Here is a 55,672-nt window from a genome sequence, read left to right on the forward strand (position 1 = left end):
GCCACCGCGCTCGGCGATCCGTTCGACCGCCTCGCGCAGCTGCGGGCCGCAGTCGCAGCGCTGGCTGCCGAACACGTCCCCGGTGAGGCACTCGCTGTGCGGCCGCACCAGCGGCACCGAGCGCTCCGCCGGCACAACAGCTGGGTCAGCCCGGTCGCCGAGCCCGAAAGCCAGGTGCTCGCGGCCGTCAACCAATCCAGCGAAGGAGTAGACCCGGGCGGTGGTGGCATACCCGTCTGGAAATCGTAGCGGGACGCTGACCTCGGTGCGGATCGTGGCAATGGGATGCATCGGACTCCTCGTCAGACGGTGCCAGCCGGCACGGGGACACGACGGGCCGCCAGGACGGCGGCCCCGGGAAGACTGGCGACGAGCACCAAGGCTCCATAGACGATGGCGGTAGCGACGCCCTCCGCGGCGGAGAGGCCGGCTGCGCCGAAAGCCCACGCGGCCGCCCCCTCGCGGGGCCCGAAGCCAGCGATGTTCGCCGGAATCCCCATGGCGAGCAGAGCCAGCAGGGTCAACGGCAACAGCAGTGACAGCGGCGCCGTGGAGCCGGCGGTTCGGGCGGCGAGCACAAAGGTCGCCAGGTGCCCCACCACGGCCAGGGTCGAGGCGAGCAGCACCCCGAGCCAGGTGCGGCGAGCCAGTAGGCCGGCGCGGATGTCGGCGATGGCCACGCGGACCACCCGCGCCCACCGGGACTGACCGGCGGGACGTACCCACGCCAGCAGCGCTGCGCCGAGGCCGATCCCGGCCAGCGTAGCGGTCACCACCGGCAGGTACGGCCGGACCGGGGACGGGAACGCGGCCAGTACCACCACCGCGACCACCGCGAGGACCAGCTGGCCGGCGGTCCGCTCCCAGAGGACGGCCCGGACACCCCGGCCGAGGTCCCCCGTGGCCCGCCCGTGGCGAACCGCCCGGTGCACGTCGCCCAGGATCCCGCCGGGCAGGGTCGCGTTGAGAAAGACCGCCCGGTAGCAGTGGGCGACGGCGGTGCGCAGCGGCAGCCGGACCCCGAGTCCCCGGGCCACCAGGCTCCAGCGCCACGCGCCGCAGACCGTGGTGACCCCACCGATCGCCAGCGCCGCGGCCAACGCCGGAACGGTGATCAGACGCAGCCCGGCAAGGATCGGGCCGGTGCCTACCAGCCACAGCAGCAGCGCCAGCAGACCGAGACCACCCAGTGTCCGGGCCCATGCCCAGAGCCGGCCGCTGGCCGGCGGTAGCAGGGCATCGCCCTCGCCATCCGACCCGCCCTCGCGGTCTATCCGTGGGTAGGCCCGCTCCACCGCGGTCACGGGTTCGTCGCCGGCAGGGCCAACAGGTCCCGGTGGTCCACCAGCACGGACAGCCGGCCGGCCACGAGGTCGGCCTGGCGGCGACGCACGTACCCGGTCAGCGGACCGGCCAGCTGGGGCCGCTGCTCTCGGGCTGCGTCGGTCCAGCCGGTAAACCACTCCCCCAACAGGTCCACGTCGGCGGGGCCGAGCCGCCACGGGCTGGACCGCAGCGTGACCGTAGCGCCCTGGTTGGCAAAGGCCGCGGCGGTGCCGGCCACGGCGTCCGGACCGAGCAGGCGCCGTCCCCGAACAGTGCGGCGCTGGTGGTCGTCGAACGCCGCGGCGACCTCCGCGTCGAGCGGGTCCGTGGGGTCGAGCCGGACCTGACCGACCACCGAGAGTGTGAAGAGGGCCGGCCGGCCGAGGCAGGCCGCCGCTACCCGTGCGACCTCCTCGGCGGTGAGCATGTCCAGCAGCGCGGAGGCGGTGATCAGGTCAGCCTCGGCCAGCTCGTTGGCGGTGAGCCGGGTCAGGTCATCGCGACGGGTCTCGACGGTGACCGGGCTCCCATCGGCGGCAGCCGGTGGTGGGTGGGCGGCGGCCCGGGCCAGCAGGCCGGCGTCCGCGTCGTGCAGAACCCAGTGTTGCGGCCCGGGTAGGCGGGGGGCGAGCCACCGGCCCATCGCGCCGGTGCCGCTGCCCAGGTCGTGGACGACGACCGGGCGGGTGCCGGCGAGCCGGGACCGGACCCGATCGGCGAGGTCGACAACGCGAGCGGCGGCGTCGGCCGGTTCCCGCCGGGTGAGCCAGTCCGCGAAGGCCGCCGGCAGGCCCAGCTCGAGGTCACAGTCCTGCTCTGTCATCTTGCTCCTTCCAGCGCTGCCGCGAGCGACCGGGTGGTGGTGCTCCAGCAGGTGAGAGTCTCCCGGCGGGCCCGCGCGGCGCGGCGCAGCCGGTCCCGCAAGGCCGGGTCGGTGAGCCAGCGGCGGAGCGCCCCGGCGAGGGCGGTCGGGTCGTCTGGGGGCACCAGCATGCCGGGCACCGTCCCGTCCGGCGCGCGGCCGAGGGTGTCGGGCAACCCACCGGCGGTGGTAGCCAGCACCGGTACGCCCCGCGCCAGCGCCTCCGTCACCACCATCCCGTACGTCTCGACCCGGGAGGCCAGCACCAGCAGGTCGGCGGTGGCGTACCCGGTGGCCAGGGCGGATCCGGTCCGGGGTCCGGCGAGATGCACCCGCCGGGTGAGGCCCAGCTCGTCGATCCGTTCCCGGAGCCGTTTGACGAAGCCCGGCTCATGGGTGAGCGACCCGAGGCAGTCACAGCGCCAGGTCAGCTCCCCGACGAGAGCGAGGGCGTCCACCAGCGTGTCGTGTCCCTTGTGCGGGGTGAGGGCGGCGACGCAGAGCAGCCGCTCGCCTGCTGCCGAGCCGGACCCGGCGGCGGCCCGGTCGACCCCGGGCGCCGCGACGTACACCCGCTCGGCGGGCAGCTGGTACCGATCGAGCAGCCACCGGCGGGTCCAGGTACTGGTCGCCACGATCACTGTGGCGTGCCGCAGGGCCACCCGCTCTGCCACGCTGTCCAGCGGCAGGTGCACCAGCACGGCCAGGCGCAGCCGCCCGGCGTGCGGGGCCAGGAGCTCCGGCACCGTGCTGGCGACGAGCCCGTCGAGCAGGACGAGCGACCCGGACGGCAGTGTGTCGAGCACCCCGGCGAGGACGGAGCGGTCCGCGCTCGCCGGGTACGGCCAGGCTCCGGGCACCGGGTACTCGTGGACTGACCAGCCGGCGGCCGCCAGCCCGTCAAGGACCCGCCGGTCGTACCGGTTGCCGCCACTCGGGTTGGCCGGATCGTCCACGTTGCCCGGTAGCACCGCGTGCAGGGCGCGGGTCACAACGACCGTTCGTAGCTGGCCCAGGCGACGTGCGACTCGTGCAGGGTGACGCTGATGCCGGTCAGGCCAGCGACGCCCGCGCCCAGCTCCCCGGCGTGAACCCGAGCCGCGAGGCGGTCGGCGACAGTGCGGGCCAGGACCTCGGTGGTGGTGTTCACCCCGGCGAACTCCGGCTCGTCGTCCAGGTTGCGGTAGGTCAGCTCGGCGAGGACCGCGCGCAGCTGCGCAGTCGCCCGACCTATGTCAACCACAACCCCGTCAGCGTCCAGTTCACTGCGGCGGAAGGTCGCGTCCACCACGAACGTCGCCCCGTGTAGTCGCTGGGCGGGACCGAACACCGCGCCCTGAAAGCTGTGGGCAATCATCATGTGGTCCCGGACGGTCACGCTGAACACAGTGTCACTCTCCGTCGTAGGTGATGAGGTGGCAGAGGGCCGGCAACCGCCGGTCGGCGAGTCGGGGCAGCACGTCGGGCAGGTCCGCGAATCGGGACTCCCCGGTCAGCAGGGCGTCGAAGACCGGGTCGGTGAGGAGATCCAGCGCCAGGCGGAGCCGGTCGGTGTGGCTACGCCGGCTCCGCCGGGCCAGGGCGACCCGTCCCACCTGGCTGCTGCGCAGGGTGAGCCGACCGGTGTGGAACTGCGCGCCGAGTGGCAGCGCCACCTCGCGGTCGCCGTACCAGCTCAGCTCCAGCACCGTGCCCTCCGGTGCCACCAGCTCCAGGCAGCGACGCAGGCCGGCGGCGGTCGCGCTGGCGTGCACCACCAGGTCCCGTCCGGCCGCCGCGTCGGCCGGTGCGGCGAACCCGACGCCGAGCGCCCCGGCGAGCGCGGCCCGGGTCGGGTCCACATCGACAAGCTGCACCCGTACGCCGGGAATCCGGGCCAGCAGGGCCGCGACGGCCGCACCGACCATCCCGGCACCGACCACAGTGACCCGGTCGCCGACCAGGGGTGGCTCGTCCCAGAGCGCGTTCACCGCGGTCTCCACCGTGCCGGCGAGCACCGCCCGGGCCGCCGGCACCTGCTCGGGCACCACCACCACAGCCTCGGCCGGGACCACGTACGCCGTCTGGTGCGGGTACAGGCAGAAGACGGTCCGCCCGTGCAGTTCGGTCGGACCCTGTTCGACCACGCCCACGCTCAGGTAGCCATACTTGATCGGGGCCGGGAAGTCACCCTCCTGGAACGGGGCGCGCATCGCCGGATACTGTCCGCTCGGGACAGCGCCGGTGAACACCAGCGTCTCGGTGCCGCGGCTCACGCCGGAGTAGCGGGTCCGGACGAGCACTTCGCCGGCGTTCGGGGTGGGCACCAGCACCGAGCGGAGCTCGCCTCGGCCGGGCGTGGCCAGCCAGAAGGCGCGTGCGGTCGGGCTCACCGGCTACTCCTCTCCACGGCCCCGGCGAACCGGAGCGATGCGTTGTCCGTAGACCCTGTCAGAGTGGTCGATCATAGACAGGGAGGCACGGTGGCCACGGTTCGAAACGGTCCGTTGATTGGGCTGTCCCTCCAGATTCTCCTGTCAACCGGGTTGGCCGGGACGGTGGGGCTCGGCGCCGCCGGTTGGTGCGCCGGCCTCGCGTACGGGTTGGTGGTGTGCCTGGCGCTCAGTCGCGGCCTGCACCTGGCGGCGAGGGGCCTCGGGCCGGCCGACCGAGTGACGCTCGCTCGGGCGGTGCTCATCGGCGCGGTCGTCGCGCTGGTGGCGGACGGGCTCACCGGCCGCCCGGTGCCGGTCGGGCTCCTGACCGCTCTCGCCGCGGTGGCGCTGTCGCTGGACGCGGTTGATGGCTACGTGGCCCGACGCACCGGCACCGAGAGCGCGTTCGGCGCCCGGTTCGACATGGAGATCGACAGCGTCCTGGTGGCGGTGCTCAGTCTGCACGTGGCACCCGTGGTGGGGCCCTGGGTGCTGATCCTCGGTGCGATGCGGTACGTGTTCCTCGTCGCCGGCTGGGCCCTGCCCTGGCTACGCGGGCCGCTCCCGCCGCGCTACTGGCGCAAGGTGGTCGCGGCGGCCCTCGGCGTGGTGTTGCTGGTGGTGACGTCCCGACTGCTGTCGAGCGCGGTCGGCGGGCTGCTCGCCCTGGCGGTGTTGGTGCTGCAACTGGAGTCGTTTGGCCGGGACGTGGCCTGGCGGTGGCGGCGCCGCGCCGACCCGCCGCCGGCCCCGCTGCCGACGGCACCCACCGAGGCAGCGGGGCCACGGTGGCCGGCATGGCGGCGACGGATACCCGCCACGCTGGCGGTGCTGCTGGTGTTGGCCGCCCTCACCGTGCCGCGGCAGCCCAGTCACCTGGTACCGGCCGCGCTACTGCGGATCCCGCTGGAAGGTCTCGCGTTGGCGGCTCTCCTGCTCGCCGTGCCCGCCCGGGCACGGCGGCCGGTGGCCGCACTGGCGGGGACGCTGCTCGGGCTGCTGGTGGTGGTCAAGGCTGCCGACCTGAGCTTCCACAGCACCCTCGGCCGGCCGGTCGACCTGGCCCTGGACTGGCGCCTCCTCGACGAGACGTTCACCTTTGTCAGCGCCTCGGTTGGCCGAGGCGGCGCGATCGTGGCGTCCGTCGGCGCCGGCCTACTGGTGGGGACGCTGTTGACGGTCACCACCTGGGCGGTCCTGCGGCTGAGTCGACTGCTGTCCGGGCGCCCGGACAGCGCGCGGCGGATACTGGTGGGCCTGGTGGTGCTCTGGCTGGTGGCCGCCGCCACCGGGGTACGGATTGTCCCCGGTCTCCCGGTGGCCGACGCCGCCACAACCGACCTGGTCCGGGCGCACGCCGCGCAGGTGCAGGCACGCCTTCAGGACCGCGCGAACTTCGCCGACCGGGTGAACATCGACCCGTACCGCCTGGTCCCCGACGATCAGCTGCTGACCGCGCTGGAGGGCAAGGATGTCCTGGTCGCCTTCGTGGAGAGCTACGGGCGGGACGTGGTGCAGGAGCCGGAGTTCGCCGCCGTCGAGAGGGTGCTCGACGAGGGGCAGCGGCGACTCTCCGCCGCCGGCTTCGGTGCCCGCAGCGCCTTCCTCACCTCGCCCACCGCCGGAGGGGGTAGCTGGCTGGCCCACGCGACGCTGCTCTCCGGGCTCTGGATCGACAACAACCAGCGGCACCAGACGCTGCTGGCCAGCGAGCGGACCCCTCTCGGTGCGGCGTTCCAGCGGGCCGGTTGGCGGACGGTGGGAGTGATGCCGGCGGTCAACCAGCCCTGGCCGGAGGGGGCCTTCTACGGCTACGAACGGTTCTACGACGAGTACCACCTCGGGTATCAGGGCCCCCGGTTCGGCTTCGCCCCGATGCCCGACCAGTACACCCTCTCCGCCTTCCACCAGCGGGAGCTGGCCGGCACCGACCGCCGGCCGGTGATGGCCGAACTAGCACTGGTCTCCAGCCACTCGCCCTGGACCCACATCCCGAGGCTGGTCGACTGGGACACCCTCGGCGACGGCCGGGTGTTCCACGACGCCAGCGAACGCAGCTCGTCAACGCAGCCCCGGATCGGGTACCGCCGGTCCATCGAGTACGCCCTCGGCGCCCTCATCTCCTACGTACAGCGATACGGCGACGACGACCTGGTGCTGATCGTGGTCGGTGACCACCAACCGGCACCAGTGATCACCGGTCCGGGCGCCAGCCGGGACGTGCCGGTCCACCTCGTTGCCCGCGATCCGACCGTGTTGGCGCAGATCGCCGGATGGGGCTGGCCGGACGGGCTGCGCCCGACGCCGGACGCCCCGGTGTGGCGGATGGACGAATTCCGGGACCGCTTCCTGGCCACCTTCTCCCCCGCCCTCGCCCCGCCGCCCCCGGTGGCCGGCCCACCGCGCTGACCGCCACAGTCATCCGCGCCGACCCTCGCCGGAGTCACGTTGGGATGACCGTCACAGAATCGTGCGGAGGCCGGGCAGACGACGGACTGTCACGGCAGCGGCGACGCTGATGACGATGCCGAGAGTGGTGACGGCGACGAAGGTGGCCATGGTGGGTAGGCCGGCGCGGGCGAACGCGAACTGCAGGGCGACGACGATCGGCAGGTGGATGAGGTAAATCGTGTAGGAGCTGGCGGCCATGGCACGGGTGACTCGGTTGTGGCCGGTGAAGAGGTCTCGGAACAGGGTGACCAGGCCGATACTGAGGCCGACGCACAGGAAGGTCTCGGTCAGGGTCCAGCAGGCCGAGGCCCAGGAGGCACCACCGGGGGCGAAGAATCGGGTGTCGGTGCCGGTCCAGAACAGTACGACGGTGAGTGCTACGCCGATGGCCAGCCAGGTATAGCCGGTCCGGCGGGGCAGTCGGGAGTGCCAATCACATCGATATGCTCTGACGCCGGCGGCAAAGAATGCCGCATATTGGGCAAGGCGCGCCGGTTCGGCCTGAATGAACCCGAACAACGGCACCCACTGGTCAAGCGGGTACCAGATTCGGATGAGGAACACGACCGCGGCCAGAGTGAGGGTGCAGATAGCCAGGCTGCGGTTGTCGGTCAGCCAGGTCAGCCGAGCCGGCCGGCTCGGCCTCGGGTTTTGGCGGAGGCCACGCAGTCGCTCGCCGAGCCAGTGGAACAGCAGGTACAGGGCACAGAAGACAAGCAGTGTCTGGATGAACCACAGGTGCCCGAACTGCAGGTCGGGCCAGACCGGGCCGGTCCATTCGGCCGGCTGTGGGCCGAAGCCGAGGAAGACGTCCAGGTAGTAGCGAGGAAACGAGATCGGCGGATAGCCGCGGTATTCGCGGTAGTAGACGTACATCAGTACGGGAATGATCGTGGCCGAGCCAACCAGAAACGGAATTCCGAGGCGCTTGAATCGACCGAGCATGAATACCCAGCTGCCTTTGTGATCGACGGCGCGGGGCACGAGGAACGCGGCGACGAAGAACAGCAGGCTCATCCGGAACGCTCCGCCCACTGCGGAGAGGGTGGCCATGACGGGTACGTGCTGGCCGCTGTTGAAGTACCACCAATCGGCGGGGCCGTATGCCTGGGCGGCATGGTGGATCACCACCAGGAGGATCATCGCCACCCGCAGGTTGTCCAGGTAGTGCAGGTACTGGGTGCGGTGTGCGGAGGGTTCACCTACGACACTGTCCATGTGTTCAGTATACTGAACATCTGTTCAGCGATGGATCCCTAGCGCCACGGAGATCACCTCGCGGGATGTCCCCAAGGACAGTGCCGGTGCGATGACATACCGTGCTGGCATGGAAGCGTCGCCGTCGGACCTGACCGGACGAGCGCGGCTACGCGCGGCGGCCCTACGCCTGTTCGCGCAGCGCGGCTTCGCCGCCACCTCGGCTCGCGCGGTAGCCGCCGAGGCCGGGCTCTCGCCGGCCCTGGTGATACACCACTTCGGCTCCAAGGAAGGGCTGCGTGCCGCCGTCGATGAGCAGGTCTTGGCCCGGCTCGGCGCTGCCCTGCGGGAGCTGGATCCGGGCGGCGGGGACCTACTGGAGTCACTGGGTGAGATGTCCGCGCGGATGTTCGGCGCTGACCCGGTCTTGCGCGGCTACCTGCGTCGGGCCCTACAGGAGGACAGCCCGGCCAGCGCGGCACTGTTCGGCCGCCTGCTGGAGGGTGCGCGCACCGAGTTGGAGCGGCTGGTCGCGGCCGAGGGCGGCCGCACGGATGCGGATCTGCAGTGGGCACCGTTCCAGATGCTGTGCCTGATCGTGGGCCCGCTGCTGCTGGAGCCGGTCATGCAACCGAATCTGGACCAACCCATGTTCGAAGCACCGGCGTTGACCCGCCGCAGCGCCGCGAACCAACGCCTACTGAGGCTGGGCCTGTTCGGTGCCGACCAGTCAACCGGTGCGCCAGACACTGCGAAGCCCGCCGGCAGCGACAGTCTCGGCGGAGGCAGGTCCTGCGGCTAGCTACCGCACGGTTGGGCACTGCAGGCTAGGGGTTTACGCATTGCAGCTCCCGGACTGCGGCGACGTCGGGCGGGAGGGCCGCCTCGGCCCGCGAGCCGGGACGCACGGCGCCACGAGGGCCGATCGACTCGACGGTCAGGCTGGGTCCGGGCGGCCGAGGCGCCAGTAGCCCATGAAGGCTACTGCCCGACGATCCAGGCCGCGTTCGGTGACAAGATGACGACGGAGGGCGCGGATGACGCCTGCCTCGCCCGCCAGCCAGGCGTAGAGCGGGACCGGGAGAACGGAGATGGGCATCTCCCAGAGGAGCTCTGTGTCCAGGTTGAGCTCGGTGACCGGCACCCCGACCGACGGACCGGACATCAACTCCGCCGCCGCGGCCGACACGGCCGGCACGAGCCGGGCGCCGTGCGGGTGCCCGCCCCGGGCCAGCCAACGCACCGCCACCCCCGGTGGCGCTGCCACCGACTGCACGTCGTCGACCTCGGGCACCTCCAGCAGCACCCGACCACGGGCGGTGACCGGAAGCCGCTCCAGGATGGAACAGATCGCCGGCACCGCCGTCTCGTCGCCGGCGAGCAGAAGCTTCGCGGCGGCCGGTGGCCGAAACTCGACACCGCCGTGTTCACCGTCGTAGCCCGCATCCGGGCCGACAATCACGATCTGGTCCCCGCGCCGCACCCGGCGCGCCCAGCGGGTCGCCGGCCCGCCGTCACCGTGCAGCACGAGGTCAACGTCGACCTCGGAGAGCTCGGGGCGCACGGCGCGGACGGTGTAGGTGCGGATCGGATTGCGCTGACACTCCGGCAGTGCCCGCCAGTGGGCGTACCAGTCCGGTCCCTCCGGCAACCCTGCCCCCCGTTCGCCCGGCAGCGGGAACGCCAGCTTGACGCGCTGGTCGTAGCCGTTGTCGGCGAACCGGTCCAGGTCCGGACCAGTGAAGGTAACCCGCACGAACGACGGGCTGAGCCGACGCACGGCGCGAACCTCGACGGTGAACAGCCGCCAGGGCGCGACGGGCAGGGTCTGGGTCATGATGCCTTCCAGGGTCGGGCACGGGAACCTGTCCCGCACCGCACTCGACCCAGTTAGGTTAGCCTTACCTTGACCACTGTCAAGTGGAGATCGACACAGTCGAACGGCTCGACCGGCCGACAGCTCGCCGCCACCACCGCGCCCGAGGGCGGGGCAGGTCTTCAGCCCACACCACGACGGCGGTAGCGTGTCGCCACACCGTTGCCCGTGGGGTGGTCCCCGCCCCGGCGTGGCGCTAGCGATCGTACGGAGGATGCAGCCATGTCCCACGGCGACGAGTCGTTCGCGGCCAGCGACTACAAGGTGTCGCGGCCGGCTTTCGACGTCACCATGCGCGGCTTCGACAAACGGCAGGTGGAACGACACCTTGACCAGCTCGACGGCGAGCTGCTCCGGGCCGTGACCGACCGCAACCAGGCACATGTCCGAGCCAAGGCACTGACGGCCCAGCTCGCCGACCTGGAGACGGAGGTCGCCGAGCTACGCGAGCGGCCAGCCCGGGTCGACCGCGCCGCGTTCCGCGATCTGGGACCGATGGTCGAAGAAATCCTGGCGCTGGCCGAACGGCAGGCCGACATGATCGGCGAGACGGCCGGACAGCGGGCAGCCGAGCTCACGGCGGAGGCGGAGCGGACGCTCACCGACGCCCAGGAACAGGCGGCCAGCACGATGCGCGACTTCGAAGCGGAGTTGGCCACCCGGCGTACCGAACAGGAGCAGGTGGACGAGGAGCGGCGGGCCGCTGCCCAGGCCGAGTTGGCCGAGATCCGCGCCGCCGCCGACCAGCTACGAGAGGCGGGCGAGGCCGCCCACGAGCGAGCCCGGCAGGAGGCGATCCAGGCCGACGAGCAGAGCGCCCAGCGGATCGAGCAGGCCCGAGCCGAGGCCGAGGCGTTCCTCAGCTCCGCCCGCACCCAGATCCAGCAGGAGGTGCAGGCGGCCCGGACCCGAACCCAGGAGGAGCTGGCGCGCTGGCAGTCCACTGTGGAACGGGAGCTGACCGACAAGCGTACCGGCGCCGAGCAGGAGCTGACCGAGCAGCGCGCCACGGCCGAACGGGAACTCGCGGCCCAACGCACCGCCGCCGAGCAGGAGATCGCCGCGCTCATCGCCGAGGCCCAGGAGTATGCCGCGAAGGTGCGCCAGCGAATCGACGAGCAGGCAGCCAGCCATCAGCAGCAGCTCGCCGCGGTGCAGCAGGACATCCGAGACCGCCGGGAGGGACTCGGCCGGCTCCAGTCCGAGCTGGAGGCCGGCCAGCAGCAGCTCACTCAGGTCCGCCAGGACGGCAACGCCATCGATCAGGAGCTGATCAAGCAGCAGCAGCGACTCGGCACGGCCCGCCGGGAACTCGCCGACGAGCTGCACCGGCTTGAGGAGGCGCGGCGCGCGGCCGACTACGCCGACCAACACGCCAAGGAGGTCAGGTCGCGGGTCAAACGCGAGGCGAAGCGGGTGGCCGACCTGGCCGCGGCGGCGGTGATGGCAGCCGCTACGGGCGGTGCCGCGACCGCGGAGTACCCGCAGGTAGTCGCCCGCAACGTCCCCACCGGCGGCGACGCACCGACACCAGCACCCGGCCAGCCGAACAACTCGGCCGGCGGCCAGCAGCCAGAGCAGCCGGACGAGGATGCCGGTGGCGCAGCCGGCCCCGACGAGCACAGCGAGACATCGGAGCTGCCCGGCGCCACCTCGGTGCGCCCCGACGAGCCGACCCTCCCCGGCGATACGGTGCCAGTCGCCGGCTGACCACCACCGTTGCGTCGGAGCCAGACAGCGCCATTGCTCAGTCCGAGCCGGACAGCACGACCGCCACCGCTCAGTCCGAGCCGGACAATTCAGCGTAGTCGGCAGCGGTGAGCGGCCCCTGCGACAACGACCCGTCCGCCCGGGGGACGCCCAGCGGCGCACCGTCGCGCAGGAACGACACCGCGTCAACCTCCGGGCGGGCGGTGAGGGTGCAGACAATCTGGCCGAAGGCGAAGACCTCGTCGCTCCGGCCCGCGCCCTCCGCCACCGACGGCACGTCCACCTCGGCCCGCGCCCCGGTGAGGCGGATGCCGGCCACGGTGACCGCACCGAAGAGCGCGGTGGCCAGACCCTCGGCCCGCTCGGCCTCGTTCGGACCGGCCAGCAGGTGCTCCAGGTGCTGGCTAACCGTCGGCGACATGTCGAGGCGACGGTGGACCAGGACGAGGCGGTCATCGCGCACAAAGTAGAGCTCTTCGGTGAACCGCCCGACCGGATCGGAGATCGCCGTACCCGGGGTCGGGAACGGCCCATACGGCGCCTCCACCGCCCGCGGCTGATCGTCAGTGGGTACGCCGCAACCCGCGAGCAGCAGCACCAACAGCGTGGCCAGCGCCAGGCGGGCGTTCACTCCAGGCTCCCAGGCAGCTCCACCCGAAACCGCGCCCCGCCCCCGGGTCGGTCGGCGACCGTCGCGTGTCCGCCGTGAGCGGCGGCGTGCTGCGCGACGATCGCCAAGCCGAGCCCGGTGCCATCGGTACCCCCGCGGGCGCGGGCGGCGCGGCTACGAACAAAACGGTCGAAGATGACAGCTCGGTCGGCCACCGGTACGCCCGGACCGGCGTCGTCCACCTCGACGACGCCGCTGGTGCCGACGGCCGACAGCCGGACCGCGACCGGGCCACCGCCGTAGCGGACCGCGTTCTCAAGCAGGTTGACCAGCAGCTGCTCGGTACGCCGCCGGTCGACCCGCCACTCCGTCGGGGTACCGGGGTCGGGCCGCACCAGGCTCTCCGGTAGGCCCCGGCTCTGGCACACCTCACCGGCGAGCGCGACGACGTCCACCGACTCCCGCTGGGCGGGCTGGTCGGTACGGGCCAGCTCCAGGAGGTCGTTGACCAGTTGCTGGAACCGGCCGATCTCATCGGCCACCAGCCCCGCCGCGGTTGCGGTCCGTTCGTCGTGGTGTCCCCGCCGGCGGGTCAGCACGCTCGCGGCGGCGTAGAGGGTCTGCAACGGCGAGCGCAGCTCGTGGCTCACGTCGGCGGCGAAGCGCCGGTCTCGTTCGATCCGCCTGGCCAGCTGGTCAACCATATCGTTGAAGGAGGTCGACAGGCGGGTCAGATCCGGGTCCGTGGCCGGCGCCAGCCGGGTCGTGAAGTCGCCGGCGGAGATCCGCTCGGCGGCGTCCGCGACGGCGGTCAACGGGCGCAGACTGTGCCGGGTCGCGTACCAGCCGAAGGCGGCGCCGGAGCCGGCCACCATGATCGCCACGGCGGTCAACGCCAGCGCGAGAACCTGGAATGTCTCCTCCAACTCACGTAGGGAGGTCAGCTCGTAGTAGCTGGCGCCGTCGGGCAGTGGCACTCCGACCAGCAGTGTCGGCTGCCCAGCCAACTGGACCCGTTGCACCCCGGGCTGTCCGGCCCGGACCTGCTTCTGCAGCGCCGTCGGCACGCTCGTCGCCGCTGTCTCGGCGGTACGCCCGTACCAGGAGCCGTCGAGGTGGAGCAGGGGTCGCCGGGAGCTGCCGGTATCCAGCGAACGGAGCACTTCGACAACGTCGGGTTCATCGGTGTTCAGCCCGATGCGCACGACCCCCGCGTCGAAGTAGGCCGCCCGCACGGCCGTGCGTTCCCGCTCGTCGAGCAGGCTGCGCCGGGTCAGGTCATAGGAGATCAACGCCATCGACGCCGCCAGCAACGCGGCGCCGACCGCGAACCCGGCCGTCACTCGCGCGCGGAGCCCGAGATGTCTCATCGCTGCAGCTTGTAGCCGAGACCACGGAGCGTAACCAGGTATCGGGGGTTGCCCGGTTCCGCCTCAATCTTCTGGCGCAGGCGCCCGACGTGCACGTCCACCAAGCGCTCGTCGCCACTGTCATATCCCCACACCCGCTGCAGCAACTGCTGCCGGGACAGCACCCGGCCGGCGTGCTCGGCCAGCTCGCAGAGGAGCCGGAACTCGGTGCGGGTCAACGCCACCGGCTCTCCGGCACGACGCACCTCCCCCGCCTCCGGGCTGATTTCCAGGTCGCCGATGATTTGTACCGCGAGCGGGGTAGCGACGGCCCGGGCCCGCCGTCGCAGAGCCCGCAGCCGGGCCGACAACTCCTTGATGGCGACCGGTTTGACCACGTAGTCGTCGGCACCGGCCTCCAACGCGGCGACGATGTCGTGGGTGTCGTCCCGGGCGCTGACGACCACGATCGGGACATCGTCGTCGCGGCGCAGCTGGCGGATCCCCTCAAATCCATCGATACCGGGCAGCATCAAGTCGAACAACACGTTGTCGGCCGGATCGGACCGCTGCATCCGCAGCCCCTCCTCGGCGGTCGCCGCCCCCCGCGCGGTGTAGCCCTCCTCTTCCAGAGCGAGCAGCAGCGCCAACCGGATCCGATCGTCGTCCTCGATCACCAGTACCGCGGTCATTACGGCATCATCCCCCGGCACCCCGACGACCACCCACTCTGGGGCAGCCGCCAGATTTGTCACGTGACTGTCATCCAACTGCACCGGCCGCTACACGACCCACTTAGAGGGTGAGAGGCGTGTCGGGCCGCTCGTCGCGCCAACCTGGCCCCCGTCCCGCCGAGAGGAGGCAGCAGTGACCGGCAACGCCCTCATCCACGCCCTCGTCATCGGCGCTTCCGTCGGCCTACTCGGGCGGCTCGTTCTCCCGGGCCGGGACGCCGCCCCGGTGTGGCTGGCCGTCGCCGTGGGTCTCGGCGCCGCCCTGCTCGGCACCATCATCGCCCGAGTCGCTGGCGTCGATGTCGCTGCTCCCTCCGTGCTGCGGCTGGCCGTGCAGGCTGGCTTCGCCGGCGCCGCGGTTACCCTCGCGGTCGTGACGGCGAGGCACACGCCGGGGCCGACCAGGCGGTCCATCCGCCGGTGGCCTGCCGCCGGCGACCCCTCGGCATCAGCAGACCAGGAAGGGAACCGACCATGACCGTCGTGCCAGACGACCACATGATGACCCTGATCTGCGATGGTTGCGGAGAGACCGCCGCCAGCACGGCCGTCGTACTACCCGATGACGAAGTGGTCTGGACGCTCGTGTCCGAGCACGGCTGGAGCGGGTCTCCGTTCGCCACCGGTCCACACCGATGCACCGGATGCACGCCGCCCACACCCGGCCGAGCCGCCCCCGTCCAGCCGCTCGGGGATTCCGACCACGACGAGGTCGCCGAGGCCAGCACGACGACGGACCCGCTACGCGCCGCGCTGAGCGAGGCCACCGAGCACGAGGGGCGCGTGGTCGTCGACCTCTCCGCCGTTGAGCAGATCGACTCCACCGGCCTCGGCCTACTCGTCCGGGCCCGGCAGGAGGCTCGTCAACGCGGAGCGGAGCTGTGGCTCCACGCGCCCTCCCGGTTCGTGTTGACCGTGCTCCACACAATGCGCCTGGACACCGCGTTCCCCGTCGTCACCGACCAACCAAACACAGTGAACGAACCCGGGGTGCTGGTGTGAGCAGCGGACCGGCGCGTCGCGACCCGGCGACCGGCCGCACCCCCTGCCAGCCCCATCGATGAGGACTGCCACCTAGTCATGCCCTGGCCCCCGCCCGAGGACGACCCCTTCCATCCTGCGTGGAACCCGCCGGGACACCACGACGAGGACGCACGGCTCGCCGCGATCACTACCCAACGGCTCAGCACTGATTGGACGACGCGCCGCCAGCAGATCACCGTAACCGTGCAGAATCGGGTGATCATCTTGGCCGGTACGACTGCCGACCTCGAAACACGGCAGGTCGCGGGCGAACTCGCATGGGACATCCCGGGGGTGGCTGACGTGTGTAACACGCTGCGGGTGGCGCAGCGTGGACGCCGGCAGCGCTGACCGCGATCGACGCCAGCACCAACTCCGACCGACGGCAACGCCGGCCCATTCCGCCCGGGCGAATATCACCACAGCACCCCTATTGACCTGCGGTTTTGTCGGATCTCAGCATCTTTTGGGCGGCAGCTCCGCCGGGTGATATGACTGATCTATCGGCAATCAATGACGCTCGTCGTCATCCCCTCCTCGCGCAGCGCCGGTCCGAGCGTGTCCCCGAGACCGGCTCGGCGAGTGACCACCTGAGGAGCTGCGGTGCGGAAAAGGCTGATCTCGCGAAATCGACGGCCCTTCCAGTGTGCCGTCGTCTTCACCTCGCCCATGTGCGGCACGATGATGCTCGTCCTCGGGGCGCCACCTACCATGGGGGTCGCTATGCCCGAGCCGATCCGCATCGGCTGGCAGCTAGGGCTGGTCGTCGCCGGCCTGATCGGCATTGCCGGGCTGTTGTGGCCAGGCCGGCACGCCACCGGGCTCGGGCTGGAACTGGCGTCGATGCTGATGCTCGGCGCCGTCACCAGCATGTACGCGATCACCCTTGGGGTCGGCGGTGGCCTGGCCGCCGTCACCTCAGTCTCCTTCATCACTGCGGTGGCCTTCGGTTCGTGGTGGCGCGGCGGGGAGCTCCTGCACGATCTACACCGGCTGGTCGAGCCGCAGCGTCCAGCCCCGGACCTGGCTGGTGAGTTCCCATGACAGCCCCGCCTCCACCCCCACCCCCACCTCCACCCACGACCGACGCCGCAGCTGCCGCTCCACAGTGGCTCCAGGTCGTGCTGTCGGTACTCGGCGTCCTTGGTGGCGCCGGCGGCTTCGCGACCATCGCCGCGGTGGTGGTGAAGCGAGGAAAGTTCCGCGCCGAGGCGGCTGATGTGATCACTGACACCGCCCTGACCCTGGTGCAGCCGATGCGGATCCGAATGGCCGAGTTGGAGGCCGAGGCGCAGACCATCCGGGAGCAGCTACGTGCCTCGAACGAGCGAAGCCGTCGACTCCAGGCCCGCATCGCCCAGCTTCGCGCCACACTGGACCGCTGGTACGCACTGATCTTCACGCCGGACGCCTCCCTACCGGCGATCCGATACACCATCCGCGAGGACCAGAGACGCATCCGAGCATCGGGCGAGGTGCGGGCCGAGTCGACCGGGGACCGGTAGGCGTCCCGGCCCGGCGGCGGGTCGGGCGACGCGACGCCGGTTACCGGGTCGCGACGAGCTCAAGGACCTCACCCGCCACCGGCAGCGCCGCCTCCCGATAGGCAGGAACCAGCCCGAGCCGGGTTCGCCGGTCCAACAGATCATCAACCGTACGGGCCAGTTCGTGCCGGGCGGCCCAGAGTAGCTCGGCGCCGGTGACCGGAATCTCTTCGCCGATCGGCCGATGGAGATGCGCTGGCGCCTCGGCCAGGATGCGGACCGCCTCGGCACCGTAGCGGGCGACCAGACGCCGGGGGGCCGGGACCCGCGCCAGATACGCGGGGCTCGCGGCGCCCGGGAGCGGGAGACGGCGGGTACGGCAGACACCAGCGGTCAGAGCCCGACGACGCACCGCGGTGTCCACCGCGTCCTCGGCCATCCGCCGATAGGTGGTGAGCTTTCCGCCGACGACGCTGATGACCCCGTCCGGGTCGTCGATGACGGCGTGCTGTCGGGAGAGGTCGGCGGTGCGGTCCGCGGCGTCGGCGAGCAGCGGCCGGAGTCCGGCGTAGGCACCGAGGACATCGCCGCGTCGCAGTGGTCGGTCGAGGACGCCGTTGAGCACGTCGAGCAAGAACGCGATGTCGGCCTCGGTGGGCTCCGGTACGTCCGGGATGGGTCCGGCCACCGGCTCGTCAGTCAGCCCGACGTAGACCAGGCCGTCGGTCTGTGGCAGCGCGAGGACGTAGCGGGTGAACTCGCCGGGGACCGGGATGGTCAGACCGGCCCAAGGCCCGCCCAGCGCAGCGGCGGGCAGCACGAGGTGGGTGCCGCGGGAGGGCCGCAGGCGCACGTGCGGGGTCAGGCTGCCGGCCCAGACACCGGTGGCGTTGATCACGGCGCGGGCAGCGATGTGCAGTGTCTCCCCGGTGCGGGTGTCCTCGACGGTGGCGCCGTCGCCACGCAGATCGACCACCCGGGCGCGGGGCAGGATGCGGGCCGAGTGCGCCGCCGCCGCACGGGCCAGACCGACCACGAGCCGGGCGTCGTCGCAGAGCTGACCGTCCCAGGACAGCCGAGCGCCGCGGAGGCCCGCCCGGCGCAACGCCGGCGCCATCGCGCCCGCCTCGGCCGGGCCGAGCCGTCGGGTAGCCGGCAGGGTCCGGCGGGTGGTTCCCGCGCTGACGCGCAGCAGATCGCCGACGCGGAGCCCAACCGCCACGGCCCGGTCCTGCCAACCGGCGGTGTGGTCGGTCGTGGGCAGCAACATCGGCAGTGCCCGGATCAGGTGCGGGGCGGTGCGGGTCATCAGGACGTGGCGTTCGGCCGCGCTCTCGTAGGCGATGCGAACCTGACCGTGGGCGAGGTAGCGCAGTCCGCCGTGGACCAGCTTGGAACTCCAGCGGGAGGTGCCGTGGGCAAGGTCCTCGGCTTCGACGGCGGCCACCGAGAGGCCACGGCTGGCGGCGTCCAGTGCCACCCCCGCGCCGGTGACGCCGAGCCCGACGACGAGGAGGTCAACGGCGACACCACCGGCCAGTTCGGCGAGTTCCCGGTCCCGGCGTGACCCCGTCAGTGTGGCGTCCATGCGCACACCCCCTTGCTGAAAGTGACACGGAATGTCACTGTGTCACACATGAATGGAGCTGGGGAAGACGCCGACCGATGGACCCGCTGGGGGCCGGCCTCGGGGGCACAGCCCCTACCGGACTCCGCGTCGGAGCTACTGGCACAGCTACTGGAGCTGACCCCCGTGCCCCCGGCCGTGCCCCTGTCCGACGTCGCGATGCCCGCAGCCGAGCTCGGCGACGCGGTCCTGGCCGCGCTCCGGGAGGCCGTCGGCACCGAGCATGTACTGACCTCCCGACCGATCCGGGCCCGCCACGCAACCGGTCTGTCCACACCCGACCTACTACGCCGGCGCCGGGGCCTGCTCCACCGAGCCCCGCAGGCGGTGGTCCGCCCGGCCGACCATGCCGAGGTCCTCGCCCTGCTCGAGCTCTGCTCCCAGCACCGGGTGGCCGTGGTCCCCTTCGGTGGCGGCACCTCGGTCGTCGGCGGACTGACACCTACCGCGCCCGCACACCTCACCCTCGACCTGAGCCGGCTGGACGGGATCCTCGCGGTTGACGCCGTCTCCCGAACAGCGACTCTCCAGGCGGGACTGCCCGCCCCTCGTGCTACGGAGCTGCTCGCCGAGCACGGACTCACCCTCGGCCACGTTCCCCAGTCCTACGAATACGCCACCATCGGTGGCTTCGCCGCCACCCGCTCCTGCGGGCAGGCGTCCACCGGGTACGGCCGCTTCGACGACCTGGTGACCGCGCTGACCGTCGCCACCCCCCGCGGCACCCTCCAGGTGGGGCGCGCCCCCGCCTCCGCCGCCGGCCCCGACCTGCGACAGCTCTTCCTGGGCAGTGAGGGAACGCTGGGCGTCATCACCGACGTAACCGTCCGGGTGCGACCGATCCCGGCGCAGACACACTACGAGGGGTGGCGGTTCGACTCCTTCGCCGCCGGGCTGCACGCCGTACGAAGACTGGCGCAGGATGGGCCGCGGGCCACGGTACTGCGGCTCTCCGACGAGATCGAGACCGTGATCGGGGCGACCGGTTTGGGCCGGTCCGACGGGGGCTGCCTACTAGTCATCGGGTACGAGGGCGAACAGGTCCACGCCACCGCCGAGACGGCCGCCGCGGTGCTGGCGGCGCACGACGGCCAACCGCTGGGCGCCGAGCCGGGACGGCACTGGCAGCGGCACCGCTTCGACGCTCCCTACCTGCGCGACGCGCTGCTGGACGCGGGGGCGTTCGCGGAGACCCTGGAGACCGCGGCGTACTGGTCCCGCCTGCCCGAGCTGCACGAGCGGGTCCGGGCGGCGATCCTGGACGCGCTGCCGGAGGGCACACTGGTGCTGGCGCACGTCTCCCACGTCTACGAGACCGGCGCCTCGCTGTACTTCACCGTGATCTGCTCCCCCGGGTCCGATCCGATCGACCGGTGGCGCACCGCGAAGGCGGCGGCCAGCGACGCGATCGCCAACGCCGGGGGCACCATCACCCACCATCACGGAGTCGGCACGGACCACCGAGACTGGTACGCGGCCGAGATCGGGGATCTCGGCGTTGACCTGCTCCGGACGGTCAAGCGTCAGCTGGACCCGGCCGGCATCCTCAACCCCGGCGTCCTGGTGCCATAGCCGCACCGGTGCTGGGCACACCGAGCCGGCTAATCAGCGCGAGGTGGGCACGCCACTCGGGCAGGCCAGCCGAGGAACCGGTCGAACAGGTCGGAGACGCTGCCCGTGACGCTCGGGTTGAGCCGGTGCAGGTCGTCGATCGCGTCGTGCAGGCAGCCAGCCAGGTAGAGGAACAGGCTCACCGGCACTTCTCGATACTCATCCAGGAGCGCAAGCTTCGCCGCGCCGCAGGGCCATGGCTGCCCGCATCGGCGGCACATCCAGAGCGGACGCAGCGGCAGGTGCTCCGACGGCATCTTCGGGCCGACCGCAACAGGAGGCACGCCATGCCTGCTCATCGACGCTCGCTGTCCCGCGCCTGACGCTCAAACACGATCCGCCATACGTGCGTCAGCAGTGGCGGATCAACTGAGAACGGCGGCGTCGATGCCGGAATCGGCGCTATGCGGGCTGCTGTCAGCTGACCGGTCGCAGCGTACCGAGACACATACGTCGTCATCGCCGGCATCCGGACGACGCGGGTGCGCGGTGGGCTTGCCGGCATGCTGGCAAGCCCACCGCCGTCGGCCGGCGGCTGGGGGCAGACCGCCGGTCACCCACCCACGCAGCCCTGCTGGCGGTACGCGAATGGGGAATCACCCATGCGGTCGACGGAGTGCCCGGCACAAGCCCTGGCCGGTGGTTTGGGTCGCATTCCGACCTGTTACCGATCGACACTTCCATCTGGATCTCCCTGCCGTAAGGTTGCCGCTGGCCCACCGGCGCACCGCTTGGATCGGTTGCGTCGGCACAACCAGGCTGGCCTAGACGGCGCACGGCCGGAATGTCTCGGCGATGCACCCGCAGTGCACCTACCTTCACCCCACGTGCGGCTAGCATCACCTCCACCGATGACTGTCCGTTCCGGAAGGACGTGCGATGACGACCGTGACGACCTGGACGCCAACGCACTGCGACATGCGTTACGGATGAGCATGACCGGATTCGCCGAGCACCTCGGCGCGGCGCGGCGGACCGTGGCCAAGTGGAGCAGCCAGGGCGACAAGGTGCTTCCCCGCGCCGACATGCAGGCCGCGTTGGACACCGTGCTATCCCGAGCCACACCCGAGGCACGGGCACGCTTCGAGGCCCTGCGTACGGTGGGCACCAGCGGTACAGCTGCGGGTGCCGCACGGCCGGATGCCGGCGGGCATGCGGATACTGGCAATGGCGGAGACCGCGACTCGGATTCGGGGGGTGACGTGCGACGGAGAGCCCTCCTACGCGGAGCAGCGATCGGCGTCGCTGCCACGCCCAACGTCGCTCCGTTGCTCGACGCGTTCTTCTCGCCCGTTCCCGCAGCGGATGCGGCTCTCACCTTTCCGCAGTTCTCCCGATCCGTCGCCGCCGCCAAGGTCGACTATCAGGCCTGCCGGTATGGGCGGGTACTCAACCGACTCGCGACGCTATTGCCCTGCCTCGAAGCGGTGCGGTCAGGCGCGACGGGTGAACAACGGCAACGGGTCGAGGTCCTGGCCGCTGACCTGTACCACGTCGTCGGCAGCGTCCTGCTGAAAGTGGGCGACCGCGGGCCGGCCCTGGTAGCAGCCGAACGGAGCACCCGCGCCGCTGCCATGAGCCAGGACCCGGTGGCGATTGCCGCGAGCGCCCGGATCATGACCCATGCGCTGATGAGCAACGGCCACGACGACCAGGCAGTCACCCTCGCCGCGAAAGCGGCCGACTCACTCGACCGAGACACCCGCCTCGCGTCGGCCGATGCGGTGGCCGTCTACGGTGCCCTCGTCCTTCGAGGGGCCATCGCCGCCGCCCGCCGAGACGACCGGGACACCGCCTACGCGATGCTCGATGGAGCAACGCGCGCCGCGGCCTGCCTCGGCTACGACGGCAACGATCGGTGGACCGGCTTCGGCGCCGTCAACGTCCTGCTGCACCAGGTCAACATCGCCCTGGCCCTCGGCGATGCCGGCACCGCTATCGCGATCGCCCGCACCGTTGCGCTGGACAAGGTGACGCTGGTCGAACGCCGGGCATCTCTGTACGTGGACGTGGCACGCGCCTACACCCAGTGGGGCCGCTACGAACATGGCCTCGGCGCGCTGCGCACCGCCTACGAGGTGGCACCCGAGGAGATCCGCTGCCAACCGGCGGTCCAGCGCATCGCCAGCGACCTCGCCACCGGCTCCACCCGCACCGCCGCTGTCGACTTCGCCCAAAGCTCCGGGATCGCACTGTGACCGGCGGTCACCTCCAGATCGTCGTCTGCGGCGCCGGCCCGGCCACCAACGCAGCCCAGCTGGTCAAGGCCGCCCAGAGCCGATCCTGGACAGCGACGGTCACCGCCACCCCGAGCGCGATGAACTTCATCGAACCGCAGCCACTCGAAAGCCTCACCGGCCATCCAGTCCGGTCGACCTACCAACCGTCACCCGGCACCCGCCGGTCACTTCCCGCCACCGACGCCCTGGTCATCGCCCCCGCGACCTATAACTCGATCAACAAGATCGCCCTCGGTCTAGCCGACAACTACGCCATGACCTCAGTCGCCGAGCTGATCGGCAGGCAGGTACCGACCGTCATCGTCCCGTTCGTCAACGCCGCCCTCGCCGCGCGGGCGCCGTTCCAGCACGCCGTGGCCAGCCTCCGCGACGAGGGGATACACGTCCTACTCGGCCCCGGCGACCAATGGGAACCACACCCGCCCGGCAGCGGCAATGAGCGGCAGAAGGCCTTCCCCTGGACAACAGCGTTCACCACAGCGGTCCGGCTCGCCCACGAACCTCGACCGCCTGCTATCGGCCACCTCTGACCACGAATGCCGTCACCGGCCACCTCTCGGCGCGAATGCCGCCACCGAACTCACGACCTTGGGGACCACCACCACATCCCGGTCCTGCAACTCGGTGCCGGTACCGGCCAAACTCCGGTGCTGACATACCGGCCCACCAGGATGCCCTCCAGTACGACGGGCTCGCCCTAGTCCAGCGCGAACCGGACGGCCTGCCCGGGTAGGGTGCGTGCACTTGCGACAGATCGGGGGTGGCATGGGCGCGAAGACGGCGCTGCTGGCTTTCGCTGACGGCGACTTACGGCCGGCACTACTGAGTGCGACTCCATCCACGCCGGCAGTGGCCGAAGCCCTAGTACGGGAGATCCTTCCCGGATATGCCGTGACGTTGGTTGGCGACAGCACTCTCGATGAGACTCGCCCGCCCGATGACGTCACTCTCGCCACCGTGCTGCCAGGAGTCAAACTCCTGTGTGACAGCAGGTTGGTCCTGGATCTCCCTTCCGAACTGCCTGCGCATCTATACCGAGCCGGTGCGGGCAGGCGAATCATCATGCACGGCATGCATTCGGTCGTCGACTGGCTCTGCTTCGCGGTGTGGGAGGACGGGAACCTGGTCCGCTCCTTAAGCCTGTCACCGGATAGTGGTATTGAGGAGAACATCGGCGAGCCGTTCGAATTCGAGCGTCCGTACTGGGAAGGCGAGCATCCGGTTGAACCGGTTCCGGGATGGCCCAACCAAGACCCTTATCCGCTGCCGTTCCATCCCTTGGAGTTAGGCGAAGCGGCCCTACGCGCCTTGTTCGGCTTCATCCTCGAAGGGCTCCCGAAACCGGACGACGTCGACGCAGACGCCGTTCACATGCACGAATTCCACGTCGCTGACCCAACGGGCGAGGAGCAGGCAGCCCGCGAGGCGGCCCATGAGCAGGCGAGGCGCGTCATGGGGCTGCCGCGGACTTTCCGGATGGGCCCGGACGGGACCATGCAGGAGATCAGCGGAGATGAGTTCTAGTCCGGCCGCAGGTAGCCGTCCACCAGCCGGGCCAGTTCTTGGTCCAGGCCGGCGGCGGAGAGGCCGTCGGTGACGATCCGAGCGGAGAGCACGAAGGACTGCGTGGTCAGCAGGACAACCCGGGCCATGGTCTCGGCCTCGCCGGACCGGACCGAGCCGTCGGCCCGCCCGTGGGCGACGGCGTCCACCAGGAACCGCAACATCTCCTCCTGGCCCGCGCCGCGCCGGTCGAGGAGGTACGGGATCAGCACCTCCGGATCAACGTCGCGGATCTTGCACAGCAACGGGTGCTCCCGCAACACCCGCGCTCCCGCCACCACCCGCTCGACCAGGCGGGATCGGGCGTGTCCGGTGCCCTCGTCGGTCGCCGTGGCGAGCAGCACCTGCTGCCACTCCCGGGTCATCAGATCACCGATCAGCGACTGGGCATCCGGCCAACGCCGGTAGACGGTCATTCGGGAGACCCCGGCGCGACGCGCCACGTCGGTCACGGTCGTACGACGTACGCCGTAGGCGAGGACGCAGTCACGGGCGGCGTCCAGAACCGCGTCCTCGATGCCCCGCTCGCCGGTCCGGCTCCACTCCACCACGCCGAATGTCTACCATCCCCCGCTGCTACGGATTCTGGCCAACCGGCTCTTCCGGCTGGGATCCGGTGCGGGTCACCAGAAAGCCGAAGGCCGCGGCGGTGAAGAACATGACGATGCCGTAGACCGCAGCGGGGATGGCCATCCGGGTGTTGTCGAGCAACGCCGGGCTGAGCGCGACGGTGATCGCCAGGGTGCTGTTGTGGATGCCGATCTCGAATCCGGAGGCGGTCGCGGCGCCCCGATCCACCCCAGCCAGCCGGGGCACCCCGTATCCGACTGCGAGGCTGAGCACGTTGAACGCCAACACCACCAGGCCAACCGAGACGAAGTAGTCGGCGAGGTTCTCCCGTTCGTTCAGCACCGCGCCGACCACCACCGCGACGAGCACCACGACCGACAGGACCCGGACCGGCCGGTCCAGGCGTACGGCGGCGTGGGGCGCCCGGGCCCGGATCAGCATGCCGATCGCGACCGGGATGAGCACGATGGCGAAGACCTGCAGCACCTTGTCGAACTGCAGACCCAGGCTCCCGCCGTCGGCGAGGAAGTATGCCGCCGAGAGGTTGACCACGATCGGCAGGGTGACCACGGCCAGCACCGAGTTGATAGCAGTCAGGGTGATGTTGAGGGCGACATGCCCACCGAACAGGTGGCTGAAGAGGTTGGCGGTGGTGCCCCCGGGAGATGCGGCCAGCAGCATCATCCCGAGGGCAAGCTCCGGGGCCAGGTCGAAGGCGAGCACCAGCCCGAAGCAGAGCGCCGGCAGCACCAGGACCTGGCAGACCAGGGCGATGAGGGCGGCTTTCGGGTAGCGGGCCACCCGGCGAAAGTCCGCCACGGTCAGCCCGAGGCCCAGGCCGAGCATGATGATGCCGAGTGCGACGGGCAGTCCGATCAGGGTCAATGCCGAGTCCATGGCAGCACATGATCAACCCTCAGGTTCGCCGCCGCAATCCCCCGGGTGGCTCGCGCTGCCCGGCTGGGGCCAACGTCAGCCGTTGGCCACGAGGTCCCCGCAGCTCGTCTCGTCCGGCAGCAACGGTCGCAGCTGCACCGTCCAGTTCTTGCCGTCCGAGGTCCATGGCGTCGTCGCGGTCTCCCCCGCCGCGGCCGCGATCAACGTCTGCAGCGCATCTCCGGTGACGGTCACACAGCCCGGCCCGTTGCCGGAGCCGAGGGGCTCACCGGGCAGCGTCGGCCCGGGCCAGGGGTTATTGATGTCGAAGACCACATCGCTTGGCGAGTCACCCCTAGCCGCTGAGCCCTCGGCGGGTAGGTCCGTGATGCCCGCGACCGCGGTGGGCACGTAGGGCTTCGCGCTGTCCCCCTTGGCCGGCGCCAGCAGACCCGACTCGCCGGTGAGCGACGCGACGAACGCCCGCAGCCGCGTCCGGGCCGCCCGCTGGTCGGCGGTGAGGCCGGGCGCGTCGTCGCCCGCCTCGGTGAGGGCCGGGACGTCGATCTGCTCGGTGCCGTTCGCGCCGCGGACCGTGAATCGGGTTGTCGGCGCGTCGGCGAGCGCCGGAGTGCCGAAGTCCACCGCGCCGTCCACGCCGGCGGCCCGCGCCGACTCCAGCAGCGTCGACACGTCCTCGGGGGCGATCGGGTGGACCTGGAGGTTGGGCAGCGCGGGCCCGGGATAGATCAGGATCGTGGGGCCCTCGCTGATCACCCGTCCGTCACCGTAGACGCTGAGGGCCGGGATGCGGCTGGCCAGCGCCGACGGCATCCCGAACCCACCGATGGAGGTCATCTGGAACACCACCGCGTCGGCGGGGTGGGCCCCCTCCGGCTGGCCGGCACCGTCAGCGTTGGCCGTCTCGCCCTGCGAGCCGCAGGCGGTGACGAGCAGGAGCAGCGACACGGCGGGCGCCGTCCAGCGGAGTCGACTATTGGTCATGTCGGATCAGACGTGGCCGGGTGCCGGAAGGTTCCCGTGGGGCGACGATCCCTCGCCGCCCCACGGGCCACCCGGTCAGGTTCGGCCGACCACATCCCGTCGGAACGCCAGGCGAGCCACCTGGGCGGTCACCGCGGCAAGCCCGGTCAGTACCAGGACCGCGACCACACTGACCTCCTCCAACGGATGTTCGCCGACATGCGCGAAGGGTGACAGCCACCCGGCGCTGGCGGGAATATCGAGGATCGGGGCGAAGTACCCGAAGATCAGCCCGTAGCCGAGCACCACCCAGATCAGCGGCAGCACCCGAGGCGCCACCGCATAGAGCAGCGCGGCGGCGGCGAGGAGAAGCCAGACCGCCGGAGTGTGCGCCACGTGGCCGAGCAGCAGGTTACCGAAGGACCCGGCGTCGCCGGTGCTCACCGCCGCCCCGACGCCCATACCGGCGCCGGCGACCAGCAACAGCCACGGTACGCCGACCGCCGTCACCACGAGGTGGCTGCCGATCCAGGCCGAACGGCTGACTGCCGTCGCGAGCACCGGCTCGGCCCGCCCCTCGCTCTCTTCGGCACGCAGAGTCTGCATGGCGAGCACCGCGTAGACCCCGACGGCGAGGGCCATGGTCAGCCCCATGGTGCCGAGGTAGCCGTCCAGCAGGTTCTCCGACCCGCCCATGATGGCGACCATGTCCTCGGGGGCATCGGTGAACCCGTCGAGCAGTGGCTGGGTGAACGAGCCGTAGGCGAGGCCGGCGGCGAGCAGTCCCACACTCCACCCGATCAGGCTGGCCCGGTGCAGCCGGAACGCGAGCGCGAGCGGCCCGTCCAGCCAGGCCGCCGCCCGGGCCGGCCCCGGGCGGGGCGGCACGAGCCCGGCACCGAAGTCCCGGCGGGCGGAGAGCGCGTAGCCGGCGGCAGCGGCGGCCGCCGCGAAGGCCAGCGAGATCACCAGGGGCCACCAGCGGTCGTGCACGTACGGCGCGGTCTGCTGGGACCAGCCGATCGGTGAAAGCCAGGACAGCCACGACGCGCCGCCGCCCTGCGCCGCCGCCATGTCACCCAGCCCGCGCAGCACGAACGCGGCTCCGAGCAGGGCACCGGCCGCGCCGGAGGCGGCCCGCGGATACTCTGACAGCTGGACGGTGACCGCCGCGACTCCGGCGAATACCAACGCCACCGCACCGACCGAGGCGCCGAACAGCAACGACCCGCCGAGGTCGTAGCCCCGGCTGGCCATCAGGCCACCGATCAGGATGGCGACGACCGCGGCCATCGTGGCGGCGAGCGCCAGCACGGCGGTGAGCTGGGCGTGCCGGCCGACCACGTTGGCGCGGATCAGCTCGGCCCGACCGGAGCGCTCCTCCACCCGGGTGTGCCGCACGACGGTCAACAGCCCCATCAGACCCGCGCCGATGGCCACGTAGAGGCCGTACTGCCCAGCGAGGAAGCGCTCGATGGTCAGGTCGTCGAAGCCGAATCCAGGGCCGCCGAAGAGCGCACCGGCCGGGCTGCCGGAGAAGGCGGTCAGCCCCTCCAGGTCCGCCGGGCTCTCGACGAAGGTCTCCAGCGCGGTGGCGAAGTATCCCATCAGCAGCGCCAGGCCGAGGGTCCAGGCCGGGAAGCGGATCCGGTCTCGGCGCAGCATGAACCGCAGCAGGGTGCCGGTCCCGGTGACCCGGCCGCCGCCCTTGGCGGGCGCCGCGACCACCGGACGGTTCACCATCACGGTGGCCATCACGCCACCGCCCCGTTGCGGGCCGGCTCATCGCCATAGTGCCGCAGCAGCAGCTGTTCCAGGGTCGGTGGCCGGACGGTCAGCCCACGTACGCCGAGGTCGCCCAGCCGCCGGATGACGGCGGCGAGGTGATCGCCGTCGACCTCGAAGCGGACGTGGCCGTCGGTGTCCTGCAGCCCGTGTACGCCGGCCAGGGTGGCCAGCGAGGCGGCCGGACTGTCGACGATCGCGTCCACGGAGGTCCGGGTCAGGTGACGCAGGTCGGTCAGGGAGCCGGTCTCGACGATCCGCCCCTGCCGGATGATCGAGATCTGGTCGGCCAGCACCTCGACCTGGGCGAGGATGTGGCTGGAGAGCAGGACGGTCCGGCCGGCCGCGCAGGCCTCCCGGATGCACTCCTGAAACACCGCCTCCATCAGCGGGTCCAGCCCGGCGGTCGGCTCGTCGAGCAGCAGCAGGTCCACGTCGCTGGCCAGCGCCGCGATCAGGGCGACCTTCTGCCGGTTGCCCTTTGAGTAGGTCCGCCCCTTCTTGCGGGGGTCGAGGTCGAAACGTTGGCACAGCTCGTCGCGGCGAACCGGGTCGGTCCCGCCGCGCAGGCGGGCGAAGAGGTCGATCGCTTCGCCGCCGGTCAGGTTGGGCCACAGCTCCACGTCGCCGGGGACGTAGGCGAGTCGGCGGTGCAGTCGCACCGCGTCGGCCCACGGATCACCGCCGAGCAGCCGGACCCGGCCGCGGTCGGCCCGGAGCAGCCCCAGCAAGATCCGAATGGTGGTGGACTTGCCGGCACCGTTGGGGCCGAGGAAGCCGTGCACGGTGCCGGTCTCGACCTGCAGGTCGAGACCGTCCAGCGCCTTGATGCGGCCGAAGAGCTTGTCGATGTGTTGAATGTCGATTGCCGTGGTCATGGTCGTAGACCTCGTTCGAGGAAGACCCGGGCAGGGTGAAGCCCCGGGGTTGGTCCGATGTCGTCGATCACGCGGAGCCCACGAAGAGTCGGTGAGCCGTCGCGGAGAAAGTTCACGCCGGGCGGCGTGACAACCGGTACGCAGTGCCCTCTACGCCCGCCGCGGGCGGATCCGGGACGTACATCAGATAGTCGTCGAGCATCGAACGATCGACGTGCAGCCCTTGGGTGAAACGCCCGAGGGCCGGCGACGCGATCCCCTCGGCGCCGGGACGAGACCCGGCCGCGCGAACGTGTCCGTCGATCGCGGCAGCCTGACAGACACCCGTGGTGACGAAGCCGCCAACCCGAGTCACGAAACCGCCGCCAACCGATGCCACCCCGCTAGATTAAACAGTCGTTCAACCGTTCGGCAAGACCACCCACCGGGCCGAGAACCCACCCGCCGCTTGACGCCCTAGGGTGGGCGGATGTCCCGCCCCACGCCCTCCGACGATCACCCCACCGCCGCCTCGAACCCGCTCACCCAGCTCACGCTGGAACAGCTCCGGCGACGTACCAGCGTGAAGTGGGGCAGGCACGCCCCGGACGTGCTTCCACTCTGGGTGGCGGAGATGGATGTCCCCCTCGCCCCCGCCGTCGCCGATGCGCTGCAGCGCGCCATCGCGCTCGGCGACACCGGCTACGCCAACCCGACGGGTTACGCGGAGGCGTTCGGCGAGTTCGCCGCCGAACGCTGGGGCTGGACCGACTTCTCCCCCGGCCGAACGGCGGTGGTACCCGACGTGATGCTGGGCATCGTCGAGGTACTCCGGCTGGTGACCGAACCCGGCGACGCCGTGGTCGTCTGCTCCCCGGTCTATCCGCCCTTCTACGCGTTCACCCGGCACGCCGGACGGGAGGTTGTCGAGGCCCCGCTCGGGGCCGACCTACGGATCGATCTCGCCGCTCTCGACGAGGCCTTCCAGCGTGCCCGTGCCCGCAGCAAGCGGCCGGCCTTCCTGTTGTGCAACCCGCACAATCCCACCGGGGCGGTACACCGCCGCGCGGAGCTTGAGGCCGTCGCCGAGCTGGCCGACCGGCACGGCGTGCGGGTGATCTCCGACGAGATCCACGCTCCGCTGGCGCTGCCGGGGGCAGCGGTCACCCCGTACCTGACCGTCACCGGCACCCAGGACGCCTTCGCGGTAACCTCCCGGCTCCAAGGCATGGAACCTCGCCGGCCTGAAGGCGGCACTCGCGGTCGCGGGACCACGCGCCGCGGCCGAGCTGACCCGGATGCCGGAAGAGGTCAGCCACGGACCGAGCCACCTGGGTGTGGTCGCGCAGACGGCCGCCCTCCGGGCCGGCAGGGAGTGGCTCGACCACCTCCTCGACGGGCTACACGCCAACCGCACCCAGCTGGAGGGGCTGCTGGTCGAGCACCTGCCGACCGTCGGCTACCACCGGCCCGAAGGCACCTACCTGGCCTGGCTGGACTGCCGGCGTCTCGACCCGCACCGGGCTCAACCCGACAGCGCAGCCGACGAGGTCAGCGCCGGACCAGCCCAGCTGTTCCTGGAACGCGCGCGGGTGGCCCTCAGCTCCGGGCACGCCTTCGGCACGGGTGGAGCGGGCTGGGTCCGGCTAAACTTCGCCACCTCCCCCACCATCCTCACCGACGCCGTCACCCGCATGGGTCGGGCTGTCCGGGAGGCGGGAACCACCACCTCGAGGTGATCCACAACAGTTGGCGGCCCCGAACCGGCGAGAGACCGGCGCGCCGGGAATGTCGTACGCTACCGTTCAGCACGATGCTCAGCCGTCTCGTACGGGCATTTTGTGCCCGTCGTTCGCTCCGAACGGCGACCCGGAGGTACCCACCGTGACCGACGACACCGATGTCACCTCGTGGGCTCTCGAGGCGGGACGCGGTGACCAGGCGGCCGCCGCCGCCTTCATCCGGGCGACCCAGCAGCAGGTTCGGCGCTTCCTGGCCGCCTTGATCTCCCCGGCCGAGGCGGATGACCTGACGCAGGAGACCTACCTGCGCGCGCTGCGGTCGCTTCCCTCGTTCGCCGGCCGCTCCTCAGCGCGTACCTGGTTGTTCAGCATCGCCCGGCGAGTCGCGGTGGACCACGTGCGGACCGCCACGTCCCGTCCGCGGACGGTCCCGATGACCAACTCCCACGACGTCGCCGACGCCGACGAGAGTGGCTTCGACCGGCAGGTCGCCCTGGAACAGGTCATCGCGGCACTCCCGACCGACCGCCGGGAGGCGTTCGTCGTCACCCAGGTTCTCGGCCTCTCCTACGCCGAGGCCGCACAGGTGTGCGGCTGCCCGGTCGGGACGATCAGGTCCCGGGTATCCCGGGCTCGGGAAGATCTGGTCGTCGCGCTACAGGCCCGCTCCGGCGGGTCGGCCCGCCACACCGCAGCCGGCTGACGACCTTCCCGTCCCGCGCGGGAACCAGCGCCGGCACCGGTCCGACTACCGGTACATGGGGTGTGAGCAGTGGCGCGAGGTGTTGTCGGCGCAGTTGGACGGGGAGGAGACCCCGGCTGAGCGGGCGGCAGCCGACTCCCACCTGGCCGGTTGCGGTGCGTGCCGGACGTGGTTCGACCAGGCGGCGGCGATCACCCGTCGGGCCCGGCTGTCGGTCAGCGTGATCGGCCCCGACCTCACCGACGCGGTCCTGGCCGCGCTCCCCGCAACGACTCCGGCGACGACCCCGGCGCGACCGCCGTGGCGACAACGGCTGGTGATCGCCCTGCGCGCGGCGCTCGTGCTAACGGGGGCGCTGCAGGTCATGCTGGGTCTGACGCAGGTCGGTCGGGCGGCGGCGGGCCCGCACATCCACGCTGGCGGGCCACTGGCCTCGGGCCACCTGTGGCACGAGGCAGCGGCGTGGAACATCGCCGTCGGCGCCGGGTTCCTGTTCGTGGCCGCCCGCCGCACCCCGCCGACCGGGCTGCTGCCGATGTTGAGCGCCTTCGTCGGCACCCTGGTGCTCCTGTCGGTCAACGACCTGATGACCGGCCGGGTGGAGACCGCCCGGCTGGTCAGCCACGGGTTCCTCTTCGTTGGCTACACGATCGTCGTGGCCATGTCCCGGCCGGGACTACACCCGGGCGGCCCGCCCACCGACCTTCGCACTGATCGGCCCCGCTGGCGCATCCCGGCCGAGGATGAGCCGCCCCCGCCGGGTCTACGGCTCGCGCCCCCGCCGTTTCCGGGTTCGGCGTGCCACCGGGACAACGCTGCGGCCTGAGCGTCCCGATCCCGGTGATGTTGCTAACCGAATCACCGGGAACTTTCCCGTCCCGCCGAACCGACCAACAGTCAACACCGAACTCAGAGAGGTCTACATGCCAAGTAACGTCACCCGTCGGCGCCTACGCCCGGCCGCCCTGGTCGCCGCCGCCCTGCTGACCGCCGCCATGGCCGGCTGTGGCTCGTCCGACGACTCGTCGGCGCCCAACCCAGCCCCGTCGGAGACGGCCACCGCGGCAGCGGACGCCCCCGTCGGCGTGGTCGGGATCAACGACCCGTGGGTTAAGGCCGCCGACCAGGGGATGACCGCGGCGTTCGCTACCCTGGTGAACGAGAGCGACGCCGACGTGACCCTGACCGGCGTCAGCACCGAGGTGTCGCCGATGGAGCTGCATGAGATGGCCATGAAGGATGGGGAGATGGTCATGCAGGCCAAGGAGGGCGGCATCGTGATCAAGGCGAAGAGCAGCCACGTCCTCGAGCCCGGTGGCGACCACCTCATGATGCTGGATCTGAAGCAGCCGGTGCAGGCCGGCGACGAGCTGAGCTTCACCCTCACCTTCGCCGACGGGCGGACCCAGTCGTTCACGGCGGTGGCGAAGCCGTTCACCGGCGCGGAGGAGAGCTACAACCCCGAGCACAGCATGCCGGACATGTCCATGAGCCCCAGCGCAGCGTCGTGACTGGGAGCGGCCCCCGCGCGGTGAGCCGACGCGGTCTGCTCGCAGGTGGCGTCCTGGCTGCCGGTGGCGCGCTCGGCGCCACCGTGGCCGTCACCGCCGTTGGCTCCGACGCCCCCTCCACCCACCCCACCGAGATGACACCGGCGGCGGAGATCGGGCTCGCCGTCGAACCGTTCCACGGGACCCGCCAGGCGGGGGTCGCCACCGAACCACAGGCGTATGCGGCATTCGTCGCACTCGCCCTCCGGCCGGAGACGGACCGGGAGGCGCTGGGACGGATGCTACGGCTGCTCTCCGACGACGCCGCCCGCCTCACTCAGGGCCATCCCGCCCTGGCCGACACCGAGCCGGAGCTCGGGCTGCTGCCAGCCCGACTGACCGTGACCTTCGGCTTCGGTCCCGGCTTCTACCAGGCGGCCAACCTCGACGGGCGGCGGCCACCATCGGTGGCCGCCCTCCCGGCGTTCCGCATCGACCGGCTCTCCCCCCGCTGGTCCGGCGGGGACCTGCTGTTGCAGATCTGCGCCGACGACCCGCTGACCGTCGCGCATGCTCAGCGGGTACTGGTGAAGGACAGCCGCCCCTTCGCCACCGTCGCCTGGGTACAGCAAGGCTTCCGGCGCGCGGCCGGGGCCGAGCCGGGGCGCACCCAGCGCAACCTCTTCGGCCAACTCGACGGCACCGCCAACCCGAAGCCGGGCGCTCCCCTGGAGACCGCGGTGTGGGCACCGGACGGGCCGGCGTGGCTACGCGACAGCACCACCCTGGTCGTCCGGCGGATCAGCATGAACCTGGAGACGTGGGACCTCCTCGGCCGCACCGACCGAGAGTTGTCCGTCGGCCGCCGGCTCGACACCGGCGCGCCCCTGACCGGCACGGACGAAAACGACGAGCCCGACTTCAAGGCCCTCGGGTCGGGCGGACTCACCGTCATCCCGGACTTCTCACACCTGACCCGCTCCCACGTCACCGAGGACCGGCTCCGGATTCTGCGCCGCCCCTACAATTACGACGGCGTGCCCAGCGCCGACGGGACTGCGGACAGCGGCCTGATCTTCGCCTCATACCAGGCCGACATCACCCGTCAGTTCCTACCCATCCAACGACGCCTGGCCGAACGGGACCTACTCAACGAGTGGACCACCCCGATCGGCTCTGCCGTCTTCGCGATCCCACCCGGCTGCCCCGAAGGCGGCTGGATCGGCCAGCAACTGCTCGGCTGACCTCGACAGGAGAACCATGCGGACCAACACCCGCCCGAGACCCGCCGGCTTCCTCGCCGCCGTCCTCGCCGCCGCCGCGCTGCTGCTCGTACCGGCCTCCCCGGCCGCCGCGCACAACTCTCTGAAGGCCACCACACCGGCCAAGAACGCCGAGCTGGACACGGCGCCGACCGAGATCACACTGGAGTTCCTCCAGAAGCTGGATCCGGCGTTCACCACCATCGTCCTCTCCGACGCCGCGGAGCAGAAGGTTCCGACCGGTGAACCCGAGGTCACCGGGGCAAAAGGCACGATAAGCATCGACGGAACCCTGGCGAACGGCACCTACACCGTCGCGTACCGGGTAGTCTCCGCCGACGGGCACCCGGTCCAGGGCTCGTACGCCTTCACCGTCGCCGACCCCGCCGGCGCCGAGGCGCCGGCACCGACGCCGGCGGAGTCCTCTCCCGAGGCCGAGCCCACCACGCCGCCAACGGAGCCCGGATCGGTCAGCCCGGCAGCGGCGGCGACCGACGACGACGGTGACGGCGGCGGAATCGGCGCCCCGGCGGTGGTCGGCGGCGGGGTGCTGTTGGTCCTGGTGGTAGCCGGCGGACTGGTGCTACTACGCCGCCGACGCAGCACGACCTGACCAAGGGTTGTCGGGCGGCGCTCGGTGCCGCCCGACAACCCTTGGCGCCCGACCCCAGCGGGATCTGCGCCGTTGCCAGGCCAGGCCGCGCACCGGGTTGCGGCGGTCACCGGTCCTCCGGCGCAGCGTCGTGGAGTAGCGCGGCGAGTTCGGTCACCGCGCGCGGGCGGGCCCCCGCCAGCTCTGGAATCTGGTCCAGGAGCTGGTGCACCAGCGGCGCCCACGCCGGCACCAGGTGTGCCGCCGCGAGCAGCGCCGGATCGGCAAGGCCATCCGCCGTGGCTACGGTCCGCACCCGTCCGCCGGAGACCACCGCCACCGCGTCCGCCCAGCGGAAGGCGAGGTCGACATCGTGGGTGGAGAGCACCACCGTCGTACCCGCGGTGTGCAGGTCGTGCAGGGTGCTCAGCAGTGCTTCCACCCCGGCCGGGTCGAGCCCGGCCGTCGGTTCGTCGAGAATGAGCAGCCGCGGGTGCATCGCGACCGCGCCGGCGATGGCCACCCGCTTGCGCTGGCCGTAGGAGAGCAGGTGGGTGGGTCGATCGGCGAGCCCCGACACACCGAGCGCCGCCAGCGCCGCCTCGCAGCGCCGCCGTACCTGCTCGGCCGGTAGCCCCAGGTTGACCGGCCCGAAGGAGACATCCTGCCGGACGTTGGCGGAGAAGAGCTGATCGTCCGGGTCCTGCACCACCAGTTGTACCTGCTGCCGCAGCTCCCGTAGGCCGGCCCGGGTGTAGCGCGCCCGGGTGCCGGCGACGGAGATCCGGCCCGCGGCGGGCCGCCGCGCGCCGGCCGCCAGCCGGAACAGCGTGGTCTTGCCGCCGCCGTTCGGGCCCAGCACGGCCAGTCGCTGACCGGGGTCGATCCGAAGGTTGACCCCGGTCAGGATCGGCTGACCCGGCTGGTAGGCGAAGCCCACCTCGGCGAACTCCAGCAGCGGTGCGCTCACCAAGGGGACACCCACCCGGTGCTGACCATGACGATCACGCCGAGCAACGCCGTGGTCGCCGCGACGAACGGCACCGATACCCGGTGGGCCCCCACCTGCACGGCAAGCGAACCGGTGTAGCCCCGCACCGCCAGTCCCTCCTCCAGCCGCCGCGCCCGGTGCAACGCCCGGACGAACACCGCCCCCGCCTGACCGGCCAGGGACCGGTAGGCGCTCCGCCAGGTACGGAAGCCAAGCCGGGCCGCCTGCGCCTGCCGGACCGCGCGCACGCTCTCCACCAGCAGGAAGAGCATCCGGTACGTCAGCGCGGCAACCTCGGTGACCGCCGGGGGGATCCCCAACCGGTGCAGTCGTGGCAGGACCTCCGACAGCGGTGTGGTGGCGGTGAACAGCAGCAGGCAGGTCAACGCCGCCACGGAACGGCCCGCGGTCTGTGCCGCCACCGGCAGGCCCGCGGGGTCAATGGCCAGTCGGAGTGGAGCCGGCATCGACGCCAGTAGCGGAATCGTCGACGTGACCACGAAGAGTAGCGGCACCCGGGCCGCCCGAAGCACCACGACCAGTGGTACCCGTGCGACGGCCAGCAGCACCGCCGCCGCACCACCGGACAGGAGCGCGCCGGGCCAGGTGGGCAGGGCCACCGCGCAGACCAGCAGCCCGAGCGCGAGCAACGCCTTCTCGGCAGGGTGCCGACCTCGCCAGGGGCCGGTATGCGCGGCGATGTCGAGGGCGAACACGCTAGCCGCGCTGCCGGCCAGCAGCGTCGCGCTGCCGCTGCCGGGTCCGGGCAACACCGAAGTAGTAGCCGAGCAGGCCGGCACCGAGCGCAGCCTGGAGGGCGAAGAACGCCGACTCCAGCTCGGCTGATGGCGGCTCGTAGATCGGCGAGAACCACGGCTGGTAGTCGGGGTGGTCGTCCACGATGGCCTGTTCGGCAAGGGCGTCCGCGCCGGAGAAGGGTTCCTCCCCCGACCCGAGGCCGAACGCCAGCGGTGCCACCGCCAGGAGCAGCACCGCGAGCAGCAGCAGCAGGTTGACCCAGGAGAAGCGCCTCATGCCCGTACCTCCGCCGCCGGACGCAGCAGGCCGAGCCGACGCAGTTCATCACCGCTGGTCCGACTCAGCAGGCGGACCACCAGAACGGTCAGCAGTCCCTCGCTGATCGCCAATGGAATCTGGGTCACGGCGAAGATCCCGCCGAACTTCGCCAACGCACCGACGATGCCAGCCGTCGGGTCGGGGAATGCCAGGGCCAGCTGGGCGACGGTGACACCGTACGTCGCCAGGCTGCCCAGGGCCGCAGCGGCGAACACCGCCGGGTCCATACCGCCGCCGGCGCGACGGACCATGGTGTAGCTCCCAAACGCCACCCACGGGCCGACGATCGCCATCGAGAAGACGTTCGCGCCCAGCGTGCTCAACCCACCGTGGGCCAGCAGCAGCGCCTGGAACAGCAGCACGATGCCGCCGAGCACGCTCATCACCGGCGGTCGGAACAGCACCGCCCCCAGCCCGGTGCCGGTCGGGTGGGAACTCGACCCGGTCACCGACGGGATCTTCAATGCGGACAGCGCGAAGGTGAAGGCACCGGCCGCCCCGAGCAGCAGTTTCGATTCTGGATCTGCACGGACCTGCCGGACCAGGGCCCGACTTCCGTGGACGACGAATGGCGCGGACACGACGAACCACGCCGCCGCCTGTTCCGGAGGGAGATACCCCTCGGCGATATGCATCGAATGACCTTCCCTTCCAGCACCTCGTGGATGAGATCCGTGTCAAGGCCGGTCTCCTGGCTTCCGGATCGACGTTCACTCCAGCCTTCCCAGGCCTGGTGGGGCCCAGTGGCACAGTCAGAGATCACTACCCGGTCACAGTGGCGAGGGCCGCGCCGGTCTTCCACCGGCTTCCCGTGCACCTTGACGGCGAGAGGCTATCGGGCGCCCGGCCGGACGGCAAGCTGTCGCTTCGCGCCAATCGGTCCACGCCTGCGCCGGCTGCAGCGTCCCGGATGCCGCGCTCCGCCGCGAGCCGATAGGTTCAGCGCGGGCCAGAGCCCGGCTTCCGGGCCGTCAGGATGGCGTAGCCGAGTACACCGTCGGCGACCGCGGCCCGGGCCGCGGCCAGGACCGCCGGGGCCCGGGCGAAGTCCAGGCCGAGCGCCGCCGCCTGATCAGCAGCGGTCAGCCGCAACACGGTCAGGCGCGCCTCGATCTGGTCGATCATCGTGGTGACCGCGGGGTCGTGCCGTTCGGTGTGGGTTGTGGTCAACCCCGCGCCGGCCAGCAGGGCGACGTACTCATCAAGGGGACGGGCATCGGCGATGCAGGCGATCCACGCTCCCAACCCGGTCAGTTCGGGGGGCAGCCGGTCGGGGACGGCGACGACATCGGCCATCCCCAGTCGACCGCCCGGGACCAGCACCCGAGCCAGTTCCCCCGCTGCCGTGGGCTTGTCGGGGAAGGTGCAGAAGGCACATTCGCAGATCACCACGTCAACCGAGTGTGCGTCGACACCCAGTTGCTCGGCGTCTCCCTGCCGGAACCGCACCTGGTCGGCGAGCCCCACAGACCGGGCTCCCCGGGTGGCCGCCGCGACATTGGGACCGGCGAGGTCCACACCGGTCACCGTGCAGCCGTACTCGGAGGCCAGCAGCAGTGCGCTGGCGCCCCGTCCGCTCGCGACGTCGAGTACGCGTTCACCGCTGGTCAGCCCCGTTCGGGCGGCGAGTCGACGGGTCAGCGACGAACCGCCGGGATGGTACGCCTCGCCGAGGAGCAGGGCGACCAGGTCCGAACCGTAGACCGCGGCACAGCAGCCCTTCGGGTCCGCCGCGGGCTCACCCGTCGTCACCGGATCCGCCGCCCGACGTTGGTGGCGTCCGGTGCCACCCGCCGCCCGGTGGCGACGCCGTCGGAGCGCTGGGCGACCTTCGATCCGTACGGGGAGTCGGCAATCATCGAGCGCAGCGCGAGTGCGTTGGGCACCACGTCAGCGACCGGCACCCCGGACATCTGCTCGCGAACCTGTTCCCGGTAGCCGACCGAGTTGTAGGCGCAGAACGGGATCAGTCTGCCGTCCGGAGTGATCTCCTCGACGCAGCACTTCATCAGCTGCCGCACATTGAGCGTGTACGGGTCCTGGAAGTCCTGGATCACGATCATGAAGGCCCGGTCGGTCAGGTTCGCGACCGCCTCGGGTAGGTTGACCCCGCAGGCGTCGGCGCAGTCCAGCGCTGCGGCGGTCTGGGCGAGGCGCGCGTTGGTCGTGTCGGTGCCCATGAACGCCGACGCCGACCACAGCTTCTCCAGCGCCTCCCGGACAGCCGGGTCCGGCACCACCCGGTTGGCGACGTAGTCGAGGTGGTCCGCCACATCGAGCAGCCGGGGAATCGGCACCACCGCGAAGTCTTCGGCGCCAGGCGTGCCCGAGGTGAGCAGATAGGTGATCGACCGGCAGGTCGGGAAGCAGCACGGCACCGGGAAGAAGTCCTCGGCCCGGAACCAGTCGGGCCGCTGCCGCGCGACAAGGTGAATGATGTCGGAGTTGGTCAGCCGGGTCAGTGGGTCGAAGGGCGTGTGTCGGCCGGAGTGGGTCACCGGCTGGAACGAGACGCTGCGCACCGCCGGGTGCGCGAGACCGTGGCTGATGATGGCACCGAGTTCGTGCTCGTTGAGCCCCCGCTCGACCGCGGCCACCAGGGTGACGGTCAGGCCGACCTCGGCACAGTTGTCCAACGCTCGCTGCTTGATCTCGCGTAGGTCCCGGCCCCGGATCTCCCGGTGTGTTCGCTCGTCGAACCCGTCGAACTGCAGGTAGATGTTGACCGCCCGGCCGGGACGGTTCCGCGCGCCAAGCGCTGCCACGAACGCCCGATCGCTGGCGAGCCGGATTCCGTTGGTGTTCAGGTTGACCGCCCGAATCGGACGGGCCTGTGCGGCGTCCACGAAGTCCAGGATCTGCCGATGGATGGTGGGCTCTCCGCCGGAGAACATCACCACCTCGGCCTCGCCCTCACTCGCCACGAAGACGTCGAGCATCCGCTCACACTGCGCGAGGCTGATGGCGTACCCGTCGGGCTGGTGGCCGGAGTCGGCGAAGCAGATCGGGCAGTCGAGGTTGCAGCCGGTGTTGACCTCGATAATGCCCAGGCAGGCGTGCTGCTTGTGTTCCGGGCACAGCCCGCAGTCCGCCGGGCAGCCGTCGCGCACCTCCGTCTGGAAGGTCAGCGGGATCGTGCCGGGCTTGTTGAATCGGGCGCTGTCGAGGTACATCCGCGCGTCGCCGTACACCAACGCCTCGAACTGGCCGTGCTCCGGACAGCGCTTACGCAGATAGACCTTGTCGTCGCGGAGGTTGACCTGTCCGTCGACAACGACCTTGCAGACCGGGCAGATCGACTTTGTGTACTCGACGAACACCTCATCCCGGTCCCGCTTCATGGCTCTCACCATTCCACGCCGCACTGCCCCGGCACGCCGGCTTGGTCGAATACCGCCCGGCGCGGCTGCCCAGACCGGCGACACCTGGCCCCGTGCCGGTGATCGGGCGGAGGGCAACCCCGGCACTGGCGGGTCAGCCGGGTACCGACGGGTCAGCCGGGTACCGGCGCGCGAGCGCGGAGCAGGGCCGCCACCCGCTCGCACCACTCACGATTCTCCTGCTCGAAGCCACGCCCCCGCAGGCAGGTGAGGTACGGCCCGATCCGGTCGCTCTCACGCAGGAACGCCTCCTCGGTCAGGTCACCGCGCAGCTGCCGGAGCATCCGGTCGAAGAGTTCCACCTTGGCGGCGGCGATGACCGCCCGCTCCTCGAGCTGGGCGATGACCGGTGCCGGGTCGAGCCGGTCCACGGCCTGGACCATGACGAGCAGGTCCTCCCGGATCGACGACGGCTTCGACGGCACGGCGGCGAAGGCAGCCAGTTCGGCGAGGCCGGCGGGCGTGACCGTGAACAGCCGCTTGTTGGGGCGGTCGTGCTGGATGACCTGGCGACCGGTGATCAGCCCCGCCCGTTCCAGCTTGGTCAACTCGGCGTAGAGCTGCTGGGGTACCGCGTACCAGAAGTTAGAGCAGGAAACATCGAAGATTTTGGTTAGTTGGTAGCCGCTGTACTCCCCATCGAGCAGCACCGCCAGCACCGCGTGCCGCAGCGCCATGGCCACACCTCCCACTCCGGGTGAGGACGCAGTTTCGCGGGCCGGCACCGCGTCACCGGCCCTTCCCCCGAACCATACTCAATGATATGACTATTCCTGTTGAGGACTACCGACGGCAGTCCTCCCGACCGTCAAGCCTGCCCACCGGCACACTGCCCACCGTCACCACGCGGAACGAGGCGGCCCCCACCGGCTTCTCCCGCGCCCGGGACCCCCGGGGACCTGGAAGGACACCCCAATGAAGCTTGGCTACACGACCGGCTACTGGTCCTCCGGGCCGCCCGAGGGCGTCACGGCGGCCATCGCCGAGGCCGACCGACTCGGCTTCGACTCCATCTGGGCCGCCGAGGCATACGGATCGGACTGCCTGACCCCCCTCGCGTGGTGGGGAGCGAACACCTCCAACGTCCGCCTGGGCACCAACATCATGCAGATGTCGGCCCGCACTCCGACCGCCGCGGCGATGGCCGCGCTCACCCTCGACCATCTCTCCGGCGGCCGGTTCGTCCTCGGGCTCGGCGTCTCCGGCCCGCAGGTCGTGGAGGGGTGGTACGGCCAGCCGTATCCGCGACCGCTGGCCCGTACCCGGGAGTACATCGAGATCATCCGTGCCGTCCTCGCCCGATCCGAACCGGTCACGCACGACGGCGACTTCTTCCAGCTACCGCATCGCGGCGGCACCGGCCTGGGTAAGCCGCTGAAGTCCACCGTCCACCCGCTGCGCGCCGACATCCCGATCTTCCTCGGCGCCGAGGGGCCGAAGAACGTCGCCTTGGCAGCCGAGATCGCCGATGGCTGGCTACCGATCTTCTTCTCCCCCAAGGCGGACAGCTTCTACCGGGCCGCGCTGGCCGAGGGCTTCGCCCGACCTGGCGCCCGCCGTGATCTGGACACATTCGAGGTCGCCGCGACCGTACCGATCGTCGTCCACGACGACATCGAGCGGGCGGCGGACCGACTCCGCCCCTTCGTCGCGCTCTACGTGGGCGGCATGGGAGCCAAGTCAGTCAACTTCCACCGGGATGTCTTCGCCCGCCTCGGCTACGAAAAGGAGTGCGAGGTCATCACCGAGGCGTACCTGGCGGGCGACAAGAAGCGGGCCGCCGCCGCCGTGCCAACCGCGCTGGTGGAGGACATCGCCCTGATCGGCTCGGTCGCCAAGGTCCGCGATGAGCTGCAACGATGGCGCGAGACCGTGGTCACCACGCTGCTCGTCCAGGGCAACGCCCAGCAGCTACGCCAGGTCGCCGAGGTGGTGGGCTGAGCACCCGTCCCGCCAATCGCCCGACTCCGGTGGCCCACCTGACGGCTACCCCGCGCCGCCGCACGGTGGGCCACCGGAGTCGGGCGAGGTGATCTACATCGCCGGGTCAGCTGGCGTCGTCGGAACAGATGACCTGCCGGATCACGTCGCCGCGACCGAGAGCGGCGAGGGCGTCCCCGACCTCCTCCAGCCGCAGCCGATGCGTGATCATCTCACTCAGGTCGAGTCGGCCGGCCCGCCAGAGGTCGAACATCCGGTCAAAGTCCCGCGGCGCCTGCGACGCACCGTAGAGCGAGGACGTGATGCTCTTTCCCTCGAACAACAGCTCAAAGGGGCTGAAGGTGACCTGTTGGTCGGAGCGGCCGGCACCCACGACCACCACCGTCCCACCCCGACGTGCCGCAGTCCACGCCGCACGCAGCGTCTGCGGCACCGCCACCACGTCGAAGACGTGGTCGAAGCCCTCACCGTCGGTGAGCTGAGCCGACAGCTCACCCAACGTCTCCGGGCCACAGCTGTGGGTTGCTCCGAAGCGCAGCGCGGTCTGCTGCTTGGCCTCGACCGTGTCGACCGCGACGATGACGGCGGCACCGGCGAGCCGCGCGCCCTGGATCGCGGCGATACCCACACCGCCGCAGCCGATCACCGCGACGGCGGCACCCGGCTCTACCCGCGCCGTGTTGATCACGGCACCGACGCCGGTCATCACGCCACAGCCAACCAGCGCGGCCACCTCGTACGGCACATCGGGGGCCACCTTCACGGCGCCGGCCTGGGGAATCACGATCTCTTCGGCGAAGGCGCCACACCCGGCCATCGCGAAGACTGGAGTCTCGCCGACCAGGAAGCGCGGCTGGGCGTAGCCAGCCAGCACGTTGGTCAAGCAGAGGTAGGGCTCCCCCCGGGCGCAGGAGGGGCAGGACCCGCACGCGGGTAGCCAGTTGACCACGACGCGGTCCCCCTCGACCAGGTCATCCACCCCATCGCCGACCGCGACGACATCGCCGGATGCCTCGTGCCCCAGCACCACGGGCATCGGGTGCGGCAGCACCCCCTCGCGCGTCGAGCGGTCAGAGTGACACACCCCGGCCACCCGAACCCGGATCCGGACCTCCCCCGCACCCGGCCCGAGCACCGTCACGTCATCGCGAATCTCGACCTTGTCGTCACCCACCGTGTGAAAAATCGCCGCCCGCACGAGATCACCTCCGAAAGTGAAACCTGTTCTAGCCTAGGGGCCGACAAGGGCCCGGGCAAGCGGCTGGGGCACAGCCAGGGCGACCGGCATAATTCGACCGTGACCACAAAGAAAGCCAGCAGCGCGGGCCTGCCGTCGGAGCGTCGCACCCACCTCGTACGCCTCGCCGGAGAGCTGTTCGCCGAGAAGGGCTTCCGAGCCACCACCGTGCGGGAGATCGCCGACGCGGCCGGCATCCTGTCCGGCAGCCTCTACCACCACTTCGACTCCAAGGAGTCGATCGGGGACGAGCTCCTCTCCGGCTTCCTCAACGAGGTGCTCACCGGATACCGCGAGGCGGTCGCCGACACGGACGACCCGCGCAGCACGATCGAGCAGTTCGTCCGCTCGAGCGCGGCGACGCTGGCCCGGCACCGCGCCGCCCTGACCATGCTGCAGAACGACTGGAACCACTTCCGCGCCGTACCCCGCTTCGACTATCTGCGCGACGCCACCCGGGAGATCGAGCACCTCTGGGTAGACCAGTTGGAGCGGGGGAAGCAAAGCGGACTCTTCCGCTCCGATCTGGACACCAAGCTGACCTACCGATTGCTGCGGGACGTGTTGTGGATACCGACGCGGTGGGGACAGAACGGCAGCAACAGCTGGGATGCCGATCAGATCGCCGACGCGGTCATTCGTCTGATCTTCGACGGCATTCTCGCCCCGGACAGCGGGTCGCCCGGGGGGTCACGGGCGGATCGCGCTCCGCGGGCGAAGCCGACGAGAAGCTGATACCCTACCAAGCAAGCGATTGGTCACCGATGTGCCCGGCGGAGCCACCGACTGCCCGCGGACGAGGGAGCACCAATGACAGATCAGCAGTTCACACTGGACGGCACGGTCGCGATCGTGACCGGGGCCGGCAACGGATTGGGGCGCGCGGAAGCCCTCGAGCTGGCCGCGAGTGGGGCCCGGCTCGTCCTCAACGACCTTCCCGGCGACGCCGTAACGGCGGTGGCAGCCGAGATCGCGGCGGCGGGGGGCGAGGCGACGGTGTGCCCGGGCGATATCGGCGACTGGTCGACCGGCGAGTCCCTCCTGGACGCGGCCCTCGATACATACGGCCGACTGGACATCCTGGTCAACAACGCCGGCGTCCTCCGCGATCGGATGGTCTTCACGATGTCGGCGCAGGAATGGGACCTCGTGCTGCGGGTGCACCTGCGCGGTCACTTCGTCACCACCCGCTTCGCCACCGCCTACTGGCGCAACCGCAGCAAGGCCCTCGGCACCCCGGTGTACGGCCGAATCATCAACACCTCCTCGGAGGCGTTTCTGCTCGGCTCGCCCGGCCAGCCAAACTACGCCGCCGCGAAGGCCGGTGTTGTGGCGCTCACCGTCGCGACCGCGCGTAGCTGCGCCCGGTACGGCGTCCGAGCCAATGCCATCTGCCCACGCGCGCGCACGGCAATGACCAGCGAGCTCATGGGACCCTCCCCCGAGGAGGCGACCGATCCGTTGTCCCCAACACACGTCGCACCGCTCGTGCGGTACCTCGCCAGTCCGGCCGGAGATCCGATCAACGGCGAGGTCTTCGTGATCCACGGTGGCGTGGCCGCGGTGCTGGCCCCACCCACCGTGCGCGCAAGCTTCCACACCAACGGCGAGTCCTGGTCACCGACCGCCCTACACGACGCCCTGGGACCCCTCTTCGGCGAGCAGAACGCCGGAGCGGGATACGCCTGCGAGGCCACCCTGCCGCTGGCTGCGACCACGTTCGGCGAAAGCCGGTAGCAACCCCGGGCGGGGACGGCACCGCGGCGGCGACCGTCGGTCGCCGCCGCGACGGCCCGCCACCTACATGAGCTCATCCGTGGTGGGCAGTAGAACGGTCTTCACCTCGGTGAATGACTCCGCCGAGCCACGCCCGCCCTCCCGCCCGAGACCGGACTGGCCGAATCCGCCAAAGGCTGCGTGGGGCTCCACCTGATAGCCATTGACGCCGACGGTTCCCGCCCGCACGGCTCGGGTCAGGCGCATGGCCCGCTTCACATCGCTGGTCCACACCGTGGCGGCGAGTCCGTACTCGGTGTCGTTGGCCAGGCGTACCGCCTCCTGCTCGTCGGTGAACGGCGTCACCCCAAGCACCGGGCCGAAGATCTCCTCCCGGGCGATGGTCATGTCGCTGGCCACGTCGGCGAAGAGCGCCGGCGTCACGAAGTTGCCGGCAGCCAGCTCTCCACCAACCCGTTCACCGCCGCAGACCAGGCGGGCTCCCTCCGCCTGCCCCTTCCCGACATAGCCGAGCACGCGGTTCAACTGCCGCCCGTTGATCAGCGGAGAGGCGGTGGTCTCGGCGTCGAAGGGATCTCCGTAGTTCACCAGGGCGGTCGCACCGGCGGCGATTGCCAGGAAGTCGTCGTAGACCTCCCGCTGGACCAGCGCTCGGGTATGGGCCACGCAGACCTGGCCCGACAGTCCCACCGTGACGGTTCCCATGGTCAGCGCCGCCGCGGCGTAGATGTCGGCATCGGCGAAGACGATCGATGGGCTCTTTCCCCCGAGCTCCAGACTCACCCGGGTGATTCCGTCCGCCGCGGCGCGCAGGATGCGCCGGCCCACGGCCCGGCTGCCGGTGAAGGTGACCTTGTCTACCAGCGGGTGGGTGACCAGCGCCTCGCCGGTCGTCTCCCCCGGCCCGGTCACGACGTTGAGCACGCCCGGCGGAACGCCGGCCTCCTCGAGAATCCGCACCAGTCGCAACACCGCGAAGGTGGCGTACTCCGACGGCTTCAACACCACGGTGCACCCGGTGGCCAACGCTGGCGCGAGCTTCTGCGCCGCCAGCAGGAGGGGCGCATTCCACGGGATGACCGCCGCCACCACCCCGACCGGCTCGCGCAGGGTGAACACCATGTGGTCACCCCCCTGGTAGGGCGACAGCGTCTCCCCACCGAGCTTGTCGACCCAGCCAGCGTGATGATCGAAAATGTCGGCCGCGCACTCGGCCGACACCGCATAGGCGTCACCAAAGCTCAACGGAACACTGTTGTCGAGCGCCTGGAGCGCAAGCAGTTCGTCGGCGTGTTCACGGATGAGGTCAGCGGTCCGCCGCAGCACCCGAATGCGTTCCTTCGCCCGGCTGTGGGGCCAGGGCCCCTCGTCGAATGCGGTTCGGGCGGCTCGGACGGCGGTGTCCACGTCGGCGGCGTCCGCAACCGCGAACTCCCCCACCTCCTCGCCCGTCGCCGGATGTAGGTGCACCCACGTCCGGTCATCCCGCGACGGCCGCCAGTCACCCGCGAGGAGCAGCTCCCCCCGGGTCAGTCCCACCGCATCCCGTCGTGACTTGATCGAGAGAACCATGCCCACCTCCACGGCCGACCCAGGTATAACCTGTTCTATTTCTCGGCAGGATACGCCGAACCCGTGGGCACTGCCAGGCTCCAGGGAGGCATCGATACACACCTGGACTTCGTGATAGGTTTTGCCAAGCAAGCGCTAGGTTTGCGCCCCTGCGTGTCGCTATCCGTTGCGGAGCATCCGGTGGGTTCGTTGCGAAGCCTCCGGTGGGTTCCGTTGCGGAGCATCCGGTGGATCTGGAGGCATCAACGATGGGCATCGACATTCGCGGCGACGGACGGATCACCGAGGTGGTCATCGCCATCCCCCCGGTCAACGCCCTGGCGAGCGACGACTGGTTTGCACTGGCCGATGCCATCCACACCGCTGCCGCCAGCCCCGCTACGGCGGCCGTGATCCTCACCGCCGAGGGGCGAGGATTCTGCGCCGGCGTGGACCTCAAAGAGCTCCAGCACAGCACCGACCACGCGGCGCTGATCGGCGTCAACCGGGGCTGCTTTGCCGCTTTCGCCGCCGTCTACGAGTGTCCGGTGCCGGTCGTGGCAGCCGTCCACGGCTTCTGCCTCGGCGGCGGTGTCGGTCTCGTCGGCACCGCCGACATCGTCGTGGCCGCCGACGATGCCACCTTCGGCCTACCCGAGGTGGACCGGGGCGCGTTGGGCGCTGCAACGCACCTGTCCCGGCTGGTGCCGCAGCAACTCATGCGGGCGATGGTCTACACCTGCCGGCGAGTCACCGCAGCGGAGCTGCGGGACTTCGGATCGGTGCTCGATGTGGTGCCACGGGAACGACTGGCGGCCACAGCTCGCCGCGTGGCCGAGGAGATCGCGGCCAAGGACCCAGTCATCATTCGCCGGGCAAAGGAGTCACTCAACGGGATCGACCCCATTGACCTCCGGCGGTCCTACCGCTACGAGCAGGGCTTCACCTACGAGCTGAACCTCGCGGGCGTGTCCGACCGGGCCAGACAGCGCTTTCTTGACCGAGGCAAGCACTGACCGACCGACGAGGGAGGGTGGCCTGACCCCCATGGCCGACAAGGTGATCAGCATCGCGGAGGTAGTCGGCGAGTTGCGCTCCGGCATGACGATCGGCATCGGAGGTTGGGGGTCACGACGGAAGCCGATGGCCCTGGTCCGGGCCATCGCCCGGTCCGCCCTCACGGATCTCACCGTCGTCTCCTACGGCGGACCCGACGTCGGCCTGTTGGTGGCGGCGGGGCGGGTGCGACGAGTGGTGACCGGGTTCGTCTCCCTCGACAGCATCGCCCTCGAACCTCACTTTCGACAAGCCCGGCAGCTGGGTGCCGTCCAGCTGACCGAGCTGGACGAGGGAATGCTGCACTGGGGGCTGCTCGCCGCCGCACGGCGACTTCCCTACCTGCCGATCCGCGCCGGGCTGGGCTCCGACGTGCTGCGAGTGAACCCCGAACTCCATACGGTGCGGTCCCCCTACTCCGACGGGGAAGAGCTGGTGGCGATGCCGGCCCTCACCCTGGACGTGGCCTTCGTGCACCTGAACCGGGCCGACCGCCAGGGCAATGGACAGTACCTGGGTCCGGACCCGTACTTCGACGACCTCTTCTGCCTCGCCGCTGCCCGGAGCTTCATCTCCTGCGAGCGGTTGGTCGACCCGGCCGAGCTGCGCTCCGGCGGCCCAACGCAGAGCCTCCTGATCAGCCGAATGATGGTCAACGGCGTCATCGAAACCCCACACGGCGCGCACTTCACCAGCTGCGTGCCGGACTACGACCGCGACGAGGCGTTCCAGCGCGAGTACGCGGCGTCCGCTGCCAGCCCGCAGGCCTGGAGTCGATTCCGGGCTCGATACCTCGATGTAGATGAGGCCCACTATCAGCGAGCCGTGTCGTGACCGGGGCCAGCCGCGCCGAGGTCTGCATCGTCGCCTGCGCCGAGGCGTGGCGGGGCGACGGCGAGATCCTGGCCAGCGGCATGGGACTGATCCCCCGCCTGGGCGCCCAGTTGGCCCGCCGTACCTTCGCTCCCGACCTGGTGCTCAGCGACGGCGAGGCTGAGTTGGTCGGCGAGGACGGGGCCGAGGGGTGGCTGCCCTACCGCGCGGTGTTCGGCATTGTCGCCGCTGGTCGTCGTCACGTGATGATGGGTGCCAGCCAGCTGGACCGGTACGGCAACCAGAACATCTCCCGCATCGGCTCCTGGGCACAGCCCACCGTCCAGTTGCTCGGGGTACGTGGCGCCCCGGGGAACACCATCAACCATCCCACCAGCTACTGGGTGCCCCGCCACAGTCGGCGCGTCTTTGTGGACCGGGTCGACCTGGTCTGCGGCATCGGCTACGACCGGGCCGCCGCCCTCGGTCCCCCGGGCAACCGGTTCCACGAAGTCCGGATGGTGGTGACGGACAAGGCGGTCCTCGACTTCCAGGCACCGGATCGCGGGATGCGGTTGCGCTCGGTACACCCTGGCGTCAGCGTTGACGAGGTCGTGGCTGCGACCGGCTTCCCGTTACATCTGCCGGATCAACTGCCGGAGACCAGAACCCCCGGCGATTCTGAGCTGCGGCTCATCCGCGACCGACTGGACCCGGCCGGGCTGCGAGATCACGAGCTGGGTCGGTGAATCCCGCCGCTCCCCCGGAGGCCGTGCCCATCCGGTGCCGACAGCAGGGAGACAACCATGCACCCAGCACTGCGCACGAGGCTGACCGAGCTGGTCGGGGTCCGGTACCCCATCGTGCAGACCGGCATGGGCTATGTCTCCGGTGCTCGGTTGACCGCGGCGACGGCCCAGGCCGGCGGCCTCGGCATCATCGCCTCGGCCACGATGAGTCTCGACGAGTTGCGCTCCGCGATCCACCAGGTGCGTCGGTGTACCTCCGCGCCGTTCGGGGTCAACCTGCGCGCAGACGCGACGGACGTGCGGGAGCGGGTCGAGTTGGTCATCGCGGAGTCGGTCCGGGTCGTCTCGTTCGCGCTCGCGCCGCGCCGCGACCTCATCCGCCAGCTCCGCGACGCCGGGGTCATCACCATCCCGTCCGTCGGCGCCCTCCGGCACGCGGAGAAGGTGGCCGGCTGGGGGGCGGATGCCGTCCTGGTCCAGGGGGGCGAGGGTGGTGGGCACACGGGGGCGGTCCCCACCAGCCTGCTCCTCCCCCAGGTGGTGGACGCGGTCGACATTCCGGTGGTCGCGGCGGGCGGCTTCTTCGACGGCCGTGGCCTGGTCTCGGCCCTCGCCTATGGCGCGGCGGGAATCGCCATGGGCACCCGATTCCTGTTGACCAGTGACAGCCCGGTCGAGTCAGCGGTGAAGCAGACCTATCTCGACAGCGGCCCCACCGACACGGTGGTCACCACGCAGGTCGACGGCGTGCCGCACCGGGTCCTCCGGACCCGGTTCGTTGACCGGCTCGAACGATCGAGCCGGATCAGCACCCTGGCCAGCGCACTCGGGCGGGCCCGCGCGCTGCGCCGACACACCGCAGTGCCCTGGCTGACGTTGATTCGGGACGGCCTCTCCACCCGACGCAGCCGCGAACTCTCCTGGTCCCAGACGCTGATGGCCGCCAACACCCCGGTCCTCCTCCGGGCGGCGATGGTAGACGGCCGAGCCGACCTCGGAGTGATGTCTGCCGGGCAGGTGGTGGGACTCATCAACGACCTGCCCTCGTGCGCGGAGCTCATCGACCGGATCATGGCCGAGGCAGACGGCTGCCTCTCCCGGCTTACAACCGCTCAATGACGGTGACGTTCGCCTGGCCACCCCCCTCGCACATCGTCTGCAACCCATACCGACCGCCGGAGCGGTCCAGCTCGTGCAGCAGAGTGGTCATCAGCCGCGCGCCGGTCGCACCGAGCGGGTGCCCAAGGGCGATCGCCCCACCATTGACATTGACCCGATCCAGTTCCGCACCGGTTTCGCGCAGCCAGGCGAGCACCACGCTGGCGAACGCCTCGTTGATCTCGATCAGGTCGATCTGGTCGAGCGTCATCCCGGCCCGCCGCAAGGCGACCTCGGTGGCCCGAATCGGCGCGGTCAGCATCAGCACCGGATCGTCGCCCCGGGCGCTGAGATGGTGGACGCGGGCCCGGGGCGACAGCCCGTGCACCCGCAGTCCCCGCTCGGAGGCGACCAGCACGACGCTGGCCGCGTCAGCGAGTTGGCTGGCGAGAGCCGCGGTGGTCGTCCCGTCGGGACGGAGTGGGGCAAGGGCGGCCATCGCCGCCAGGGAGGTATCCGGTCGCGGGCACTCGTCGGCCGTGCAGCCAGCACAGGGCACAATCTCGGCGGCGAACCGTCCTGCCTCCCGGGCCCGGACCGCCCGCTCGTGGCTGAGCAACGCGTACTGTTCCATCTCGGGACGGGTGATTCCCCACCGGGCGGCGATAAGATCAGCGCTGCGAAACTGGGAGATCTCTTCCTCGCCATAGCGAGCCGCCCACCCGACGGAACCGGCGTACGGGCCGTGCGGGGCCATCGCACTCGCGATCGGCACCTGACTCATGCTCTGGACCCCACCGGCGACCACCAGGTCCGCCGTGCCGGCCAGGACGGCCTGGGCGGCGAAGTGCACCGCCTGTTGGGACGAACCACACTGTCGGTCGACGGTCACCCCGGGCACCTCCTCCGGCAGGCCAGCCGCCAGCCAAGCCGTCCGGGCTATGTCACCGGACTGGGGCCCGAGGGTGTCCACGCAGCCGAAGACGACGTCATCAACCGCGGCCGGATCCACCCCCACTCGGTCCAGTAGGGCCGCGATGACCTCACCGCCGAGGTCTGCCGGGTGCATCCCGGCCAGCCCACCACCGCGCCGCCCCACTGGGCTGCGCACCGCGTCGACAAGGTACGCCTCGCTCATTGTCGCCTCCTCCAGTATGCTAGAACACGTTCTAAATTTAGCCGAACGGGGCAGCGCCATGTACCTCACCTACTCGGTCGATCAGCAACAACTCCGTTCTCAACTGCGGGCGTACTTCGCTGAGCTGATGAGCCCGGAGGTCCGCGAGGCGCTCGCGATGACCGGCGGCGAATACGGCGACGGCACGGTCTATCGGGACGTTGTGCGGCGTCTGGGCCAGGATGGCTGGCTGACCCTCGGCTGGCCCCGGGAGTACGGCGGCAGCGACCGGTCCATGCTGGATCAACTCATCTTCACCGACGAGGCGGCGGTCGCGGGAGTACCAGTTCCGTTCCTGACCATCAACACGATCGGGCCGACGCTCATGCGCTTCGGGACCGAACGGCAACGGGCCGAATACCTGCCCCGGATCGCCGCCGGCGAGCTGCACTTCTCGATCGGCTACTCCGAGCCGGAGGCGGGCACCGACCTGGCCGCACTGCGCACCACCGCGGTCCGCGACGGTGACACCTACGTCATCAACGGCCAGAAGATGTGGACCAGTCTCATCCAGTACGCGGACTACGTCTGGCTGGCCTGCCGCACCGCACCAGAGGCGCCCCAGCACGAGGGCCTCTCCATCCTCATCGTGCCGACCGACGCGAGCGGCTTCTCGTGGACTCCGGTGCGTACCGTCGCGGGACCGACCACCAGCGCGACCTACTACACGGATGTCCGGGTACCCCACTCCGCACTGGTCGGCGCGGAGAATCAGGGCTGGCCGCTGATCACGAACCAGCTCAACCACGAACGGGTCGCGCTCACCTCGGCAGCCCCGATTCGACACGCGCTACGCGAGGTACGGGACTGGGCCCTCGCCACCACCCTGCCAAGCGGGCAGCGGGTCATCGACCAGGAGTGGGTCCAGCTACACCTGGCCCGAGTGCACGCCAAGGCCGAGTTCCTCAAGGTCTACAACTGGCGACTCGCCACCGAGTCCGCCACCGGCCTCGACCCGGCCGCCGCCTCGGCCACCAAGGTCTACGGCACCGAGTTCGCCATCGAGGCGTACCGGCTGCTCATGGAGGTGCTCGGCACGAACGCCTCGGTGCGGCAGGGGTCCCGCGGCGCCCTGCTGCGTGGGCGGGTGGAGCGGCTGCACCGCTCCGCCCTGATCCTCACCTTCGGCGGCGGCACGAACGAGGTGCAGCGGGACATCATCGCCACCGTCGGCCTGGGTCTGCCGGCGGCCCGCCGGCGCCGTCAACGGCAGGAGCAGCCATGAGATTCACCCCGGACGAGAGTCACCGCGACCTCACCCTGCTAACCCGGCAGATCCTTACCGACCGGATCACCGCCGACCGACTCCGGGACATCGAGGCGAAGGAGATCTGCCTGGACCGGCCACTCTGGCAGGAGCTTGCCACCGCGGGAGTGCTCGCCGCTGCGCTGCCCCGCCGGGCGGGAGGTGACGGGCTCGGCCTCCTGGCGCAGTGTGGCGTCCTGGTCGAGCTGGGTCGGAGCGTCGCCCCCGTGCCCTACCTGTCCAGCATCGTCACCGCGGCGGCCGGCCTGGCCACCTTCGGCGACGAGCGACAGCTCACGCGTTGGGTCACTCCAGCCCGGGAGGGGGCCATGGTCCTGACCGCCGCCCTCGCGGAGGGTACGGTTCGGGCCGAGCGCGGCGCCGGTCGTTGGGTGCTGACCGGCGCGAAGACGACCGTGCCGGCCGCACCGGAGGCGGATCTGGTGCTGGTCCCGGCCGAGGTTGACGGCACGATCGCGGTCTTCCTGGTCCGCTCCGACGACCCCGGGGTGAGCGTGGAGCCGCAGCAGGTGGCGGGGGGCGAGGGGGCCGGCTGGCTGGACCTGGACCAGGTGCCCCTTCCCGACGACCGACTGCTCAGCACCGTCGCGGACGGCAGGGCTATCACCGCCTGGCTCACCACCCGGGCCACCATCGGATCCTGCGCCACCCAACTTGGGGTGACCGAGCGGGCGCTGGAGTTGACCGCGGAGTACGTCCGCACCCGGATCCAGTTCGGTCGCCCGATCGGCACCTTCCAGGCGGTGGCGCAGCGACTCGCTGACGCCTACGTCGATGTCGAGGCGATCCGGCTCACGCTCTGGCAGGCGGCGTGGCGGCTCGCCGAAGGGCTACCCTGCCCAACCGAGGTGGCGACGGCCAAGTTCTGGGCCGCCGACGCCGGGCACCGGGTGGCGCACACCGCCGTCCACCTCCACGGTGGCGTAGGAATCGACCTTGACCACCACTTGCACCGCTACTTTCTCGCCGCGAAGCACCACGAGTTCCGGTTGGGCGGTGCCACCGCCCAACTTCGGGCGATCGGGGCCGCCCTCACCTCGACCGACCTGGGCGACCACGATGGCTCGGCCGATGAGTCACCCCCCACCGCCTGAACCCGCCGGCGCCGCGGGCGGCCCCAACCAACCGCCTCGTGGGTCTGACCCCGAGGCGTTGACGGCGCGGAGAACACACCATAGATTGACCTTTATGAATTTAAAGTGGGAGTTGGCCCGCGGGGCCTTCGACGCAGATCCGAGAGCCACTCCCCTCCGACCTGATTGGCGGCGACCGCCGCGACCGGATATCGGCCCACGGCGACGACCTCTGCGCGAACGGTAGGCCGCCAGCCACCGGCAACTCTGTCCCCGCCTGATGGCCAGTCTCGATCGACACACGAGCCAATCCACCGGGCGGGAGACCCGAGCCGAGGGCGGTCAACGCGGCCGGCGCCACCAGTGGGCATCGGAGCCCGATCACGACCAGCGATTGAAGGGGCCGAGCATGACAGGTACGAGCCTTTCCCGACGTGGCCTACTACGGGCCACCACGCTCGGCGCCGGCGCCGCCGTCGCCGGGGCCGCCTTGGGTCAACAGGCGGCCCAGGCGGGTGGTCCGGTACCCGCGTTGGCTGGAAAAACCGCCGTGGTCATTGGCAGTGGCTTCGGCGGGGCGGTCGCCGCCTACCGACTCGGCCAGGCCGGAGTGGCCACCACCGTGCTGGAGCGAGGCCGCCGCTGGGATGTGGACGGCTCCGGCACCACGTTCTGCAGCATCAATGATGCGGACTGGCGGTGTGGCTGGTTCCTGGACCGCCCGCCACTGGGCATCAACCTCGGCTCGAGGATCGAGAAACGTGCCGGGTTGATCGCCCGGCACGACGGAGATGGAATCTCGGTACTGAGCGGAACTGGAGTTGGCGGCGGCTCCCTCGCCATCGGGATGTTCCTACCGCAGCCGCGGCGCAACGAGTGGGAGCAGGTCTATCCGACCGAGGTCGGATTCGATGAGATGAACGATGTCTACTGGCCACGGGCCCGGCAACGCCTCGGTGCCACGCCGATCCCCGAGGATGTGCAGAGCACCGGCCCCTACCGGGGAGCCCGGGCCTGGCTCAACTACCTGTCGGAGTTCAAGCAGACCCCCCTCCCCATTCCGTTCGCCGTGGACTGGGACGTGATCCGCGCCGAACTCTCCGGTGACGTCGTGCCATGCCACACGATCGGTGAGGGCCCGTACGGCAGCAACTCCGGGGCGAAGAACAGCGTGGACCGCAACTACCTCGCCTGGGCCACTGCGACCGGCAACGTGACCACACTGGCCCTGCACGAGGTCACCGAAATCCATGAGGTGTCCGGCCAGGACAAGTTCGAGATCCGGTGCCGGCAGATCGACGAGCACGGCACGGTCCTCTCCACCAGGACCTTCGTCTGTGACTACCTGTTCATGGCGGCCGGCTCCGTCTACACCACCTCGCTGCTACTCACCTCCCGGGCCAAGGGCTGGCTCCCCCGCCTGGTCAACCAGGAGGTGGGCAAGGGCTGGGGCAACAACGGCGACTTCCTGGTAACCCGGATCAACCTACGAAAGGACGTCGGCTACGCCCAGGGCGGTCCGGGCAACGTCAAGTACATCGACGAGGACAACCCGTACGCGCCCACCTCGATGGCGTGGGAGGCGGC

At 70.7% G+C, this 55,672-nt stretch carries 57 protein-coding genes, 3 pseudogenes and 1 riboswitch (2 of these 61 only partly in view); of the genes and pseudogenes, 28 read left to right on the forward strand and 32 right to left on the reverse strand.

Annotated elements, in window-relative coordinates:
• The 6 genes in view from K228_RS0104235 to K228_RS0104260 are tightly spaced (at most 26 nt apart) and all read right to left on the reverse strand, a layout consistent with a single transcriptional unit that may run on beyond the window.
• Positions 1-291: the start of a GTP cyclohydrolase II gene (locus K228_RS0104235; protein WP_025617294.1), read on the reverse strand. Its footprint begins 354 nt before the window's first position; the window shows 291 of its 645 coding nt (coding positions 1-291); its start codon is at positions 289-291; its stop codon lies off the left edge, out of view.
• An 11-nt stretch (positions 292-302) separates the two neighbouring features.
• Positions 303-1,274 carry a lysylphosphatidylglycerol synthase transmembrane domain-containing protein gene (locus K228_RS0104240; RefSeq protein ID WP_050580939.1) on the reverse strand — a complete coding sequence of 324 codons (972 nt, stop codon included), beginning with the start codon at positions 1,272-1,274 and terminating at the stop codon, positions 303-305.
• Positions 1,275-1,300: 26 nt separating this feature from the next.
• Positions 1,301-2,149 (reverse strand): methyltransferase domain-containing protein, encoded by an 849-nt coding sequence (locus K228_RS0104245; protein ID WP_025617296.1) that lies wholly within the window; start codon positions 2,147-2,149, stop codon positions 1,301-1,303.
• Positions 2,146-3,180, reverse strand: coding sequence for a glycosyltransferase family 4 protein (locus tag K228_RS0104250; protein ID WP_025617297.1), 1,035 nt, complete (start codon positions 3,178-3,180; stop codon positions 2,146-2,148). Before K228_RS0104250 ends, K228_RS0104245 begins: the two co-directional genes overlap by 4 nt.
• A complete protein-coding gene (locus tag K228_RS0104255) occupies positions 3,177-3,575 on the reverse strand; it encodes a 6-pyruvoyl trahydropterin synthase family protein (RefSeq protein WP_025617298.1) in 399 nt (132 codons plus the stop codon). Before K228_RS0104255 ends, K228_RS0104250 begins: the two co-directional genes overlap by 4 nt.
• A 4-nt stretch (positions 3,576-3,579) precedes the next feature.
• Positions 3,580-4,560: a zinc-dependent alcohol dehydrogenase gene (locus tag K228_RS0104260; RefSeq protein ID WP_025617299.1), complete on the reverse strand. Its 981-nt coding sequence runs from the start codon at positions 4,558-4,560 to the stop codon at positions 3,580-3,582.
• A gap of 90 nt (positions 4,561-4,650) precedes the next feature.
• Here K228_RS0104260 and K228_RS0104265 point away from each other — a divergent pair, with 90 nt between their 5' ends.
• Positions 4,651-7,011 (forward strand): CDP-alcohol phosphatidyltransferase family protein, encoded by a 2,361-nt coding sequence (locus tag K228_RS0104265; protein ID WP_025617300.1) that lies wholly within the window; start codon positions 4,651-4,653, stop codon positions 7,009-7,011.
• A 51-nt stretch (positions 7,012-7,062) separates the two neighbouring features.
• Here the strand turns inward: K228_RS0104265 and K228_RS0104270 are convergent, their stop codons facing one another.
• Positions 7,063-8,271, reverse strand: coding sequence for an acyltransferase family protein (locus K228_RS0104270; protein WP_025617301.1), 1,209 nt, complete (start codon positions 8,269-8,271; stop codon positions 7,063-7,065).
• Positions 8,272-8,380: 109 nt separating this feature from the next.
• On the opposite strand from K228_RS0104270, the gene K228_RS0104275 reads away from it, so the two are divergent.
• Positions 8,381-9,052 carry a TetR/AcrR family transcriptional regulator gene (locus K228_RS0104275; protein WP_025617302.1) on the forward strand — a complete coding sequence of 224 codons (672 nt, stop codon included), beginning with the start codon at positions 8,381-8,383 and terminating at the stop codon, positions 9,050-9,052.
• Positions 9,053-9,187: 135 nt separating this feature from the next.
• Here the strand turns inward: K228_RS0104275 and K228_RS0104280 are convergent, their stop codons facing one another.
• Positions 9,188-10,087, reverse strand: coding sequence for a siderophore-interacting protein (locus K228_RS0104280; RefSeq protein ID WP_025617303.1), 900 nt, complete (start codon positions 10,085-10,087; stop codon positions 9,188-9,190).
• A 261-nt stretch (positions 10,088-10,348) separates the two neighbouring features.
• Here K228_RS0104280 and K228_RS0104285 point away from each other — a divergent pair, with 261 nt between their 5' ends.
• Positions 10,349-11,836, forward strand: coding sequence for a coiled-coil domain-containing protein (locus K228_RS0104285; RefSeq protein WP_025617304.1), 1,488 nt, complete (start codon positions 10,349-10,351; stop codon positions 11,834-11,836).
• Between the two features lie 70 nt (positions 11,837-11,906).
• Here the strand turns inward: K228_RS0104285 and K228_RS0104290 are convergent, their stop codons facing one another.
• The 3 genes from K228_RS0104290 to K228_RS0104300 are packed head-to-tail and all read right to left on the reverse strand — an operon-like array spanning position 11,907 to position 14,487.
• The gene (locus K228_RS0104290) at positions 11,907-12,467 is read right to left on the reverse strand and encodes a GerMN domain-containing protein (RefSeq protein ID WP_025617305.1); all 561 of its coding nucleotides are present in this window, start codon (positions 12,465-12,467) and stop codon (positions 11,907-11,909) included.
• A complete protein-coding gene (locus K228_RS0104295) occupies positions 12,464-13,816 on the reverse strand; it encodes a sensor histidine kinase (protein WP_025617306.1) in 1,353 nt (450 codons plus the stop codon). The genes K228_RS0104290 and K228_RS0104295 overlap by 4 nt, the downstream gene beginning before the upstream one ends.
• Positions 13,813-14,487 (reverse strand): response regulator transcription factor, encoded by a 675-nt coding sequence (locus tag K228_RS0104300; protein ID WP_025617307.1) that lies wholly within the window; start codon positions 14,485-14,487, stop codon positions 13,813-13,815. Before K228_RS0104300 ends, K228_RS0104295 begins: the two co-directional genes overlap by 4 nt.
• A 175-nt stretch (positions 14,488-14,662) precedes the next feature.
• On the opposite strand from K228_RS0104300, the gene K228_RS0104305 reads away from it, so the two are divergent.
• The 3 genes from K228_RS0104305 to K228_RS0104315 all read left to right on the forward strand — a co-directional run bounded on the left by K228_RS0104305 (position 14,663) and on the right by K228_RS0104315 (position 15,903).
• The gene (locus K228_RS0104305; RefSeq protein WP_025617308.1) at positions 14,663-15,007 is read left to right on the forward strand and encodes a hypothetical protein; all 345 of its coding nucleotides are present in this window, start codon (positions 14,663-14,665) and stop codon (positions 15,005-15,007) included.
• A complete protein-coding gene (locus K228_RS0104310; RefSeq protein WP_025617309.1) occupies positions 15,004-15,531 on the forward strand; it encodes an STAS domain-containing protein in 528 nt (175 codons plus the stop codon). Before K228_RS0104305 ends, K228_RS0104310 begins: the two co-directional genes overlap by 4 nt.
• Positions 15,532-15,609: 78 nt before the next feature.
• Positions 15,610-15,903 carry a BON domain-containing protein gene (locus tag K228_RS0104315; RefSeq protein WP_025617310.1) on the forward strand — a complete coding sequence of 98 codons (294 nt, stop codon included), beginning with the start codon at positions 15,610-15,612 and terminating at the stop codon, positions 15,901-15,903.
• Between the two features lie 149 nt (positions 15,904-16,052).
• Here the strand turns inward: K228_RS0104315 and K228_RS28730 are convergent, their stop codons facing one another.
• Positions 16,053-16,223 carry a hypothetical protein gene (locus tag K228_RS28730; protein ID WP_188116166.1) on the reverse strand — a complete coding sequence of 57 codons (171 nt, stop codon included), beginning with the start codon at positions 16,221-16,223 and terminating at the stop codon, positions 16,053-16,055.
• On the opposite strand from K228_RS28730, the gene K228_RS0104320 reads away from it, so the two are divergent.
• Both K228_RS0104320 and K228_RS0104325 read left to right on the forward strand, forming a co-directional pair.
• A complete protein-coding gene (locus K228_RS0104320; RefSeq protein WP_025617311.1) occupies positions 16,156-16,596 on the forward strand; it encodes a hypothetical protein in 441 nt (146 codons plus the stop codon). The genes K228_RS28730 and K228_RS0104320 overlap by 68 nt on opposite strands.
• Before the next feature lie 77 nt (positions 16,597-16,673).
• Positions 16,674-17,057, forward strand: coding sequence for a hypothetical protein (locus K228_RS0104325; RefSeq protein ID WP_188116164.1), 384 nt, complete (start codon positions 16,674-16,676; stop codon positions 17,055-17,057).
• 40 nt (positions 17,058-17,097) lie between these two features.
• Here the strand turns inward: K228_RS0104325 and K228_RS0104330 are convergent, their stop codons facing one another.
• Positions 17,098-18,624 carry a glycerol-3-phosphate dehydrogenase/oxidase gene (locus K228_RS0104330; protein ID WP_025617313.1) on the reverse strand — a complete coding sequence of 509 codons (1,527 nt, stop codon included), beginning with the start codon at positions 18,622-18,624 and terminating at the stop codon, positions 17,098-17,100.
• A gap of 48 nt (positions 18,625-18,672) precedes the next feature.
• Between K228_RS0104330 and K228_RS0104335 the strand changes: the two genes are divergently transcribed.
• Positions 18,673-20,235, forward strand: coding sequence for an FAD-binding oxidoreductase (locus tag K228_RS0104335; RefSeq protein WP_025617314.1), 1,563 nt, complete (start codon positions 18,673-18,675; stop codon positions 20,233-20,235).
• A 29-nt stretch (positions 20,236-20,264) separates the two neighbouring features.
• Here K228_RS0104335 and K228_RS0104340 read toward each other — a convergent pair whose 3' ends face one another.
• Together K228_RS0104340 and amcA are read right to left on the reverse strand one after the other, a co-directional pair.
• The gene (locus K228_RS0104340; RefSeq protein ID WP_025617315.1) at positions 20,265-20,573 is read right to left on the reverse strand and encodes a hypothetical protein; all 309 of its coding nucleotides are present in this window, start codon (positions 20,571-20,573) and stop codon (positions 20,265-20,267) included.
• Positions 20,570-20,779, reverse strand: a complete 210-nt coding sequence (gene amcA / locus K228_RS30115) for a multiple cyclophane-containing RiPP AmcA (protein WP_080671538.1) — start codon at positions 20,777-20,779, stop codon at positions 20,570-20,572. Before amcA ends, K228_RS0104340 begins: the two co-directional genes overlap by 4 nt.
• 424 nt (positions 20,780-21,203) lie before the next feature.
• Here amcA and K228_RS0104345 point away from each other — a divergent pair, with 424 nt between their 5' ends.
• The 3 genes from K228_RS0104345 (at position 21,204) to K228_RS0104360 (ending at position 24,038) form a co-directional block, all read left to right on the forward strand.
• Positions 21,204-22,472: a hypothetical protein gene (locus K228_RS0104345; RefSeq protein WP_029723355.1), complete on the forward strand. Its 1,269-nt coding sequence runs from the start codon at positions 21,204-21,206 to the stop codon at positions 22,470-22,472.
• Complete coding sequence (locus tag K228_RS0104350; RefSeq protein ID WP_025617316.1) at positions 22,469-23,044, forward strand: flavoprotein; 576 nt, start codon at positions 22,469-22,471, stop codon at positions 23,042-23,044. The genes K228_RS0104345 and K228_RS0104350 overlap by 4 nt, the downstream gene beginning before the upstream one ends.
• Positions 23,045-23,279: 235 nt before the next feature.
• Complete coding sequence (locus tag K228_RS0104360) at positions 23,280-24,038, forward strand: DUF6928 family protein (RefSeq protein WP_025617317.1); 759 nt, start codon at positions 23,280-23,282, stop codon at positions 24,036-24,038.
• Here K228_RS0104360 and K228_RS0104365 read toward each other — a convergent pair.
• The 7 genes and pseudogenes from K228_RS0104365 to K228_RS0104390 all read right to left on the reverse strand — a co-directional run bounded on the left by K228_RS0104365 (position 24,035) and on the right by K228_RS0104390 (position 29,549).
• Positions 24,035-24,628: a TetR/AcrR family transcriptional regulator gene (locus K228_RS0104365; protein ID WP_025617318.1), complete on the reverse strand. Its 594-nt coding sequence runs from the start codon at positions 24,626-24,628 to the stop codon at positions 24,035-24,037. The two genes, K228_RS0104360 and K228_RS0104365, sit on opposite strands and share 4 nt — an antisense overlap.
• Before the next feature lie 25 nt (positions 24,629-24,653).
• Entirely contained in the window at positions 24,654-25,544 is an 891-nt protein-coding gene (locus K228_RS0104370; protein WP_025617319.1) for a bile acid:sodium symporter family protein, read from the reverse strand.
• Positions 25,545-25,619: 75 nt separating this feature from the next.
• Positions 25,620-25,835 (reverse strand): annotated as a pseudogene (locus K228_RS30345) (hypothetical protein); the annotation flags it as partial.
• A 71-nt stretch (positions 25,836-25,906) separates the two neighbouring features.
• Positions 25,907-26,528: pseudogene (locus K228_RS0104375) on the reverse strand (hypothetical protein); the annotation flags it as partial.
• 75 nt (positions 26,529-26,603) lie between these two features.
• Positions 26,604-28,262 carry an ABC transporter permease gene (locus tag K228_RS0104380; RefSeq protein ID WP_025617321.1) on the reverse strand — a complete coding sequence of 553 codons (1,659 nt, stop codon included), beginning with the start codon at positions 28,260-28,262 and terminating at the stop codon, positions 26,604-26,606.
• The gene (locus K228_RS0104385) at positions 28,262-29,170 is read right to left on the reverse strand and encodes an ABC transporter ATP-binding protein (protein ID WP_025617322.1); all 909 of its coding nucleotides are present in this window, start codon (positions 29,168-29,170) and stop codon (positions 28,262-28,264) included. Before K228_RS0104385 ends, K228_RS0104380 begins: the two co-directional genes overlap by 1 nt.
• A gap of 112 nt (positions 29,171-29,282) precedes the next feature.
• Complete coding sequence (locus tag K228_RS0104390) at positions 29,283-29,549, reverse strand: hypothetical protein (RefSeq protein WP_025617323.1); 267 nt, start codon at positions 29,547-29,549, stop codon at positions 29,283-29,285.
• A gap of 90 nt (positions 29,550-29,639) precedes the next feature.
• Between K228_RS0104390 and K228_RS25315 the strand changes: the two are divergent.
• The 6 genes and pseudogenes from K228_RS25315 to K228_RS0104420 all read left to right on the forward strand — a co-directional run bounded on the left by K228_RS25315 (position 29,640) and on the right by K228_RS0104420 (position 34,959).
• Positions 29,640-30,888: pseudogene (locus K228_RS25315) on the forward strand (MalY/PatB family protein).
• A gap of 145 nt (positions 30,889-31,033) precedes the next feature.
• Entirely contained in the window at positions 31,034-31,594 is a 561-nt protein-coding gene (locus tag K228_RS0104400) for a sigma-70 family RNA polymerase sigma factor (RefSeq protein ID WP_029723361.1), read from the forward strand.
• 55 nt (positions 31,595-31,649) lie between these two features.
• A complete protein-coding gene (locus tag K228_RS0104405; RefSeq protein WP_025617324.1) occupies positions 31,650-32,420 on the forward strand; it encodes a zf-HC2 domain-containing protein in 771 nt (256 codons plus the stop codon).
• A 97-nt stretch (positions 32,421-32,517) separates the two neighbouring features.
• Positions 32,518-33,105 (forward strand): copper chaperone PCu(A)C, encoded by a 588-nt coding sequence (locus tag K228_RS0104410; protein ID WP_025617325.1) that lies wholly within the window; start codon positions 32,518-32,520, stop codon positions 33,103-33,105.
• Positions 33,102-34,328 (forward strand): Dyp-type peroxidase, encoded by a 1,227-nt coding sequence (locus tag K228_RS0104415; RefSeq protein WP_025617326.1) that lies wholly within the window; start codon positions 33,102-33,104, stop codon positions 34,326-34,328. Before K228_RS0104410 ends, K228_RS0104415 begins: the two co-directional genes overlap by 4 nt.
• A 16-nt stretch (positions 34,329-34,344) precedes the next feature.
• Complete coding sequence (locus K228_RS0104420; protein WP_025617327.1) at positions 34,345-34,959, forward strand: copper resistance CopC family protein; 615 nt, start codon at positions 34,345-34,347, stop codon at positions 34,957-34,959.
• A gap of 106 nt (positions 34,960-35,065) precedes the next feature.
• Here K228_RS0104420 and K228_RS0104425 read toward each other — a convergent pair whose 3' ends face one another.
• The 7 genes from K228_RS0104425 to K228_RS0104455 all read right to left on the reverse strand — a co-directional run bounded on the left by K228_RS0104425 (position 35,066) and on the right by K228_RS0104455 (position 41,063).
• Positions 35,066-35,908 carry an energy-coupling factor ABC transporter ATP-binding protein gene (locus tag K228_RS0104425; protein WP_025617328.1) on the reverse strand — a complete coding sequence of 281 codons (843 nt, stop codon included), beginning with the start codon at positions 35,906-35,908 and terminating at the stop codon, positions 35,066-35,068.
• Complete coding sequence (cbiQ, locus tag K228_RS0104430; RefSeq protein WP_025617329.1) at positions 35,905-36,645, reverse strand: cobalt ECF transporter T component CbiQ; 741 nt, start codon at positions 36,643-36,645, stop codon at positions 35,905-35,907. Before cbiQ ends, K228_RS0104425 begins: the two co-directional genes overlap by 4 nt.
• A 1-nt stretch (position 36,646) precedes the next feature.
• On the reverse strand, positions 36,647-36,964 hold the full coding sequence (locus tag K228_RS0104435) for an energy-coupling factor ABC transporter substrate-binding protein (RefSeq protein WP_025617330.1): 318 nt from the start codon (positions 36,962-36,964) through the stop codon (positions 36,647-36,649).
• On the reverse strand, positions 36,961-37,641 hold the full coding sequence (locus K228_RS0104440) for an energy-coupling factor ABC transporter permease (RefSeq protein ID WP_025617331.1): 681 nt from the start codon (positions 37,639-37,641) through the stop codon (positions 36,961-36,963). Before K228_RS0104440 ends, K228_RS0104435 begins: the two co-directional genes overlap by 4 nt.
• 29 nt (positions 37,642-37,670) lie before the next feature.
• Positions 37,671-37,842: riboswitch (cobalamin riboswitch) on the reverse strand.
• A 103-nt stretch (positions 37,843-37,945) separates the two neighbouring features.
• Positions 37,946-38,758 (reverse strand): class I SAM-dependent methyltransferase, encoded by an 813-nt coding sequence (locus tag K228_RS0104445; RefSeq protein ID WP_025617332.1) that lies wholly within the window; start codon positions 38,756-38,758, stop codon positions 37,946-37,948.
• Positions 38,755-40,347, reverse strand: coding sequence for a radical SAM protein (locus K228_RS0104450; RefSeq protein WP_025617333.1), 1,593 nt, complete (start codon positions 40,345-40,347; stop codon positions 38,755-38,757). Before K228_RS0104450 ends, K228_RS0104445 begins: the two co-directional genes overlap by 4 nt.
• A 152-nt stretch (positions 40,348-40,499) precedes the next feature.
• Positions 40,500-41,063 carry a PadR family transcriptional regulator gene (locus tag K228_RS0104455; protein ID WP_025617334.1) on the reverse strand — a complete coding sequence of 188 codons (564 nt, stop codon included), beginning with the start codon at positions 41,061-41,063 and terminating at the stop codon, positions 40,500-40,502.
• A gap of 238 nt (positions 41,064-41,301) precedes the next feature.
• Here K228_RS0104455 and K228_RS0104460 point away from each other — a divergent pair, with 238 nt between their 5' ends.
• Positions 41,302-42,327: an LLM class F420-dependent oxidoreductase gene (locus tag K228_RS0104460; RefSeq protein ID WP_025617335.1), complete on the forward strand. Its 1,026-nt coding sequence runs from the start codon at positions 41,302-41,304 to the stop codon at positions 42,325-42,327.
• Between the two features lie 106 nt (positions 42,328-42,433).
• Here K228_RS0104460 and K228_RS0104465 read toward each other — a convergent pair whose 3' ends face one another.
• A complete protein-coding gene (locus K228_RS0104465) occupies positions 42,434-43,525 on the reverse strand; it encodes a Zn-dependent alcohol dehydrogenase (RefSeq protein WP_025617336.1) in 1,092 nt (363 codons plus the stop codon).
• A gap of 99 nt (positions 43,526-43,624) precedes the next feature.
• Here K228_RS0104465 and K228_RS0104470 point away from each other — a divergent pair, with 99 nt between their 5' ends.
• Together K228_RS0104470 and K228_RS0104475 are read left to right on the forward strand one after the other, a co-directional pair.
• Positions 43,625-44,299, forward strand: a complete 675-nt coding sequence (locus K228_RS0104470) for a TetR/AcrR family transcriptional regulator (RefSeq protein WP_025617337.1) — start codon at positions 43,625-43,627, stop codon at positions 44,297-44,299.
• A gap of 75 nt (positions 44,300-44,374) precedes the next feature.
• Positions 44,375-45,301: an SDR family NAD(P)-dependent oxidoreductase gene (locus K228_RS0104475; protein WP_025617338.1), complete on the forward strand. Its 927-nt coding sequence runs from the start codon at positions 44,375-44,377 to the stop codon at positions 45,299-45,301.
• A 63-nt stretch (positions 45,302-45,364) separates the two neighbouring features.
• On the opposite strand, the gene K228_RS0104480 is transcribed toward K228_RS0104475, so the two are convergent.
• Positions 45,365-46,873: an aldehyde dehydrogenase family protein gene (locus tag K228_RS0104480; RefSeq protein ID WP_025617339.1), complete on the reverse strand. Its 1,509-nt coding sequence runs from the start codon at positions 46,871-46,873 to the stop codon at positions 45,365-45,367.
• A 248-nt stretch (positions 46,874-47,121) separates the two neighbouring features.
• On the opposite strand from K228_RS0104480, the gene K228_RS0104485 reads away from it, so the two are divergent.
• The 4 genes from K228_RS0104485 to K228_RS0104500 are packed head-to-tail and all read left to right on the forward strand — an operon-like array spanning position 47,122 to position 50,589.
• A complete protein-coding gene (locus K228_RS0104485; RefSeq protein ID WP_025617340.1) occupies positions 47,122-47,868 on the forward strand; it encodes an enoyl-CoA hydratase family protein in 747 nt (248 codons plus the stop codon).
• A 31-nt stretch (positions 47,869-47,899) separates the two neighbouring features.
• A complete protein-coding gene (locus K228_RS0104490; protein ID WP_025617341.1) occupies positions 47,900-48,742 on the forward strand; it encodes a CoA transferase subunit A in 843 nt (280 codons plus the stop codon).
• On the forward strand, positions 48,739-49,470 hold the full coding sequence (locus tag K228_RS0104495) for a CoA-transferase subunit beta (protein ID WP_025617342.1): 732 nt from the start codon (positions 48,739-48,741) through the stop codon (positions 49,468-49,470). The genes K228_RS0104490 and K228_RS0104495 overlap by 4 nt, the downstream gene beginning before the upstream one ends.
• Before the next feature lie 57 nt (positions 49,471-49,527).
• Positions 49,528-50,589: an NAD(P)H-dependent flavin oxidoreductase gene (locus K228_RS0104500; protein WP_025617343.1), complete on the forward strand. Its 1,062-nt coding sequence runs from the start codon at positions 49,528-49,530 to the stop codon at positions 50,587-50,589.
• Here K228_RS0104500 and K228_RS0104505 read toward each other — a convergent pair.
• Positions 50,573-51,706 carry an acetyl-CoA C-acetyltransferase gene (locus tag K228_RS0104505; RefSeq protein WP_025617344.1) on the reverse strand — a complete coding sequence of 378 codons (1,134 nt, stop codon included), beginning with the start codon at positions 51,704-51,706 and terminating at the stop codon, positions 50,573-50,575. The genes K228_RS0104500 and K228_RS0104505 overlap by 17 nt on opposite strands.
• A 58-nt stretch (positions 51,707-51,764) precedes the next feature.
• Here K228_RS0104505 and K228_RS0104510 point away from each other — a divergent pair, with 58 nt between their 5' ends.
• The 3 genes from K228_RS0104510 to K228_RS0104520 all read left to right on the forward strand — a co-directional run.
• Positions 51,765-52,970, forward strand: coding sequence for an acyl-CoA dehydrogenase family protein (locus tag K228_RS0104510; protein ID WP_025617345.1), 1,206 nt, complete (start codon positions 51,765-51,767; stop codon positions 52,968-52,970).
• A complete protein-coding gene (locus K228_RS0104515; protein ID WP_025617346.1) occupies positions 52,967-54,106 on the forward strand; it encodes an acyl-CoA dehydrogenase family protein in 1,140 nt (379 codons plus the stop codon). The genes K228_RS0104510 and K228_RS0104515 overlap by 4 nt, the downstream gene beginning before the upstream one ends.
• 388 nt (positions 54,107-54,494) lie before the next feature.
• Positions 54,495-55,672 carry the 5' portion of a GMC oxidoreductase gene (locus K228_RS0104520; RefSeq protein ID WP_025617347.1) on the forward strand. It continues 454 nt past the right edge of the window, so the window shows 1,178 of its 1,632 coding nt (coding positions 1-1,178); its start codon is at positions 54,495-54,497; the stop codon falls past the right edge of the window.

This window comes from Salinispora cortesiana (assembly GCF_000484695.1).
In the GTDB taxonomy this organism is placed as follows: domain Bacteria; phylum Actinomycetota; class Actinomycetes; order Mycobacteriales; family Micromonosporaceae; genus Micromonospora; species Micromonospora cortesiana.

Excerpts from the sequence above, each read along its gene's own strand:
- K228_RS0104245 (WP_025617296.1), bottom strand. The coding sequence starts at position 2,149 with ATGACAGAGCAGGACTGTGACCTCGAGCTGGGCCTGCCGGCGGCCTTC.
- K228_RS0104270 (WP_025617301.1), bottom strand. The coding sequence starts at position 8,271 with ATGGACAGTGTCGTAGGTGAACCCTCCGCACACCGCACCCAGTACCTG.
- K228_RS0104275 (WP_025617302.1), top strand. The coding sequence starts at position 8,381 with ATGGAAGCGTCGCCGTCGGACCTGACCGGACGAGCGCGGCTACGCGCG.
- K228_RS0104280 (WP_025617303.1), bottom strand. The coding sequence starts at position 10,087 with ATGACCCAGACCCTGCCCGTCGCGCCCTGGCGGCTGTTCACCGTCGAG.
- K228_RS0104285 (WP_025617304.1), top strand. The coding sequence starts at position 10,349 with ATGTCCCACGGCGACGAGTCGTTCGCGGCCAGCGACTACAAGGTGTCG.
- K228_RS0104295 (WP_025617306.1), bottom strand. The coding sequence starts at position 13,816 with ATGAGACATCTCGGGCTCCGCGCGCGAGTGACGGCCGGGTTCGCGGTC.
- K228_RS0104300 (WP_025617307.1), bottom strand. The coding sequence starts at position 14,487 with ATGACCGCGGTACTGGTGATCGAGGACGACGATCGGATCCGGTTGGCG.
- K228_RS0104310 (WP_025617309.1), top strand. The coding sequence starts at position 15,004 with ATGACCGTCGTGCCAGACGACCACATGATGACCCTGATCTGCGATGGT.
- K228_RS0104315 (WP_025617310.1), top strand. The coding sequence starts at position 15,610 with ATGCCCTGGCCCCCGCCCGAGGACGACCCCTTCCATCCTGCGTGGAAC.
- K228_RS28730 (WP_188116166.1), bottom strand. The coding sequence starts at position 16,223 with ATGGGCGAGGTGAAGACGACGGCACACTGGAAGGGCCGTCGATTTCGC.
- K228_RS0104330 (WP_025617313.1), bottom strand. The coding sequence starts at position 18,624 with ATGGACGCCACACTGACGGGGTCACGCCGGGACCGGGAACTCGCCGAA.
- K228_RS0104335 (WP_025617314.1), top strand. The coding sequence starts at position 18,673 with ATGAATGGAGCTGGGGAAGACGCCGACCGATGGACCCGCTGGGGGCCG.
- K228_RS0104340 (WP_025617315.1), bottom strand. The coding sequence starts at position 20,573 with ATGAGCAGGCATGGCGTGCCTCCTGTTGCGGTCGGCCCGAAGATGCCG.
- amcA (WP_080671538.1), bottom strand. The coding sequence starts at position 20,779 with ATGCCGGCAAGCCCACCGCGCACCCGCGTCGTCCGGATGCCGGCGATG.
- K228_RS0104345 (WP_029723355.1), top strand. The coding sequence starts at position 21,204 with ATGAGCATGACCGGATTCGCCGAGCACCTCGGCGCGGCGCGGCGGACC.
- K228_RS0104360 (WP_025617317.1), top strand. The coding sequence starts at position 23,280 with ATGGGCGCGAAGACGGCGCTGCTGGCTTTCGCTGACGGCGACTTACGG.
- K228_RS0104370 (WP_025617319.1), bottom strand. The coding sequence starts at position 25,544 with ATGGACTCGGCATTGACCCTGATCGGACTGCCCGTCGCACTCGGCATC.
- K228_RS0104380 (WP_025617321.1), bottom strand. The coding sequence starts at position 28,262 with ATGGCCACCGTGATGGTGAACCGTCCGGTGGTCGCGGCGCCCGCCAAG.
- K228_RS0104385 (WP_025617322.1), bottom strand. The coding sequence starts at position 29,170 with ATGACCACGGCAATCGACATTCAACACATCGACAAGCTCTTCGGCCGC.
- K228_RS0104405 (WP_025617324.1), top strand. The coding sequence starts at position 31,650 with ATGGGGTGTGAGCAGTGGCGCGAGGTGTTGTCGGCGCAGTTGGACGGG.
- K228_RS0104410 (WP_025617325.1), top strand. The coding sequence starts at position 32,518 with ATGCCAAGTAACGTCACCCGTCGGCGCCTACGCCCGGCCGCCCTGGTC.
- K228_RS0104420 (WP_025617327.1), top strand. The coding sequence starts at position 34,345 with ATGCGGACCAACACCCGCCCGAGACCCGCCGGCTTCCTCGCCGCCGTC.
- K228_RS0104435 (WP_025617330.1), bottom strand. The coding sequence starts at position 36,964 with ATGAGGCGCTTCTCCTGGGTCAACCTGCTGCTGCTGCTCGCGGTGCTG.
- K228_RS0104440 (WP_025617331.1), bottom strand. The coding sequence starts at position 37,641 with ATGCATATCGCCGAGGGGTATCTCCCTCCGGAACAGGCGGCGGCGTGG.
- K228_RS0104450 (WP_025617333.1), bottom strand. The coding sequence starts at position 40,347 with ATGAAGCGGGACCGGGATGAGGTGTTCGTCGAGTACACAAAGTCGATC.
- K228_RS0104455 (WP_025617334.1), bottom strand. The coding sequence starts at position 41,063 with ATGGCGCTGCGGCACGCGGTGCTGGCGGTGCTGCTCGATGGGGAGTAC.
- K228_RS0104460 (WP_025617335.1), top strand. The coding sequence starts at position 41,302 with ATGAAGCTTGGCTACACGACCGGCTACTGGTCCTCCGGGCCGCCCGAG.
- K228_RS0104475 (WP_025617338.1), top strand. The coding sequence starts at position 44,375 with ATGACAGATCAGCAGTTCACACTGGACGGCACGGTCGCGATCGTGACC.
- K228_RS0104480 (WP_025617339.1), bottom strand. The coding sequence starts at position 46,873 with ATGGTTCTCTCGATCAAGTCACGACGGGATGCGGTGGGACTGACCCGG.
- K228_RS0104485 (WP_025617340.1), top strand. The coding sequence starts at position 47,122 with ATGGGCATCGACATTCGCGGCGACGGACGGATCACCGAGGTGGTCATC.
- K228_RS0104490 (WP_025617341.1), top strand. The coding sequence starts at position 47,900 with ATGGCCGACAAGGTGATCAGCATCGCGGAGGTAGTCGGCGAGTTGCGC.
- K228_RS0104500 (WP_025617343.1), top strand. The coding sequence starts at position 49,528 with ATGCACCCAGCACTGCGCACGAGGCTGACCGAGCTGGTCGGGGTCCGG.
- K228_RS0104505 (WP_025617344.1), bottom strand. The coding sequence starts at position 51,706 with ATGAGCGAGGCGTACCTTGTCGACGCGGTGCGCAGCCCAGTGGGGCGG.
- K228_RS0104510 (WP_025617345.1), top strand. The coding sequence starts at position 51,765 with ATGTACCTCACCTACTCGGTCGATCAGCAACAACTCCGTTCTCAACTG.
- K228_RS0104515 (WP_025617346.1), top strand. The coding sequence starts at position 52,967 with ATGAGATTCACCCCGGACGAGAGTCACCGCGACCTCACCCTGCTAACC.